Annotated in this window: 43 protein-coding genes; 32 read left to right on the plus strand and 11 right to left on the minus strand. The window is 70.8% G+C overall.

Going from position 1 to position 57,671, the window contains the following annotated elements; genetic code table 11:
• The 9 genes from BLS95_RS42395 to BLS95_RS42435 form a co-directional block, all read left to right on the plus strand.
• Positions 1-3,612: non-ribosomal peptide synthetase (locus BLS95_RS42395; protein ID WP_143044101.1), on the plus strand; the 3,612-nt coding region annotated here is incomplete at its 5' end.
• Entirely contained in the window at positions 3,609-9,065 is a 5,457-nt protein-coding gene (locus tag BLS95_RS42400; protein WP_090945261.1) for a non-ribosomal peptide synthetase, read from the plus strand. The genes BLS95_RS42395 and BLS95_RS42400, both read left to right, overlap by 4 nt.
• Positions 9,062-10,096, plus strand: coding sequence for a saccharopine dehydrogenase NADP-binding domain-containing protein (locus tag BLS95_RS42405; RefSeq protein ID WP_090945262.1), 1,035 nt, complete (start codon positions 9,062-9,064; stop codon positions 10,094-10,096). The genes BLS95_RS42400 and BLS95_RS42405 overlap by 4 nt, the downstream gene beginning before the upstream one ends.
• Positions 10,093-11,175 carry a Gfo/Idh/MocA family oxidoreductase gene (locus tag BLS95_RS42410; protein WP_090945263.1) on the plus strand — a complete coding sequence of 361 codons (1,083 nt, stop codon included), beginning with the start codon at positions 10,093-10,095 and terminating at the stop codon, positions 11,173-11,175. Before BLS95_RS42405 ends, BLS95_RS42410 begins: the two co-directional genes overlap by 4 nt.
• On the plus strand, positions 11,172-11,951 hold the full coding sequence (locus BLS95_RS42415) for a thioesterase II family protein (protein WP_090945264.1): 780 nt from the start codon (positions 11,172-11,174) through the stop codon (positions 11,949-11,951). The genes BLS95_RS42410 and BLS95_RS42415 overlap by 4 nt, the downstream gene beginning before the upstream one ends.
• Positions 11,952-11,985: 34 nt before the next feature.
• On the plus strand, positions 11,986-12,357 hold the full coding sequence (locus BLS95_RS42420) for a nuclear transport factor 2 family protein (protein WP_090945265.1): 372 nt from the start codon (positions 11,986-11,988) through the stop codon (positions 12,355-12,357).
• A gap of 45 nt (positions 12,358-12,402) precedes the next feature.
• A complete protein-coding gene (locus tag BLS95_RS42425) occupies positions 12,403-13,362 on the plus strand; it encodes an ATP-binding cassette domain-containing protein (protein ID WP_090945266.1) in 960 nt (319 codons plus the stop codon).
• Positions 13,359-14,174, plus strand: coding sequence for an ABC transporter permease (locus BLS95_RS42430; protein WP_090945267.1), 816 nt, complete (start codon positions 13,359-13,361; stop codon positions 14,172-14,174). Before BLS95_RS42425 ends, BLS95_RS42430 begins: the two co-directional genes overlap by 4 nt.
• The gene (locus tag BLS95_RS42435) at positions 14,171-14,920 is read left to right on the plus strand and encodes an ABC transporter permease (RefSeq protein WP_090945268.1); all 750 of its coding nucleotides are present in this window, start codon (positions 14,171-14,173) and stop codon (positions 14,918-14,920) included. The genes BLS95_RS42430 and BLS95_RS42435 overlap by 4 nt, the downstream gene beginning before the upstream one ends.
• A 38-nt stretch (positions 14,921-14,958) precedes the next feature.
• Here the strand turns inward: BLS95_RS42435 and BLS95_RS42440 are convergent, their stop codons facing one another.
• Positions 14,959-15,621 (minus strand): methyltransferase, encoded by a 663-nt coding sequence (locus tag BLS95_RS42440; RefSeq protein ID WP_090945269.1) that lies wholly within the window; start codon positions 15,619-15,621, stop codon positions 14,959-14,961.
• Positions 15,622-15,677: 56 nt separating this feature from the next.
• On the opposite strand from BLS95_RS42440, the gene pdxH reads away from it, so the two are divergent.
• The 4 genes from pdxH to BLS95_RS42460 are packed head-to-tail and all read left to right on the plus strand — an operon-like array spanning position 15,678 to position 19,625.
• Positions 15,678-16,265, plus strand: coding sequence for a pyridoxamine 5'-phosphate oxidase (pdxH, locus tag BLS95_RS42445; protein ID WP_090945270.1), 588 nt, complete (start codon positions 15,678-15,680; stop codon positions 16,263-16,265).
• Positions 16,266-16,275: 10 nt separating this feature from the next.
• Entirely contained in the window at positions 16,276-17,841 is a 1,566-nt protein-coding gene (locus BLS95_RS42450; RefSeq protein WP_090945271.1) for a (2,3-dihydroxybenzoyl)adenylate synthase, read from the plus strand.
• Positions 17,838-18,980 (plus strand): 3-deoxy-7-phosphoheptulonate synthase, encoded by a 1,143-nt coding sequence (locus BLS95_RS42455; protein ID WP_090945272.1) that lies wholly within the window; start codon positions 17,838-17,840, stop codon positions 18,978-18,980. Before BLS95_RS42450 ends, BLS95_RS42455 begins: the two co-directional genes overlap by 4 nt.
• 21 nt (positions 18,981-19,001) lie before the next feature.
• Positions 19,002-19,625: a DUF2461 domain-containing protein gene (locus BLS95_RS42460; RefSeq protein ID WP_090945273.1), complete on the plus strand. Its 624-nt coding sequence runs from the start codon at positions 19,002-19,004 to the stop codon at positions 19,623-19,625.
• Between the two features lie 157 nt (positions 19,626-19,782).
• Here BLS95_RS42460 and BLS95_RS42465 read toward each other — a convergent pair whose 3' ends face one another.
• The gene (locus BLS95_RS42465; RefSeq protein ID WP_090945274.1) at positions 19,783-20,754 is read right to left on the minus strand and encodes a substrate-binding domain-containing protein; all 972 of its coding nucleotides are present in this window, start codon (positions 20,752-20,754) and stop codon (positions 19,783-19,785) included.
• Between the two features lie 55 nt (positions 20,755-20,809).
• On the opposite strand from BLS95_RS42465, the gene BLS95_RS42470 reads away from it, so the two are divergent.
• The 9 genes from BLS95_RS42470 to BLS95_RS42510 all read left to right on the plus strand — a co-directional run bounded on the left by BLS95_RS42470 (position 20,810) and on the right by BLS95_RS42510 (position 34,157).
• A complete protein-coding gene (locus tag BLS95_RS42470; protein WP_090945275.1) occupies positions 20,810-21,679 on the plus strand; it encodes an ABC transporter substrate-binding protein in 870 nt (289 codons plus the stop codon).
• Positions 21,680-21,701: 22 nt separating this feature from the next.
• Complete coding sequence (locus tag BLS95_RS42475) at positions 21,702-22,403, plus strand: ABC transporter permease (protein ID WP_090945276.1); 702 nt, start codon at positions 21,702-21,704, stop codon at positions 22,401-22,403.
• Complete coding sequence (locus BLS95_RS42480) at positions 22,400-23,455, plus strand: ABC transporter ATP-binding protein (RefSeq protein ID WP_090945277.1); 1,056 nt, start codon at positions 22,400-22,402, stop codon at positions 23,453-23,455. The genes BLS95_RS42475 and BLS95_RS42480 overlap by 4 nt, the downstream gene beginning before the upstream one ends.
• 74 nt (positions 23,456-23,529) lie before the next feature.
• Positions 23,530-24,375, plus strand: coding sequence for an NTP transferase domain-containing protein (locus BLS95_RS42485; protein ID WP_090945278.1), 846 nt, complete (start codon positions 23,530-23,532; stop codon positions 24,373-24,375).
• A gap of 17 nt (positions 24,376-24,392) precedes the next feature.
• Positions 24,393-26,195, plus strand: coding sequence for an aldehyde ferredoxin oxidoreductase family protein (locus BLS95_RS42490; protein ID WP_090945279.1), 1,803 nt, complete (start codon positions 24,393-24,395; stop codon positions 26,193-26,195).
• A 128-nt stretch (positions 26,196-26,323) separates the two neighbouring features.
• Positions 26,324-29,278, plus strand: a complete 2,955-nt coding sequence (fdhF, locus tag BLS95_RS42495; RefSeq protein ID WP_090945280.1) for a formate dehydrogenase subunit alpha — start codon at positions 26,324-26,326, stop codon at positions 29,276-29,278.
• Positions 29,279-31,024, plus strand: coding sequence for an NAD(P)H-dependent oxidoreductase subunit E (locus BLS95_RS42500; protein ID WP_090945281.1), 1,746 nt, complete (start codon positions 29,279-29,281; stop codon positions 31,022-31,024).
• Positions 31,021-32,241 (plus strand): molybdenum cofactor synthesis domain-containing protein, encoded by a 1,221-nt coding sequence (locus tag BLS95_RS42505; RefSeq protein WP_090945282.1) that lies wholly within the window; start codon positions 31,021-31,023, stop codon positions 32,239-32,241. The genes BLS95_RS42500 and BLS95_RS42505 overlap by 4 nt, the downstream gene beginning before the upstream one ends.
• Positions 32,238-34,157, plus strand: coding sequence for a molybdopterin biosynthesis protein (locus BLS95_RS42510; RefSeq protein ID WP_090945283.1), 1,920 nt, complete (start codon positions 32,238-32,240; stop codon positions 34,155-34,157). The genes BLS95_RS42505 and BLS95_RS42510 overlap by 4 nt, the downstream gene beginning before the upstream one ends.
• A 73-nt stretch (positions 34,158-34,230) precedes the next feature.
• On the opposite strand, the gene BLS95_RS42515 is transcribed toward BLS95_RS42510, so the two are convergent.
• The gene (locus tag BLS95_RS42515) at positions 34,231-34,572 is read right to left on the minus strand and encodes a YciI family protein (RefSeq protein WP_090945284.1); all 342 of its coding nucleotides are present in this window, start codon (positions 34,570-34,572) and stop codon (positions 34,231-34,233) included.
• Positions 34,573-34,734: 162 nt separating this feature from the next.
• On the opposite strand from BLS95_RS42515, the gene BLS95_RS42520 reads away from it, so the two are divergent.
• Positions 34,735-35,229, plus strand: coding sequence for a SigE family RNA polymerase sigma factor (locus tag BLS95_RS42520; protein ID WP_090945285.1), 495 nt, complete (start codon positions 34,735-34,737; stop codon positions 35,227-35,229).
• Positions 35,226-36,311, plus strand: a complete 1,086-nt coding sequence (locus BLS95_RS42525) for a WD40 repeat domain-containing protein (RefSeq protein WP_090945286.1) — start codon at positions 35,226-35,228, stop codon at positions 36,309-36,311. Before BLS95_RS42520 ends, BLS95_RS42525 begins: the two co-directional genes overlap by 4 nt.
• Before the next feature lie 81 nt (positions 36,312-36,392).
• Here BLS95_RS42525 and BLS95_RS42530 read toward each other — a convergent pair whose 3' ends face one another.
• Entirely contained in the window at positions 36,393-38,414 is a 2,022-nt protein-coding gene (locus tag BLS95_RS42530) for an NACHT domain-containing protein (RefSeq protein WP_176993669.1), read from the minus strand.
• A 193-nt stretch (positions 38,415-38,607) separates the two neighbouring features.
• Between BLS95_RS42530 and BLS95_RS42535 the strand changes: the two genes are divergently transcribed.
• Both BLS95_RS42535 and BLS95_RS42540 read left to right on the plus strand, forming a co-directional pair.
• A complete protein-coding gene (locus BLS95_RS42535) occupies positions 38,608-40,098 on the plus strand; it encodes a sulfatase family protein (RefSeq protein ID WP_176993670.1) in 1,491 nt (496 codons plus the stop codon).
• A 79-nt stretch (positions 40,099-40,177) separates the two neighbouring features.
• Positions 40,178-40,603, plus strand: coding sequence for an archease (locus tag BLS95_RS42540; protein WP_176993671.1), 426 nt, complete (start codon positions 40,178-40,180; stop codon positions 40,601-40,603).
• 49 nt (positions 40,604-40,652) lie between these two features.
• Here BLS95_RS42540 and BLS95_RS42545 read toward each other — a convergent pair whose 3' ends face one another.
• Positions 40,653-41,981, minus strand: coding sequence for an esterase/lipase family protein (locus BLS95_RS42545; protein WP_245765636.1), 1,329 nt, complete (start codon positions 41,979-41,981; stop codon positions 40,653-40,655).
• Positions 41,982-42,079: 98 nt separating this feature from the next.
• Here BLS95_RS42545 and BLS95_RS42550 point away from each other — a divergent pair, with 98 nt between their 5' ends.
• Positions 42,080-46,072: a hypothetical protein gene (locus BLS95_RS42550; RefSeq protein WP_090945291.1), complete on the plus strand. Its 3,993-nt coding sequence runs from the start codon at positions 42,080-42,082 to the stop codon at positions 46,070-46,072.
• Here BLS95_RS42550 and BLS95_RS42555 read toward each other — a convergent pair.
• Positions 46,017-46,976: an NAD(P)H-dependent flavin oxidoreductase gene (locus tag BLS95_RS42555; RefSeq protein WP_090945292.1), complete on the minus strand. Its 960-nt coding sequence runs from the start codon at positions 46,974-46,976 to the stop codon at positions 46,017-46,019. The two genes, BLS95_RS42550 and BLS95_RS42555, sit on opposite strands and share 56 nt — an antisense overlap.
• Before the next feature lie 58 nt (positions 46,977-47,034).
• Positions 47,035-48,381, minus strand: coding sequence for an acyltransferase family protein (locus BLS95_RS42560; RefSeq protein WP_245765633.1), 1,347 nt, complete (start codon positions 48,379-48,381; stop codon positions 47,035-47,037).
• A 467-nt stretch (positions 48,382-48,848) separates the two neighbouring features.
• Between BLS95_RS42560 and BLS95_RS42565 the strand changes: the two genes are divergently transcribed.
• From BLS95_RS42565 to BLS95_RS42580, 4 genes are all read left to right on the plus strand, one after another.
• Positions 48,849-51,476: a DUF6493 family protein gene (locus BLS95_RS42565; protein WP_090945293.1), complete on the plus strand. Its 2,628-nt coding sequence runs from the start codon at positions 48,849-48,851 to the stop codon at positions 51,474-51,476.
• A 281-nt stretch (positions 51,477-51,757) separates the two neighbouring features.
• Positions 51,758-51,991, plus strand: coding sequence for a hypothetical protein (locus BLS95_RS42570; protein ID WP_090945294.1), 234 nt, complete (start codon positions 51,758-51,760; stop codon positions 51,989-51,991).
• 438 nt (positions 51,992-52,429) lie between these two features.
• Complete coding sequence (locus BLS95_RS42575) at positions 52,430-53,314, plus strand: neutral zinc metallopeptidase (RefSeq protein ID WP_090945295.1); 885 nt, start codon at positions 52,430-52,432, stop codon at positions 53,312-53,314.
• A gap of 380 nt (positions 53,315-53,694) precedes the next feature.
• Positions 53,695-54,303, plus strand: coding sequence for a LysE family translocator (locus tag BLS95_RS42580; RefSeq protein WP_218136255.1), 609 nt, complete (start codon positions 53,695-53,697; stop codon positions 54,301-54,303).
• A gap of 309 nt (positions 54,304-54,612) precedes the next feature.
• Here the strand turns inward: BLS95_RS42580 and BLS95_RS42585 are convergent, their stop codons facing one another.
• The gene (locus BLS95_RS42585) at positions 54,613-55,116 is read right to left on the minus strand and encodes a DUF402 domain-containing protein (RefSeq protein ID WP_090945297.1); all 504 of its coding nucleotides are present in this window, start codon (positions 55,114-55,116) and stop codon (positions 54,613-54,615) included.
• Positions 55,117-55,566: 450 nt separating this feature from the next.
• Between BLS95_RS42585 and BLS95_RS42590 the strand changes: the two genes are divergently transcribed.
• Positions 55,567-55,797 (plus strand): hypothetical protein, encoded by a 231-nt coding sequence (locus BLS95_RS42590; RefSeq protein ID WP_090945298.1) that lies wholly within the window; start codon positions 55,567-55,569, stop codon positions 55,795-55,797.
• A 225-nt stretch (positions 55,798-56,022) separates the two neighbouring features.
• Here the strand turns inward: BLS95_RS42590 and BLS95_RS42595 are convergent, their stop codons facing one another.
• From BLS95_RS42595 to BLS95_RS42605, 3 genes are all read right to left on the minus strand, one after another.
• Complete coding sequence (locus BLS95_RS42595; RefSeq protein WP_090945299.1) at positions 56,023-56,643, minus strand: hypothetical protein; 621 nt, start codon at positions 56,641-56,643, stop codon at positions 56,023-56,025.
• Positions 56,640-57,191 (minus strand): RNA polymerase sigma factor, encoded by a 552-nt coding sequence (locus tag BLS95_RS42600; protein WP_090945300.1) that lies wholly within the window; start codon positions 57,189-57,191, stop codon positions 56,640-56,642. Before BLS95_RS42600 ends, BLS95_RS42595 begins: the two co-directional genes overlap by 4 nt.
• Before the next feature lie 98 nt (positions 57,192-57,289).
• Positions 57,290-57,520: a hypothetical protein gene (locus tag BLS95_RS42605; RefSeq protein ID WP_090945301.1), complete on the minus strand. Its 231-nt coding sequence runs from the start codon at positions 57,518-57,520 to the stop codon at positions 57,290-57,292.
• Between the last annotated feature and the right edge of the window lie 151 nt (positions 57,521-57,671).

Raw genomic sequence — 57,671 nt, forward strand, 5'->3', positions numbered from 1 at the left:
ATCGAGCTGGGTGAGATCGAGGCCGCGCTGGGCGAGTGTCCGGGGGTGGAGCGGGTGGTGGCCACGACCGTGGGAGGCGCCGCCCGCCGCCTGGCCGCCGCCGTGGTGACCACCGGCGACCTCGACCCCACCGATCTGCGCCGGCGACTGGCCGAACGGCTCCCGCCGTACATGATCCCCGAGCAGATCACCGAGCTGTCCAGCATGCCCCTCAGCGGGAACGGCAAGATCGACCGCGCCGCCGTCCAGGCCCTGCTGAGCGAGCGGCAGGCCGAGCGGGCCGAGCACGTCGAACCGCCCCGCCCCGGCGTGGAGAGCGTCGTGGCGGGGATCTGGGCCGAGCTGCTGGAGCTGCCCGCCGTCGGCCGCGACCAGAACTTCTTCACCCTCGGCGGCGACAGCCTGCTCGCCACCCGCCTCATCACCCGCCTGCGCGCGGCCGGCGTCGCGGAGGCCGAGCTGACGAACCTGTTCGACCACCCGGAGCTGGCCGACTTCGCCGCGACCGTACGGCTGGGGGAGGAGCACGCCGCCGGACAGCCCGCCCTGCGCGCCGATCCGGACCACCGGTACGAGCCCTTCCCGCCGACCGACGTGCAGCGCGCCTACTGGATGGGCCGCACCGACGACTTCGCCCTCGGCGGCGTCGGCTGTCACTTCTACACCGAGTACGACCTGGCCGGGCTCGACCTGCCCCGGCTGGAGGCGGCCTGGAACCGGCTCAACGAGCGGCACGAGATGCTGCGCGCGGTCTTCCTGCCCGACGGCACCCAGCGCATCCTGCCGGAGGTGCCGCGCTTCACCATCCCGGTCACCGAGGCCGGCGAGGGCGACGACGACCGGGCGCTGGCCGAACTGCGCGAGTCCATGTCGCACCAGCTCATCGACGCCACCCGCTGGCCGCTGTTCGACATGCGGGCCGTACGGTACGGCGAGGACCGCACCCGGCTCGGCGTCAGCTTCGACAACATCATCCTCGACGCCCTCAGCACCATGACCGTGCTGCGCGAGCTGGACGCCCTCTACCGCGATCCGGACGCCGGGCTGCCTCCGGTAGGCCTGTCCTTCCGCGACTACGTGCTCAGCGTGAAGCCCGACCCCGAGGCGCTGCGCCGCGCCCAGGAATACTGGTCGGCCAGGGTCGCCGAGCTGCCGCCCGCGCCCCAGCTCCCGCTGGCCAAGGACCCGGCCAGGATCGGCCGCCCGCGCTTCGTCCGCCGCCAGGTCCGCATCCCCACCGAGCAGTGGCAGTCCGTCAAGGACACGGCCCGCGAATACGGCCTGACCCCCTCCACGGTGCTGGCCACCGCGTTCGCCGAGGCGCTGGGCGCGTGGAGCGCCCGCCGCGACATGACGATCAACCTCACCCTCTTCGACCGCCGCGAGGTGCACCCGGACATCGACCAGGTCCTGGGCGACTTCACCTCGCTGCTGCTGGTGGCCTACGAGCCCGGGGAGACCTGGCTGGACGGCGCCCGCCGCCTGCAGCGCCGGGTGGTGCGCGACCTGGAGCACAGCGACGCCTCCGCGCTGTGGGTGATGCGCGAGCTGGCCAGGAGGTCCGGCTCGGCCGACGTCACCATGCCGGTGGTGTTCACCAGCACCCTGGGAGTGATGGGCGAGGACGGCGGGCTCACCGGCACCCTGTTCGCCGACCCCGTCTGGGGGGTGTCGCAGACGCCGCAGGTCTGGCTGGACCACCAGCTCGTCGAGGTGGAAGACGGCCTGCTGGTCAACTGGGACGCCGTCGAGGAGCTCTTCCCGCCCGGCGTGCTCGACGGCATGGTCGCGGCCTTCGCCGGGCTGCTGGAGCGCCTGTCCACCCAGGACGACTGGGACATGCCCGTACCCTGCCTCACCCCGGCCGAGCAGTTCGTCACCCGGGTAGGCGCCAACGACACCGCCGCGCCGTTGCCGGAGGGGACGTTGCACGGGCGGTTCTTCGAGCTGGCTCGGCGTGATCCGGCGCGGGTGGCGATCTGTCCGGATGTGTCTTATGGGGAGTTGGCGGAGCGGGCGTTGCGGGTGGCGGGGTTCGTGCGTCGTTCGGGGGTGCGGCCGGGGGAGGCGGTGGCCGTGTCGTTGCCCAAGGGTCCCGATCAGGTGGCGGTCGTGCTGGGGGTGCTGGCGGCGGGTGCGCTGTACGTCCCCATCGGCGTCGACCAGCCCAAGCTGCGCCGGGAGCGGATGCTCCAGCGGGCCGACGTACGGCTGGAGATCACCGGCCTCCCGGACGGCCCGCCCCTGGACGCACCCGTTGAGGTGGATCCGGAGTCGAGTGCGTATGTGATTTTCACGTCGGGGTCGACGGGTGAGCCGAAGGGGGTGGAGGTTTCGCATCGGGCGGCGTTGAACACGGTGCTGGAGGTGAACGCCCGGTTCGGGGTGGGCGAAGAGGATCGGGTGCTGGCGGTGTCGGCGCTGGATTTCGACTTGTCGGTGTGGGATGTGTTCGGGTTGCTGGCGGCCGGTGGGTCGCTGGTGATGGTCGATGAGCAGGAGCGTCGGGACGCGGCGGCGTGGGCGCGGCTGGTGGCCGAGTATCGGGTGACGGTGTGGAACAGTGTGCCGGCGTTGCTGGACATGCTGTTGGTGGTCGGTCAGGGGCGGTTGGGTTCGTTGCGGCTGGCGCTGGTGTCGGGGGACTGGGTGCCGTTGGATCTGTCGGCGCGGCTGGCGGCGGCGGCTGGCGGGTGCCGGTTGGTGGCGCTGGGTGGGGCCACGGAGGCGGCGATCTGGTCGAACTTCTGCCCGGTACCGGCGGTGGTGCCGCAGGAGTGGGTGTCGGTGCCGTATGGGCGTCCGCTGGCCAACCAGTGTTTCCGGGTGGTGGATGGGCTGGGCCGGGACTGCCCAGATTGGGTGGCGGGGGAGTTGTGGATCGGCGGCGCCGGGGTGGCCAAGGGCTATCGCGGTGATCCGGAGACGACGGCGGCCAAGTTCGTGGAGCGTGAGGGGCTGCGCTGGTATCGCACGGGCGACATGGGCCGGTATTGGCCTGATGGGACGCTGGAGTTCCTGGGTCGGGTCGATCATCAGGTGAAGGTGCGTGGTCACCGGATCGAGCTGGGTGAGATCGAGGCCGCGCTGGGCGAGTGTCCGGGGGTGGAGCGGGTGGTGGCCACGACCGTGGGAGGCGCCGCCCGCCGCCTGGCTGCCGCCGTCGTGGCCACCGGCGACCTGGACGACGGGGACCTGCGCGCCTGGCTGGCCGACCGCCTGCCGTCCTACGCCATCCCCAGCACGATCGCCGTCCTGCCGAGCCTCCCGCTCAACGCCAACGGCAAGGTCGACCGCGCCGCGGTCGCCCGCCTGGCCGAGGAGCACGACAACGGCGAGACCCAGGACGCCCCGCCCGCCGGCCCCGTCGAGGAGACCCTGGCCGGGATCTGGCAGGCACTGCTCGACGTGCCGCGGGTGGGCAGGCACCAGAACTTCGTGACCCTCGGCGGCGACAGCATCCTGGCGACCCGCCTGGCCGAGGAGATCAGGATCGAGTTCGGCGTCGAGCTCCCGCTGCGGGAGCTGTTCGCCGGGCCGACCATCGCCGAGCACGCGGCCTTGATCGAGCAGCAACGCGACGACGAAGCCTTCGAGGAGGGCGCGATATGACAGCCGGTCAGCTCATCACCGAACTGGCCCGCGAGGGCGTGCACCTGTGGGAGGAGTCCGGCCGGCTACGGTTTCGCGCTCCCCAGGGCGTGCTCACCGACGAACGACGCGCGCTGCTGGCCGCCCACAAGGACGATCTGCTGGAATACCTGCGGCGTCCGGCCACGCCGCTGACGCCCGACCCCGAGCACCGGCACGAGCCGTTCCCCCTCACCGACGTACAGGCCGCCTACCTGCTCGGCCGCGGCGACGCCTTCGACTACGGCGGCACCGCCTGCCAGGTCTACGCCGAACTCGCGATGGAGGACCTCGACCCGGGGCGGATGGAAGACGCCTGGAACCGGCTCATCGAACGGCACGACATGCTGCGCGCCACCGTCCACCGGGAGGGCTACCAGGTCACCGCCCCGGCGACGCCGCGCTACCGCGTCCAGGTCGCCGACCTCACCGGCCGCCCCGCCGCCGAGGTCACCGCTCACCTGGCCGCCACCAGGGCCGCCATGGACAGCCGCGACTACGACCCGGCCACCTGGCCGCTCTTCGAGGTGCGCGTCACCCGGACCGGCGAACGCGACCTGCTGCACGTCTCCGTCGACTTCCTCATCGCCGACTACCTGAGCATCCAGCTCCTGCTCACCGAGCTGAAGCGGCTCTACCTCGACCCGGACGCTGAGCTGCCGCCGCTGGAGATCACCTTCCGCGACTACGTGGCCGCCGCCCGCGGCCTGCGCGACAGCGTCGCCTACGAGCGCGACCGGCGCTACTGGGAGGACCGGCTCGACGACCTGCCCGGCGCCCCCGAGCTGCCGCTGCGCGAGGACCCCGAGGCCCAGGCCCGTGGCACCTTCACCCGCCACCAAGTCACCTTCACGCCCGAGCAGTGGCACGGGCTGCGCGAGCGGGCGGCGGCACACGCGGTGACCCCCTCCACCGCGGTGCTCGCCGCCTTCGCCGAGGTCGTCGGCCGCTGGAGCCGCCAGCCCGCCTTCTGCCTCAACCTCACCCTGCTCAACCGCCAGCCGCTGCACCCCCAGGTCGGCTCGCTCGTCGGCGACTTCACCACGGTCAGCCTCCTGGAGGTGGACGGCACGGACGGAGACGGCTTCGCCGCCCGCGCCGCCGCTCTCCAGCGGCGGCTGTGGGCGGACCTGGACCACCGGCTCTACTCCGGCGTGGAGGTGATGCGCGAGATCGCCCGCCGCCGGGGCAGGCACGCCGCGCTCATGCCGGTCGTCTTCACCAGCACCGTCGGGCTCGGCGACGAGAACGAGGGCATGAACGGCCTGGCCGAGGTCGTGTACGGCAGGAGCCAGACCCCCCAGGTGTGGATCGACTGCCAGGCCCTCGTGGAGGGCGGCGTCCTGGAGGTCAGGGCGGACGTACGCGACGGCGTCCTCCCCGACGGGCTGGTGGGGGACATGTTCGGCGCCCTGCACGGGCTGCTGCTCGACCTGGCCGCCTCCGACGCCGCCTGGGAGTCGGCCTCGCCGGTCGGGCTGCCCGCCGCGCAGGCCGAGCGGCGCGAGCGCGCCAACGACACGGCGGCCCCCCGCCCCGCCGGGCTGCTGCACGAGCCCGTCGTCGCGCAGGCCGCCGCCACGCCCGACGCCCCGGCCGTCATCGCCGCGGACCGCACGCTGACCTACGGCGAGCTGCTCGCCCGGGCCACCGCGGTGGCCGAGCACCTGGCGGGCGCCACGGACGCGCCGGTCGCGATCGTCATGGCCAAGGGCTGGGAACAGGTCGCCGCCGTGCTCGGCACGCTGCTGGCCGGGGCCGCCTACCTGCCCGTGGACCTCGGCCAGCCGGCGGCCAGGCGTGAGCGCATCCTGGCCGACGCCGGGGTGAGCACCGTGCTCACCCAGTCGTGGATCGGCGAGCGCCCGCCCGGCGTACGCCGCATCGACGTCGACACGCTGCCGCCCTCCACCGCTCCCGCGCCCGAGAGCCCCGCGCGTCCCGGCGACCTGGCCTACGTCATCTACACCTCCGGCTCCACCGGCGACCCCAAGGGAGTGATGATCTCCCACGAGGCGGCGCTCAACACCGTCGCCGACATCAACCGCCGCTTCTCGGTCACCGTGGCCGACCGCGTGCTGGGACTGGCGAGCCTCGGCTTCGACCTGTCGGTCTACGACATCTTCGGGCCGCTGGCCGTGGGCGGCGCCCTCGCGCTGCCGGACCCGGCCGGCCGCAGCGACCCCGCCTCCTGGGCCCGGCTGATAGCCGAGCACGGGGTGACGCTGTGGAACTCGGTACCCGCCCAGCTCCAGATGCTGGAGCACTATCTGGCCGCCGGTCCCGGCGCTGACCTGCGCACCCTGCGGCTGGCCCTGCTCAGCGGCGACTGGATCCCCGTCACGCTGCCCCCGGCCATCCGCGCCCACCTGCCCGGGCTGGAGCTGATCAGCCTCGGCGGCGCCACCGAGGCGTCGATCTGGTCGATCCACCACCCGATCGGCGAGCCCGCGCCCGACTGGACGAGCATCCCGTACGGCAAGCCGCTGGCCAACCAGACCTTCCACGTCCTGGACCACGCGCTGCGGCCGTGCCCCGACTGGGCGGCCGGCGAGCTGTACATCGGCGGCGCCGGGCTGGCGCTCGGCTACCTCGGCGACCCCGACAAGACGGCCCAGCGCTTCATCCACCACCCGGAGACCGGCGAGCGCCTCTACCGCACCGGCGACCTGGGCCGCTACCGCGAGGACGGGGTGATCGAGTTCCTCGGCCGCGACGACCGGCAGGTCAAGATCCGCGGGCACCGGATCGAGCTCGCCGAGGTCGAGGCCGCCCTGCAGGAGCACCCCGCCGTGGCCACCGCCCACGTACTGGTCGAGGGCGAGGGCATGGACCGCCGTCTGGCCGGCTTCGCCCAGCCCGCCCGCCGTACCGCGGGCCAGCAAGGCTCGGCCGCTGACCTGGCAGAGGAACTGCGCAGGGCCGCCTCCCGCGCCGCCGACCCGCACTCCGCGCACATCGACCGTGCCGAGCTCATGGAGTTCATCGCCCGGCTCGACCGGGCGGCGGTCGTCGGCATCATGCGGGCCCTCGCCGGTCAGGGCGTGTTCGGCAAGCCCGGCGACACGGCCACCACCGAACGGGTCATCCACGCCGTCAAGGCCGCGCCCCGGCACCACCGCCTGGTCCGGCGCTGGCTGCGCGTGCTGGAGAACGAGGGCTTCCTGACCCGTGAGGGCGAGGTGCTGCGCGCCGTGCGCACCGCCACCGCCGAGGACGTGGACGCCGCCTGGCGCGCGGTCGACGAGCTGCAACGCGAGGACAGCTACCCCGCCGCGCTGATCGCGTACTTCAGGACCAGCACCGACCACCTGCCGGAGCTGGTCCGCGACGAGATGGACCCGCTGCCGCTGCTGTTCCCCGAGGGCCGCCTGGAGATCTCCGAGGCCGCCTACCGGGAGAACATCATCAGCCGCTACGTCAACCACGCCACCATCGAGACGCTGCGCCGCATCGCCGCGCGGCACGAGGGCCCGCTGCGGGTGCTGGAGGCCGGGGCGGGCGTCGGCGGCACCAGCGCGCAGATGATCCCGGCGCTGGCGGAGTTCGACGTGGACTACCTGTTCACCGACGTGTCGTCCTTCTTCCTCACCGAGGCCCGCAAGCGCTTCGGCGACCTGCCCTGGGTGCGCTACGGCCTGTTCGACATCAACGAGGACTTCCGCGAGCAGGGCTACGCGCCCAACGACTTCGACGTCATCCTGTGCGCCAACGTGCTGCACAACTCCCGCCACGCCGGCCGGGTGCTGAACCGGCTGGTCCAGATGTTGCGCCCCGGTGGCTGGCTGGTCTTCATCGAGACGACCAAGGACAGCTACCAGATCATGACCTCGATGGAGTTCATGATGCCGGAGAAGGACCCGCGCAAGTGGGACTACGAGGACCTGCGCAGGGGCCTGGACCAGACCTTCCTCGGCCGCGACCAGTGGCTGGAGCTCCTGCGCGCGGCGGGCGCCGACGTGACCCTCTGCCTGCCGGAGCCCCACGACGTCACCGGCCCGCTCGGCCAGAACGTCTTCGCCGCCCGGTTCAAGGCCGACCGGGCGCCGCTGGACGTCTCCTCGCTGGCCGGGCACCTGGCCAGGCGGCTGCCCGAGTACATGATCCCGGCGCACCTGCAGATCGCCGACGAGCTGCCGCTGACCCGCAACGGCAAGGTGGACACCGCCACGCTGCGCTCCTGGCTGCCGCGCGCCGCCGCGAGCCGCGCCTCGGCGGGCGGCCCGCCCCGCGACGACCTCGAACGCGAGCTGGCCGCCGTGTGGGCCGAGGTCCTGGACGTGCCCGAGGTCAACCGCGACGACGACTTCTTCGACCTCGGCGGCGACTCGCTCGTGGTCGCCAAGCTGGCCGCCACGCTGCGCGACCGCGTCACGGCCGCGGCCGGCGTCCACTGGGACGACCTCGTACGCCACATCCTGCACCGGCCCACGGTCGCCGCGCTGGCCGAGGAACTGCGCCACGGCGGCGGCCACCAGGAGAGCGGCGGCCACGCCGAGAGCTCCCCGCTCATCCCGCTCGGCGGCGAGCCGGGGACCGGCGGCCCGCTGCGCGTGCTCGTCCACGAGGGCAGCGGCACGCTGGCCCCCTACCGGGCGTTGTCGCGGCTGCTGGCGGCCAAGGGCGGTCCCCTGGCCGGGCTCGCGGTCACCGACGTGGAGACCTACCTGGCCGAGGACCCGCGCGGCCTGATCGAGCGCCGCGCCGCCCGCTACGCCAGGGCGCTGCTCGACACCGGCGCGCCCGCCTTCCACGTGGTCGGCTACTGCATGGGCGGCCTGCTGGCCACCGAGGTGGCCCGGCAGCTCACCGAGGCGGGCGCCGACGTCGCCGGCCTCACCGTGATCAGCAGCTACACGCTGCCCAGGATCATCGAGGACGAGCTCATCGTGGAGTACGTCTTCGCCAAGGTCATGGGCGTCGACCCGGCCGAGGCCGGTTACCCGGCCGACGAGGGGCTCATGTCCAAGGTGTTCGAGCTGCTCCTGCGCGAGGACCCCGGCCGGGTGCCGGCGGGGCGCGTGACCGAGCTGACCGGCGAACTGGCGCCCGCTGCCGCGTGCTTCCGCGCCCAGGCGGCCCGCCCGCAGGCCGAGCGGCTGGCCGCCATCGGCCGCGCCGCCAACACCAGCCACGCCGACCCCGACGTCGAGCGGCACGTCGCCACCTTCTTCCGGGTCGTACGGCACAGCCTGCTCGCGGTCGGCTCCCACCAGCCCGAACCGTACGCCGGGGACATCACGTTCCTGCGTCAGCTCGGCGACACCCGTTTCCTGCCGTGGCTGCGTGACGACATGACCGGGTTCTGGCGCGAGCTGTGCCTGGGCGAGCTGCGCGTGGCCGACATCCCCGGCGACCACTTCGGCTGCCTGCAGCCGCCCAACGTGGAGGAGGTCGCCACCCTGCTGGCCCGCATCCACGAGGAGCGGTCATGACGACCGGCGTGATCGGATGCTACGGCGCGGTCGGCCGCGCGCTGGTGCGCCGCCTGCCCGGACCGCTGCGCCTGGGCGGCAGGGACCTGGACCGGGTACGGCAGACCGCCCGCCCGGGCGACGAGGCCGTCGCCGTGGACCTCTGCCAGGCCGACCGGCTGGCTCGCTTCTGCGCCGGCTGCGACATCGTGGTCAACTGCGCGGGCCCCTCGGCCCGCGTCCAGGACACCGTGGCCCAAGCCGCGCTGCGGGCCGGCGCCCACTACGTGGACGTGGCCGGCGACCAGCTCGACCACGCCCGCCTGTCGGCCCTGGCCGGCGGGCGCTCGGCGGTGCTGGCCGCCGGGATGATGCCCGGTCTGTCCGCGCTGCTGCCCCGCGCCCTCGCCCAGGGCGCGGGCCGGCCCGTCCGGCTGGTCGCCCACGCCGGCGGCCTGGACCGCTTCACCAGGGCCGCCGCACTGGACTATGTCGCCTCCCTGTCGGGCGACTACGCCGTCCCGCTGGCGGCCTGGCAGGGCCACCAGGTGATCCGCGGCGCGCTGCGCCCGGCCGAGCGGGTCGCCCTGCCCCATTTCCCCGGCCGCGTCAGCGCGTATCCCTACCTCAGCCGCGAGACCGAGCGGCTGGCCCGCACGCTCGGCCTGGCCGAGGTGGAGTGGTGGGGCGTCTTCGACGGCGAGCGGACGCTGCGCGCGCTGTCCGGCGCCGGGGACCGGGACGCCGAGCGGGTCGCCGGGGACCTGGAGCTGGCCGCCCGCCTGGACGGCCTGGGCCGCCGGCCGTACTTCCAGCTCGTCTTCGACCTGGACGGCAGGGTGCTGCTCGTCCGCGCCGCCGACGGCTACGAGCTGACCGCCGCGCTGGCGGCCACCGCCACCCGGGAGGTCGCCACGGGCCGCGTCCCGCCGGGCGCGCACGACGCGGCCGACGTGCTCGACCCGGGCGGCGTGCTGCGCGACCTGCGCGACGACCCGGCCGTGGAGGTCCTGGAGCCGTCGCGCGTACCCGTCGAGGAGGGTGTCCTGTGAGCCGGCGACCCCGAGTGCTGGTCTGCGGCACCGGCTTCGGCCGGGTGCACCTGGCCGCCCTCACCGCGCCCGGCTCGCCCTTCGAGCTGGCCGGCATCCTGGCCAAGGGCGGCCCGCGTTCCCGGGCGTGCGCGGAGGAGGCCGGCGTGCCCCTGCACACCCGCGTCGAGGACGTGCCCGATGAGATCGACCTGGCGTGCGTCGTCCTGCTCGCCGACGTCAACGGCGGCCCCGGCAGCAGGGTGGCGGCCGAGCTGATGGCCCGCGGCGTGCACGTGCTGCAGGAAGGGCCGCTGCTGCGCGAGGAGCTGGCCGCCTCGCTGCGCGCCGCCCGCCGCCACCGGGTGGTCTACCAGGTCAACAGCCACTACGTGCACCTGCCGCCGGTGCGGCGCTTCATCGCCGCCGCCCGCAGGCTGCGCCCGGTGTACATCGAGGCCGCCTGTGGCGTGCAGGTCTCCTACCACCTGTTCGACATCCTGGGCCGGGCGCTGGGCGGCCTGCGGCCCTTCGACCTGCCGGCGCCCACCGGCTCGGGCCCCCTCCGCACCATCGACGGCACGCTGGCCGGCGTCCCCTTCACGCTGCGCGTGCAGAACCAGTTGCACCCCGCCGACCCCGACAACCACGCCCACCTGCTGCACCGCGTCACCATCGGCACCGAGGGCGGCACGCTCACGCTGGCCGACACCCACGGTCCGGTGCTGTGGTCGCCGCGCCCGCATCTGCCCGCCGAGGCCAGGAAGACGACCCGGCTGGACGCCGCCGCCGACCCCGGGCTCGACCTGCCCGCCACCAGCGTCATCGGTCCCGCGGAGGCTCCGGCGTACCGGGAGATCCTCGCGACCATGTGGCCGGAAGGCGTACAGCGGGCAATCATGGGAACGTGGACAGCGGTGTGTGGCGGAGTCGATCCCCTGCGTGAGGGACAGTATTACGTGTCCGTCAGCACGGTTTGGCAGGCCATGGCCGCCGCCCTCGGGTTCCCCGAGCGGCTGTCGGGCCCGCCGCCCCGTCCCATGTCCGCCGACGAGCTGATCGCCGCCGCGAGAACGGAGCTGGAGGAACAGCCGGCATGACCATCATCACCACCCGGCAGCGCGAGCAGTGGCTGCGCCCGCTGCGCGTCCAGGACGTGCCCCGGCTGCGCCTGGTGTGCTTCCCGCACGCGGGCGGCGCGGCGAGCTTCTTCAAGACGTGGGGGGCCCGCCTGCCCGAGGGGGTCGAGCTGTACGGCGTGCAGTACCCCGGCCGCCAGGACCGGGTGCGCGAACCCTTCGCCCGGACCGTGGACGAGCTGGCCGGGCCGGTGGCGTCCGCGCTGCGCCCGCTGGCCGAGGTCCCCACGGCCCTGTTCGGCCACAGCATGGGCGCCGCCGTCGCGCACGAGACGGCCCGCCTGCTGGAGGCCGAGCCGGGCGGCCCGCCGGCCGGGTTGGTGGTCTCCGGCCGTCCGGCTCCCGACCGGCTGCGCCGTACCGAGGTGTACCTGGGCGGTGAGGAGGCGCTGCTGGCGGATCTGCGGCGGCTGGGCGGCACCAGCGAGGAGGTCCTGGATGACCCCGCGCTGCGCGAGCTGATCCTGCCGACGCTGGCCGCCGACTACCGGCTCATCGAGACCTACCGGCCCCGCGACCTGAGCCCGATCCGCACGCCGGTGTGCGCGTGCGTCTCCGACGCCGACCCCGAGGTGAACCAGGAGGAGGCCGCCGCCTGGGAGCGCCACACCACGGGCCCGTTCCGGCTGCGGGTCTTCCCCGGCGACCACTTCTACCTGGTGCCGCAGGAGGAGCGGCTGGTCGAGCAGCTGCTGGAGTTCTGTGGCCTGCCCGGCCGCTGGCCCTCCACCCCGTAGGAAACCATCCATCCCGACAGGAAAGGACGACCACATGAGCCTCGAGAAGGAACTGCGCGACCTGGAGGAGAAGGGCTGGGCCGCCATTTCGGTCGGCGACGGCCAGTTCTACCGCGAGCTGGTCACCGACCGGACGATCTGCGTCGAGCCCGACGGCCTGCAGACCGGTCACGAGCTGGCCGACGACATCGACGCCAACAAGTCGCCCTTCGAGGACTACAAGCTGGAAAACGTCAAGGTGCTGGAGCTCGGCGCCGAGTCGGCGCTGATCACCTACCGGTCCACCGTCCGGCTCAAGGGGACCGACATGTCCTTCCAGCTCTACATGACCAGCGTGTACGAGCGCAGCGGCAACGCCTGGAAGCTCGCCTTCCACCAGCAGACCCCGGTGAAGCAGGAAGGCTGACGGGCACAGGCACACCGGGAGTACTCACATCGGGAGGTAGGGCTCATGCACGGAGGGGGAGTCGAGGTCGAGGGTCTCCGCAAGGTCTTCGGCAAGAAGACGGCCCTGGAGGAGGTGTCGTTCACCGTCGAGCCGGGAGCCGTGGTGGGGCTGCTGGGTCCCAACGGCGCGGGCAAGACCACGGCGGTCAACTGCCTGAGCACGCTGCTGCCGCTGGACGGCGGTCGCGCCTCGGTCGCCGGGCACGACGTCACCCGCGATCCCGCGGGCGTCCGCGCGTCCCTCGCCCTGACCGGCCAGTTCGCCGCGGTTGACGACGTGCTGACCGGGCGGCAGAACCTCGTGCTGTTCGGCAGGCTGCTCAAGCTGGACCGCCCGGCGGCCGCGGCGCGGGCAGAGGAGCTGCTGACCGCCTTCGGCTTGGGCGCTGCCGCCGACCAGCCGGTCAAGTCCTACTCCGGTGGCATGCGCCGCCGCCTGGATCTGGCGGCCAGCCTGGTGGTCAAGCGGCCCGTCGTCGTCCTGGACGAGCCGACCACCGGGCTGGACCCGGCCGGGCGCCAGGAGATGTGGGATGTGGTGGCGGGGCTGCGCGAGGAGGGCGTCACGCTGCTGCTGACCACTCAATACCTGGAGGAGGCCGACCGCCTGGCCGACCGGATCGTGCTCATCGACCACGGCAGGGTGGTCGCCGAGGGCACGCCGGGCGAGCTGAAGAAGCGGGTCGGCGGGCAGGTCTGCGAGGTGGTCGCCGAGCCGCGCGAGCAGGTGCTGCGTACGCTGCGGGAGCGGCTGGAGGGCGTGGAGGAGTCCGGCGGCACGGTCACCGTGCGCGGGGCCGACTCCGACACCCTGGCCGAGGTCGTCGCGGCGCTGCGGGAGGCCGGGATCGAGGCCGACGACATCCGGCTGCGCCGGCCCACGCTGGACGAGGTCTTCTTCGCCCTGACGGGCCACCGGTCCGGGCAGCGGCGCGGGGAGGAACGAGAGGAGGTCGGCTCATGACCGCCTCCACCGGCACGGTCCCCGCCACCGGCGCGGCGCCCTCCAGCGAGGCGGGCCTGGCCAACCTCTTCGGGCAGGGGCTGCTGCTGGCCGGGCGCAACATCCGGCTCACCTCGGCGGCCGACACCGTCAGCACGATGGTGGTCTTCCCGGTCATCTTCGTGTTCGGGTTCCTGGCGCTGTTCGGCAACCTGTTGCGCACCCACGGCGTCGACTACGCCCAGTTCCTGCCCCCGGCGATCGTCGTGCAGTGGATGTTCTCCGTGGCGATCGGCGCCGCCTTCGCCTTCGCCGCCGACCGCCGCAGCGGCATGCTGGCGCGCTACCGCTCGCTGGCCATCAGCCGTGGCGCGGTCGTGGTGGGCCGGATGGCGGCCGACAGCCTGCGGGCGCTCCTGGCCATCGCCGTGATCGTGGCGACCGGCTACGTGGCGGGCTTCCGCTTCCAGGCCGGGCCGCTGGCCGCACTGGGCTTCGTCGCGCTGGCGGTGGCCTTCGCGCTCGCGGTGTCGGCCGGCACCAGCGCGCTCGGGCTGGTCTCGCGCGACCCCGAGACGGTCTCGGCCACGCTGCACGTCCTCTACCTGCCGCCGCTGATGGTGTCCTCGGCCTTCGTGCCCGCCGACGCCTTCCCTGCCTGGATCGAGCCGTTCGTACGCCACCAGCCGGTCACCGCCGTGCTCGACGCGCTGCGGGCGCTGGCCGAGGGCGGCCCGACGGCCGGGCCGGTGCTGAAGGCGGTGGTGTGGCTGGCCGGGCTGCTGGCCGTCTTCTCGATCGCGGCCGTCCAGGCGTTCAGGAGGGCGACATGAACACCATCACCGAGACGGGCCTGCTGGCCGGTCGCACGCTGCGGCGCTTCGCCAAGAGCCCGCAGTTGGTCGCCGATTCGGTCCTGTTCCCGCTGATCCTGCTCTTCCTCATGCTGCTGGTCTTCGGCGAGCTGGTCGACCAGGCCGCCCACGGCCGCTACATCGACCGGCTGGCCCCGGTCATCGTGCTCTTCAGCGCCGCCTACGGCGCGGTCGGCACCGGGCTGGGGTTCTTCACCGACCTGCGCGGCGGCATCGTCGACCGGTTCAGGGCGATGAACATCAGCCGGGTCTCGGTCCTGGCCGGCCGGATCACCGGCGACCTGGTACGGGCGGTGCTGGTGGCCGTGGTCACCACGGCTGTCGCCTACCTGGCCGGGTTCCGCTTCACCCAGGGGCCGCTGGCCGCGCTGGGGTTCTTCGCGGTCGTCGCGCTGTTCGCCTGGATCTTCCTGTGGCTGGCGGTCGTGGTGGCGACGTCGGCCTCCAGCGAGCAGGCGGTCAGCGGGGCGCTCAACACGCCGGTGACGCTGCTGCTGTTCTTGTCGTCGGGATTCGTGCCGGTGGAACAGTTCCCCGGCTGGCTGCAGCCGGTGGTGCGCGCCAATCCGCTGTCGCTGGCGGGCGACGCGCTCGTGGGGTTGTCCAGCGGCGGTCCGGTATTGCTGCCCGTGCTTTTCACGGCGGCCTGGGCGGTGGCCGCGACCGCCATTTTGGTGCCGCTCGCCGTACGCCGTTTCGGATGAAATTCTCCGGGCCTTTCCGCAAGGCCCGGAGAAAACGTTCATCCGGCTCGCGTGAATTCGAGGAGCCGGTATTCGATGTGCCCGTTCTCGGCGGCGCATTTCGCGGCGCGCAGCAGTGCGGCCCGCCAGCCGTGCTCGGCCGCCAGCGCGTGCACGCGGGGCTCGTCGCCGAGGTCGGTGAAGCCCAGCAGCAGCCGGCCGCCCGGTTCCAGGTGGGCGGCGGCGTCGCGGAAGAAGGCGGCGTGGGCGGCGTAGCCGGGGTCGAAGAAGGCCCGTTCCAGCACATCGGCGGGCTCGCCCTCGACGAAGTTGGAGTTCCAGTAGATGACGTCGAACCTGTCGCCGCTGGTCAGCGGCTCGAACATGTCGCCGCAGGCGACCCTGATGGTCGAGGCGACGCCGTGGCGCGCGGCGTTGAGCCGGGTGTTCTCGGCGGCGGCCTCGCTGATGTCCAGGGCGGTCACCGAGGCGCAGCCGCGCAGGGCGGCCAGCACCGAGATGTAGCCGGTGCCGCTGCCGACCTCGCAGAAGGAGCCGTGCAGCGGATAGGGCAGCCATTCGGCGTAAAGGGCGGAGGATTGTGACAGGTGAGGGGCGTAGACACCGGGCAGGAGATCCCATTCCAGACCGAGGAGATGGAATGTCCGGGGGGTGGCGATTTCCCGATGGCGGGCGACGAGAGTGTGAGCGACTTCTTGCATGACGCCAATTATAGGCAATAGAGTCTAAAAGACGAGAGAATGGCAGGAATGAGAAAATGCTGACCCAGTTAACGGCCGACCCCCTGCGTCAGTTCCTGCTCTGGCAGGAGGAGTGGCGGGCGGCCGACCCCCGGATGCCCAACTCCGCCGTGCTGGCCACCGCCGATCACCGCGGCCGTCCCTCGGCCCGCTGGGTCGACGTGGCCTACGTCGACCACGGGTTCGTGTACTTCACCAACCACGCCAGCCGCAAGGCCGCCGACGTCGCGGTCAACCCGGTGGCCGCGCTGTGCTTCGGCTGGCTCGACAAGGGCCGCCAGATCAGGGCCGAGGGCCCGGTCAGCCGGCTGGGCGAGGTGGAGTCCGACGCCTACTTCGCCACCCTGCCCCGCTCGATCCAGCTGCTGGCCTGGAGCAGCGACCAGCGCGCCGAGATCGACGACCGGCGGGTCGTACGCGAGCGCTTCGACGCCCAGCGCGCCCGCTTCACCGGCCAGGAGATCCCGCGCCCCGCCCACTGGGGCGGCTACCGGCTGACGCCGGAGGAGGTGGAGTTCTGGCAGCGCAGGGCCGACGAGATCCAGGACCGCTTCCGCTACCGCCGCCAGGGCGAGGACTGGCACATGGCGCGGATCGCGCCGTGAGGAGGACCAGATGATCCCCGGATGCGTACCGTGGCCCGCCGAGACCGCCCGGCGCCACCGCGAACTCGGGCTGTGGACCGGCCAGACCCTCGACGTCCTGCTGCGCGCCCACGGTGAGCGCACCGCGCTGGTGTCCGGCGGCGTCCGCCGCACCTACCGCGAGCTCGCCGACCGCGCCGCCCGCCTGGCCGCCGGGTTCCACGACCTGGGAGTACGGCGTGGCGACCGGGTGATCGTGCAGCTCCCGAACACCCCCGACCTGATCGACACGCTCTTCGCGCTGCTCACGCTCGGCGCTCCGCCGGTGCTGGCGCTGCCGCCGCACCGTCGCGACGAGATCGGCCACCTGGCCGCCCACACCGAGGCCGTCGCCTACGTCATCCCGGCCGTCCACCAGGGTTTCGACCACCGCGAGCTGGCCCGCGAGATCAGCGGCCCCAAGCACGTGGTCGTGGCCGGCGAGCCCGGGGAGTTCACGCCGCTGTCGTCCCTGTACGCCGAGCCCGCCGACCTGGAGCGGCCCGAGCCGGGCGACGTGGCGCTCTTCCTGCTGTCCGGCGGCACCACCGGGCGTTCCAAGCTCATCCCGCGCACGCACGACGACTACCTGTGCAACCTCCGGCTCAGCGCCGCGAACGCCCGCCTCGGCCCCGACGACGTCTACCTGGCCGCGCTGCCCATCGCGCACAACTACGCGCTCGGCTGTCCCGGGGTGCTCGGCACGCTCCACGCGGGTGGCAGCGTCGTGCTCACCCCCACGCCCAGCCCCGACGACGCCTTCCCGCTCATCGAGAGTGAGCGCGTCACCGTCACGGGGCTGGTGCCGTCGCTGGCGCTGCTGTGGACGGAGGCCGCCTCCTGGAGCTCGTACGACCTGTCCAGCTTGCGCCTGGTGCAGCTGGGCGGCGCCAGCGTCAGCCCGGAGCTGGCCCGCGACGTCGGCGAACGGCTGGGGCGCGTGCAGCAGTCGTTCGGCATGGCCGAGGGGCTGCTCAGCCAGAGCCCTCCGGACGATTCCCCCGAACTGCTGGCCACCGCCCAGGGCAGGCCGCTGTCGGAGCACGACGAGGTCCGCATCGTGAACGAGGCGGGCGACGACTTGCCCACGGGCGAGGTCGGCGAGCTGCTGGTCCGCGGGCCGTACACGATCAGGGGTTACTTTCGCGCCGAGGAGCACAATGCGCGGGCCTTCACCGCCGACGGGTTCTTCCGCACCGGCGACCTGGCCCGCCGTACCGAGACCGGCCACCTGGTCATCTGCGGCCGGGTCAAGGACGTCATCAACCGCGGCGGTGACAAGGTGCCCGCCGAGGAGGTCGAGGAGCACCTGCTTGCCCACCCGCACGTACGGGCCGCCGCCGTGGTTCCCGTCCCGGACCCCTACCTGGGCGAGCGTACGTGCGCCTACGTCGTAGCCCGCGGCGGGCCGCCCACGTCCAGGGACATCGACACGTTCATGCGCGAGCGTGGCGTGGCCGCGTACAAGATCCCCGACCGCGTGGTCGTCGTGCCGAGCCTGCCGCTCACCCCGGTCGGCAAGGTCGACAAGGCCAGGCTCAGGAGCGAGACGCCGTGACCGCCGCCACCGCACAGCAACCCGACTGGGGAGACCTGGCGCTGCTGGAGCGCGTCACCAGGACCCTGCACACGCTGCCGCCGCTGGTCACCGCCGAGGAGTGCGACCGGCTCACCGAGGCGGTGGCCCGCGTCGGCCGCGGCGAGGGATTCCTGCTGCAGGGCGGCGACTGCGCCGAGCGCTTCTGCGAGTCCGGCCCCGCCGAGGTACGCGCCAAGCTGGCCCAGCTGTACGGCCTGGCCGACCTGATCCGGTCCGCCACCGACGCGCCCGCCGTGCCGCTGGGCCGCCTGGCCGGGCAGTACGGCAAGCCCCGCTCGGCCCTCTACGAGCGCATGCCCGACGGCACGATGGTCCCGTCCTACCGGGGCGACGCGGTCAACAGCGCGGCCGACGACCCGGGTGCCCGCCACCCCGACCCCGCCCGGCTGCTGCGCGCCCGCGAGTGCGCCGAGCGGGTGCTGGAGGTGGTACGCGAATCCTGGACCGGCCGCCCGCCGCTCGAACGGGCCTACGTCTCCCACGAGGCCCTGCTGCTGGACTACGAGCGCCCGCTGGTGCGCGGCGACCACGCCGCCTCGGCCCACTCGGTGTGGATCGGCGAGCGCACCCGCCAGCCCGACGGTCCGCACGTCGGCTTCGCCCGTTCCATCGCCAACACCGTCGGCGTCAAGATCGGGCCCACCATCACCCCCGCGCAGGCCGTACGGCTCAGCCACCTGCTCAACCCCGACGGCAGGGACGGCCGGCTGGCGTTCATCGTCCGCCTGGGCAGCATCCGGGTGCGCAGCCTGCTGCCGGAGATCGTGGGTGAGGTCACCCGGCGGGGTAGACCGGTGGTGTGGCTGTGCGATCCGATGCACGGCAACACGATGCGTATCGGCGCCGGGCCCAAGACCCGGCCGATGGAGGCGATCCTGGAGGAGGTCGTGGCGTTCGTCCGCATCATGCGGGCCCAGCGGAGGCATCCGGGCGGGCTGCACCTGGAGATGACGCCCGAGGACGTCACCGAGTGCATCACCACGCCGAGGCCGTTCTGGCGGCCACCGGAGCTACTGCGCTACCGCACCGCGTGCGACCCCCGCCTGAACGCCGCCCAGGCCGCTGAGGTCGTCGAACGCTTCGTCGCCCTAGTGTGATTCTCGGTGGAGGGAGGACGGGTGGCCTTCGACGGCATCCCGCGCAAGGCTTTCGACTTCTACAAGGAACTGGAGGCGAACAACACGCGCGAACACTGGCACGCGCACAAGGCCGACTACGACAGCGCCGTGCGCGCGCCGCTCCAGGCGCTGCTGGAGGAGCTGGAGGAGGAGTTCGGGCCGGCCAAGCTGTTCCGGCCGCAGCGTGACACGCGGTTCAGCAACGACAAGTCGCCGTACAAGACCAGCCAGGGCGCCACCGTCGGCGGCGAGGGACATGCGGGCTACTACCTGCAGCTCTCCGCCGAAGGGCTGTTCGTGGGCGCCGGCTTCCACGCCTTCGCCTCCGACGACACCGGCCGCTACCGGGCGGCCGTGGCCGACGACAAGTCGGGCCCCGAGCTGCGGCAGATCGTGGACCGGCTGACCGGCAAGGGGTTCTCGCTCGTGGGGGAGCGGGTCAAGACCCAGCCGCGCGGCTACTCGGCCGACCATCCGCGCATCGAGCTGCTCCGCTACAAGTCGCTGGGCGCCGAGAAACGTATCCCGGTGACCAAGGCCACCGGGAAGCAGGCTCTGTCCGGAGTCCGCGACTCCTGGCGTGACCTGCGTCCCCTGGTGGAGTGGCTGGCCACGCACGCCTGACCCGCGCCGGGCGGGCCGGCCCGCTTCGCCGCGCCCGTCCCGCGAGCGAACTTTCCGGGGGCTGCGGCGTTCGGCGTCGTCCTGCGAGCGGGTTCGCGACTACGTCCCCTGTCGTAGCGGAGTGCGAACAGAGGCATTCGTCCGGTGAAGGAGTGACCTATCCCGCTTGTCGACGGTGGCCGCGCCCCGGCACATGGCCGTTGGTCGGGTCTGTAGCAGGGAGTTTCGTGATTTCGCCGGACCTGGAGGTGTCGTAGCCGCCCAGCGCGGAGATCCTGGAACGCAGGGTCGGCTTCCGCAGTGCGGCGATGAGATGGGCGGCCGGGTCGAGGGCGTGCCCGGCCAGCCCGATGTCGAAGTCCTCCCAGGTCAGGGGGATGAATTCGAGGTCCAGGTCGGTCGCGGCCGAGCGGACTCCGAGGCCGGCGTCGACGGTGCCGGTGGCGACGGCCAGGGCGACTTCGAGATGGGTGTTGACCTGCGGTCCTCTGAGGCCGTCGGGGTCGTGGCCGTCGGCGAGGAGCAGCCGGTCCAGCAGGATCCGGGTCCCCGTACCCGGGCGTCGGGAAGCGATCCGCCGCTCTGCGAGATCGGCGATGCCGGTGATGCGGCGGGGGTTGCCCGGCGGCACGATCAGCCCCTGCTCGCGTCGCCAGAGGTGGATCAGGTGCGGTTCCAGGCCCCGTAGCATGCCGAGCGCGAAGGGCGCGTTGTAGACCCCGGTGTGGTGCAGCAGGTGGATCGCGGCGCCGTCGGCGTGACCTTGGCGCACCGCGTTGAGGCCGGCCACACTGCCCTCGCGCGTGACGATTCTCAGCCGTCCGTCCAGAGCGCCGGTGAGGAGGTCGAGGGCGGGATCGTCGCTGCCCGCGAGGGTGAGGACCGAGTCCACCTGCAGGAACCGCCGGGCGGCGAGCGCGGCGCCGGAGGCGACGCGTGCGCGGCGTCGGTCGGCCAGTTCGAGCACTCCCGCGTCGGCGAGTTGACGCTGTGCCCGGCTGACGGTCGAGGCGGTGGTGTGCCACTGCTGGGCGAGCTCGCGGACCCCCGGCAGTTCGTCGCCGGGGTGAAGGGTTCCGGCGCTTATCTGGTGGGCGAGCTCGGTGCATATATCCCGATATCGGGTCACGTCTGCACAACTTACCCTTGCGCTGTTCTGAAGTAGCACAGATAGGGTCACAGCCATGCGCAGAGGGCTCTTGGTCGTTTTAGCGTGGGTCGCGGCGGTCTCATTGGCCGCCTGTGGGAACGGCGCCTCCTCCAGCGGGCCGGCGCCGAACTCCGCGGCGGAGAAGTCGCTGATCTTGGCGACCACGACCAGTACTCAGGACAGTGGGTTGCTCGACGAGTTGCTGCCGGCGTTCACCCGCGACAGCGGCTGGCAGGTCAAGACCGTGGCGGTCGGCAGCGGGCAGGCCATCGAGCTGGGCCGTCGGGGTGAGGCCGACGTGCTGCTGGTGCATTCCCCCGCGGCGGAGGAGAAGTTCGTGGCCGAGGGCAGCGCCGGCTCGCGACGGCTGGTGATGCACAACGACTTCGTGCTCCTGGGTCCGCGGGCCGACGCGGCCAAGATACGGGGCAAGAGCAGCGTGGATGCGATGAAGGAGATCGCGGGCGCGCAGGCGGTGTTCGTCTCCCGGGGTGATGACTCAGGTACGCACTCCAAGGAGAAGGACCTCTGGTCCAAGGCCGGTGTGACCCCGGGCGGCACCTGGTACCAGTCCACCGGGCAGGGCATGGGCGAGACCCTGCGGGTCGCCGGCGAGAAGGAGGCGTACACGCTGTCGGACCGGGCCACCTATCTCACCCAGCGCGACACCCTGGCGCTGGAGGTGCTCAGCGAGGGCGATGCGGGCCTGCTGAACGTCTACCACGTCATCGAGATGACCAAGAAGTCGGGAAGCCGGGTGCGGCCCGACGGCGCGAAGGCGTTCGCCGACTGGATCGTCGCGCCGCCCGCGCAGCGGCTCATCGGCGAGTTCGGGCGGGAGAAGTTCGGCCGGCCGTTGTTCACCCCCGACGCCGGAGCGGACGAAGCCACGCTGGGCCAGTGAGCCCGGCCGGGGAGGTCACTCGATGGACGTGCTGTTCGGCGGGTTCGCGGACGCGATCAGGCTGCTGCTTTCCGGGGACGAGGACAGCTGGTCGATCACCGCGCTGACCCTGCGCGTCTCGCTGACCGCGACCGCGATCGCCCTGCTGGTGGGATTGCCGCTCGGCGCGATCGTGGCGCTGGCCCGCTTCCCGGGCCGGCGGATCCTGCTGGCGGCGGCCAACACGGGGATGGGCATGCCACCGGTGGTGGTCGGCCTGTTCGTCACCGTGCTGCTGTGGCGCAGCGGACCGCTGGGCGGGCTCGGGCTCCTCTACACTCCGACCGCGATGATCGTCGCACAGGCCGCGATCGCCACTCCGATCGTGATCGCACTGGTCGCGGCCGCATTGCAACAGGTCGATCCCGACTTCCGCGTTCAGATGCGGGGCTTGGGAGCGACCCCTATCCGCGCGCTCGTGGCGCTGCTGGGCGAGGCCAGACTGCCGCTGCTGGCCGGGGCGATGGCCGCGTTCGGGGCAGTGGTGAGCGAAGTCGGGGCCGCGCAGATGGTCGGCGGAAATCTGGTGGGACAGACCCGGGTGCTGACCACCGCCGCCGTACTGGCCACCAGCCGGGGCCAGTTCTCGCTCGCGATCGCCTTCGGCATGATCCTGCTGCTGATCGCGTTCGGTGTGAACCTGTCGCTGACCCTGATCCAGCAGCAACGGACGGCGCCGCGATGAGCGCGGGGATCGGGTGCCGAGACCTGCGGGTGCACGCCGGCGGCCGGGAACTGCTCAGCGTGCCGGAGCTGCACGTCGCGTCGGGACGCACGTTGGCCGTGCTCGGGCCCAACGGCGCCGGCAAGTCCACCCTGCTGCGTGCGCTGGGTCTGCTCAGCAGCCACCGCGTCAGCGGACAGATCCTGCTGGACGGCCGTCCCGCGACCCGGTCACAGATGCGCGACGCGATCGGGGCCGTGTTGCAGCGGCCGATCCTGCGCCGTGGCACGGTGGCCGACAACGTGATCAGCGGACTGCGTTTCCGCGGTGTGAGCCGCCGCGAGGCCCGCGACCGCGCACGACCGTGGATCGAGGCGCTCGCCCTCGGCCCTCTCGCCGACCGGGACGCCCGCAGCCTGTCCATCGGCGAGGCCCAGCGGGTCAGCATCACCCGCGCGCTGGCGGCCGGCCCCCGGGTACTGCTGCTCGACGAGCCGTTCACCGGGCTGGACAGCACCACCCGCGCCGACCTGCTCGCCGACCTGCGCGCCGCGCTGACCGGGCAGCCCACCGCCACCATCATGGTCACCCACGACCGGCAGGAGGCCCTGGCCCTGGCCGAGGAAACCGCGCTGCTGATCGGCGGCCGGATCCGCCAGCACGGCCCCACCACCGACGTGCTGGACCAGCCCGGTGACCCCGACACGGCTCGGCTGCTCGGCTACACCAACCTTCTCCCGCCGGCTCTCACCGGCCTGGCGGAGACCCTGGTCGCGCGGCCCGAGCACACCCGGCTCGTCCTCGACTCCCACGACGAGCACGACGACGACACCCGGTCGGTGACCGGGACACTGCGCCGGACCGTCGCACTCGGCATCGCCACCCGCGTCGACGTCGACACCTCCGCCGGCCCGCTGACCTGCCTGCACCCCGGCGACGTGCTCGCCACCGAGCTTCCCCCCACCGGCGGCGAGGTCCGTGTCAGGATCCGGCACGCGCGGTCGTTGAACGACGCCGACCAGGACGAACCGGCGGCACGCCTCGCGTCCGGGACGAGGGCTTCCACGCCCTGAAACCCGGCGGCCGATCGCGTGACCCCCACCGGCCCCGCGTGAGAGGAATCGACGGCGTGGCCTAGCATGCGGGCATGACGACTGCTGCCGGCGTTGTGCTTGCGGGCGGGCGCTCCACGCGGATGGGGCAGCCCAAGGCCTGGCTGGAGTGGCACGGTTCGACGTTGCTGTATCGAGCCGCCGCTGTCCTGGCCAGGGCGGTGGACGGTCCGGTCGTCGTGGTGGCGGCCCCAGGGCAGGAGCTCCCGCCACTGCCCTCGAACGTCTCGGTGGCCGAGGATCCGGTGGAAGGGCTGGGCCCCATGCAGGGCCTGGCCGTGGGGCTCGCGGCGGTGGCCGACCGGGCCGAGACGGCCTTCGTGTGCTCCACCGACATGCCGTTCCTCCACCCGGCCTTCGTCCGCCGCGTCCTGCGTGCCCTGCCCGCCGGGACGGACGTCGCGTTGCCGGTGGCCCGAGGCTTCCGGCAGCCCCTGGCCGCCGGCTACCGAACCGCACTGGCCGGGCTGGTCAAGGACCTCCTGGCGGCGGGCGACCTGCGGCCGGGCATGCTCTTCAAGCACTGCGAGGTGGCCCAGCTCAGCGACGAGGAGTTGCTGGCCGACGCCGAGCTCGCGCGGCGCGACCCGGAGCTGGAGTCCGTGGTGAACGTCAACTCCCCGGACGACTACGCGGCGGCCCGTGACCGGCCGCCACCGCAGGTCGTGGTGGAGTGCTTCGGCGCGCTGGCGAGGAACGGCGGCCATCGGCCGCGCGAGGTCCAAGCCGCCACCCTCGGGGCCGCCGCCGCCGCGGTCGGCCTCACCCTGAACCGCCACGTGGTGGCCGCGCTCAACGGCGATCAGGTCACCAGGGACGAGTGGCTGCCCCTGGTGGCGGGGGACACCGTCGCCTTCCTGTCCGCGGACGCCGGCGGCTGAGGTCGTAGGGTCGGGATATGGCGCCTGGTGGATTCTTCGGACGAGCCCTACTCGTGGACGTCGCCGGCAGGGAGGCGAGAAGCGCTCCCTACGAGCTGGACGAGCGGGTGCTGCGGTCCTACCTGGGCGGGGTGGGCCTCGGCACGTGGCTGCTGCACCGGCTGGCACCCGCCGGGGTCGATCCCCTTGCTCCTGAGGCACCGTTGGCTTTCGTCTTCTCCTCGCTGGTCGGCACCCCGTTGACGACCAGCGCGAAGTTCGCGGTCGTGGCCAAGTCACCGCTGACCGGGCTGCTGACCGACGCCCTCGCGTCCAGCCAGTTCGCCATCGCCGGCAAGCTGACCGGGCATGACGCGCTCGTGATCCGTGGTCGCGCCGACGAGCTCTCGGTGCTGCTGATCGACGGCGACGGCGTGCGTCTCGAACCGGCTCCTGAACTCGCCGGGCTGACCGCGGCCGAGGCCGAGTCCGCGGCGCGGGCGCGGTTCGGCCGCAACTGGCGCACCGCGGCCATCGGCCCGGCGGGCGAGCGCCAGGTGAGATACGCGACCATCAGCCACGACGGCCGTCACGCCGGCCGGGGTGGCCTGGGCGCGACGATGGGCGCGAAGAACATCAAGGCGGTGCTGGTCAGAGCGGCGACCAAGGTGTCGGTCGCGGACCAGCCCGGGGTTCTCGCCGCCGCCCGCGACCTGCGCCGGCGTAGCTTCGGCCCGGCCACCGCGAAATACCGTGAGCTGGGTACGCTGGCCAACCTCCTGGCGTTCAACGCCGTCAGCACCCTGCCCACCCGCAACTTCACCGCGGCGACCTTCGAAGGCGCGCCCCAGCTGGCCGCCGAGGAGCTGCACGAGCTGCGTGGGGTGGCCCGCAACAGCTGCGCGTCGTGCTCCATCGGCTGCGAGCACATCTACTCGCGCAAGGGCGGCGGCAGCCAGCGGATGGAGTACGAGAACGTCTTCGCGCTCGGCCCGCTGTGCGGCGTGTCCGACCCCGATGAGGTGTTCGCCGCCAGCGCGCGCTGCGACGAGCTGGGCATCGACACCATCTCGGCGGGCGGCACGATCGCGTGGGCCATGGAGTGCGTCGAACGCGGTCTGCTCGACGAGCCGTGGCTGCGGTTCGGCGACGGCGCGGCGCTGTTGCGCGCGCTGGACGCGATCGGGGAGCGGTCACCCGGTCTCGGGGAGCTGCTCGCGCAGGGCTCCCGCCACGCCGCCGGCGTGGTCGGGCACGGTTCGATCGACTTCGCGCCGCAGGTCAAGGGGCTGGAGCTGCCCGGTTACGAGCCGCGCAGCCTGCAGTCGATGGCGCTCGGGCTCGCGGTGAACGCCAGGGGAGCCGACCACAACCGGTCCGGTGCGTACGAGGCCGACCTGTCGGGCGAGCTCGACCGGCTGGCAGGCGGCTCCGCCCATGTCGCCGCCGCGGTCGACACCGAGGACCGCGCCGCGGTCATGGACTCGATGATCCTGTGCAAGTTCCTGCGCGGCGTCTTCGAGGACCCCTTCACGGAGTGGTCCAAGCTGCTCGTGCTGGTCACCGGATGGCAGCTCGACGCGACCGAGCTGCGGGACACCGCGCGGCGGATCGTGCGGGCCAAGCGCGCCTTCAACCTGCGCGAGGGAGCCACCGCGGCCGACGACACGCTGCCCGCCCGGATGCTGGAGACACCGCTGGAGCTCGGCTCCGGTCGTCGTGCGGTGCTGGACGCCGACCGCCTGCGGTCGATGATCGCCGGTTACTACGCGGCGCGCGGCCTGGACCAGGAGGGGCGCGTCGCCGCGGCCGATCTCCCGGACCTGCTGCTCGACGCGTAGCCGGTCGCGTGTAGCAGGGGGCTCGGCGGGCATGGCCCGGTACTCGACAACAGGACAATTGCGGCAGTTAAATTGTATGCCGTATTCTGTATGCTCTACATTGCTCGACTGATGAGGTTGAGATGACAATGCTCGAGGAGCCGGCGACGGCCCTACGGACTGTGTCTGTCGAGATCGATGGCCGCGCTGTGACCGTGCCGGAAGGCACCAGCATCTACGATGCCGCGAAGCAGCTGGACATTGACATTCCTGTGCTGTGCCACAACGAGCGCTATGACCCCGTCGGGGTCTGCCGCATGTGCGTGGTGGACACCGGCGGGCGGGCCTTCGCCGCCGCGTGCGTGCGTCCCTGCGAGGACGGCATGCAGGTCAAGACCAGCACCCCGGAGCTGGAGCGCAACCGGGCCACCCTGACCGAGCTGCTGATCTCCGACCAGCCGCCGCGCGAGGAGGACCCGAAGCAGACGACCACCGGCGACAACCTGCTCCTCGACCTCGCCGACCGGTTCGACGTGGCCAAGGAGACGACCGACCTGCCGTGCGGCTCGGGCCGGGGCTTGGACATCTCCAACCCGGTGATCTCCGTCAACCACGACGCGTGCATCCTGTGCGACCGCTGTGTCCGCGCGTGTGACGACATCCAGGGCAACGATGTCATCGGCCGCTCGGGCAAGGGCTACTCGACGAAGATCGCCTTCGACCTCGACGACCCGATGGGCGCCAGCTCGTGTGTGACCTGCGGTGAGTGCGTGCAGGCCTGTCCCACCGGCGCCCTGACCAACAAGGCGATCAACGAGATTCCCATCCGGCCCCGCGAGGAGCTCGACGCGGTCGACAGCGTCTGCCCGTACTGCGGCGTCGGGTGTGCGCTCACCTACTACGTCGACCGGTCGCGCGGCGCGATCGCCTTCGCGGAGGGCCGCGACCAGCCCGGCTCGAAGAGCCGGCTGTGCGTCAAGGGCCGCTACGGCTGGGACTACGCGGCGTCGCCGCAGCGCCTGACCGTGCCCCTGATCCGGGTGGATTCGTCCTACCCCAAGGGCCCGCTGTCGGCGGACGTGCGCGGCGACACGGACAATGACCGGGGCCGTGCCGGCTCCGGCGGCAACCGGAGCGGCGGCGGACGCAGCGCCAAGCTGAGCAAGAACGGCAAGGACGGCCGGCGCAAGCCCGGCGGCCTGGTCGACTACGACGAGGTGCTGCCGCACTTCCGTGAGGCCACGTGGGAGGAGGCGCTCGACCTCGTCGCCCGGCGGCTGAAAGAGATCCACGCGGAGCAGGGCCCCGGGGCCATCGCGGGGTTCGGGTCCGCGAAGTGCTCCAACGAGGAGGCGTACCTCTTCCAGAAGCTGATCCGGGCCGGCTTCGGCACCAACAACGTCGACCACTGCACCCGGCTCTGCCACGCCTCGTCGGTGGCCGCGCTGTTCGAGGGCGTCGGTTCCGGCGCGGTCTCGACCACGTACGGCGACGTCGCCAACGCCGACGTCGTGATCATCACCGGGTCGAACCCGACGGCGAACCACCCCGTCGCCAGCTCCTTCTTCAAGCAGGCCCGCCGGCGCGGCACGAAGATCATCTACGTCGACCCGCGCGCCAGCACCGTGGCCGAGCACGCCGACTACTACTGCCAGGTCAAGCCCGGCACCGACGTCGCCTTCTACAACGCGGTCATGCACGAGGTGATCCGGCTGGGCCTGATCGACATGGAGTTCATCAAGGCCCGGGTCTCGAACTTCGAGGAACTGGTCCGCACGGTCAACGACTACCCGCCGGAGCGCGGCGCGCAGATCACCGGCGTCGACGCGGACCTGATCCGGGAGGTCGCGCGGGTCTGGGGCGAGGCCAAGGCCGGCGTCATCTACTGGGGCATGGGCATCTCCCAGCACACCACCGGCACCGACAACGCCCGCTGCCTGATCGCGATGTGCTCGATCACCGGCAACGTCGGCCGGCCGGGAACCGGCCTGCACCCGCTACGGGGTCAGAACAACGTCCAGGGCGCCTCCGACGCCGGGCTGATCCCGATGTTCTACCCCGACTACCAGGGTGTCGACCGCGACGCCACCCGCCGGCGGTTCGAGGAGGCCTGGGGCACCGAGCTCGACCCCAACCGCGGCCTCACCGTCACCGAGATCATCGGGTCGGTGCTGAAGCCCGGCGGCGTGCGCGGCATGTACATGCTCGGCGAGAACCCGTTCCTGTCCGACCCCAACATCAACAAGGTGCGCAAGGCGCTGTCGCAGCTGGACTTCCTGGTGGTGCAGGACATCTTCCTGACCGAGACCGCGGAGTTCGCCGACGTGATCCTGCCGGCGTCGTCGTACCTGGAGAAGGAGGGGAGCTACACCAACACCGACCGGCGCGTGCAGCTCGGCCGCAAGGTGATGGACCCGCCGGGCCAGGCCCGCGTGGACTGGGAGATCATCCAGGACATCGCCCAGCGGATCGGGCTGGACTGGTCGTACGCCTCGCCCAGCGAGGTGTTCGACGAGATGGTCGAGCTCATGCCGTCGTACGCGAACCTGCGTCACGAGAACCTGGGGCTGACCGGGAAGCTCTACCCCAACGCCGACCCCGAGCACTCCGACGGGACCGTGGTCCTGTTCGACGAGCGGTTCAACACCGACGACGGCCTCGCCCACCTCGTCCCGGCGCAGTGGCTGCCGGCGAAGGAGCTGCCGGACGCGGAGTACCCGCTGGTGCTCAACACCGGCCGGCTGCTCGAACACTGGCACACCGGGTCGATGACACGACGCTCATTCGCGCTGGACACGATCTCGCCGATCGCCGAGGTGTACATGCACCCCAAGGACGCCGCCGACCGCGGGCTGGCGCACGGCCAGAAGGTCCGCGTACGGTCCCGGCGCGGGGCCATCGAGCTGCAGGTGCGCATCTCCCACCGCGAGCAACTGGGCAACTGCTTCATCCCGTTCCACTTCCGGGAGGCGGCGGCCAACCTGCTGACGATCGACGAGATCGACCCGTACGGGAAGATCCCCGAGTTCAAGTTCTGCGCAATTCAGGTCGAGGCGTTGAGCGTGGAAGACGCGGAGCTCCTCAGCAACATGGGAAGTGTCTAAATGACCCTGAGTTTCGAGCTGGGACGTCCCCGGGTGCCCGGTGTGGAGGCACGAGCCGGTAAGTTCCCCGGGCCGTCGCTGATCCCGGCGCTCAACGCCATCCAGGCGCGGCTGGGCTGGTTGCCGCGAGAAGAGCTTGAGGAGCTGGCCCGTACCATGCGGCGGCCGCTCTACGAGATCGAGGGCCTGATCTCGTTCTATCCGCACTTCCGCACGACCCCGCCCGCCAAGGTGGCCGTCAACGTCTGCCACGACCTGTCGTGCTGGCTGCGTTCCGCGGACGACCGGATCGCCGAGGTACGCGCCCGCTACGGCGAAGACACCGAGATCGAGCTCACCGAGGTCTCGTGCCTGGGCCGTTGCGACAGCGCCCCGGCGCTGGCCGTCAACGAGTTCCCGGCGCCGGTCGCGGACGTGGACGCGCTCGTGTCCGCCGCGCGGGACGAGGAGCTCGGCGAGGCCGCTGTGACGAGCCGCGCCGAGCCCTGGCCGAACGATCCGTACCCGGCCGGTTCGGACGTCTCGACCCGGTACGCGAGCCTGCGCGCGCTGCTGTCCGGCGAGCTGAGCGCCGAGAGCGTGGTGGCCACGCTGGAGGCCTCCGGGCTGCGCGGCATGGGCGGCGCCGGCTTCCCCACCGGCAGGAAGTGGGGTCTGGTTCGCGCGACCGGGCCGGGCAGTGTCAAGTACGCGATCTGCAACGCCGACGAGTCCGAGCCGGGCACGTTCAAGGACCGCCAGATCCTGACCGACCAGCCGCACCTGGTGATCGAGGGCATCCTGCTCGGCATGGCCGTGGTCGGCGCCGAAGAGGGCTGGATCTTCATCAGGCACGAGTACGGCCCCGAGGAGCGCGTGCTCCACGCGGAGATCGAGGCGCTGCGCGAGGCGGGTGTGATCGGCGAGAACGCCTGCGGCAGCGGTCGCCGCCTCGACCTCGACATCTTCGTCTCGCCCGGCGGCTACATCCTCGGTGAGGAGACGGCGCTGCTGGAGTGCATGGAGGGCCACCGCGGCGAGCCGCGCAACAAGCCGCCCTTCCCCGGCAACTACGGCCTGCACGGTCGTCCCACGTTGATCAACTCGGTGGAGACCTTCGCGGACGTGCCGGTCATCCTGCAGCGCGGCGCCGACTGGTGGGCCGAGCAGGGCGAGGGCGACTCCGTCGGCTGGAAGTTCTTCGCCGTGTCCGGGCACGTCGAGAACCCCGGCGTCTACTGCGTGCCGATGGGCACCACGGTGCGCGGCCTGATCGACATCGCCGGCGGCGTGCTCGGCGATGCCGAGGTCGGTGCCGTGCAGCCGGGTGGCGCGTCCTCCAACTTCATCGGCCCCGACAAGCTGGACCTGGCGCTGGACTTCGGCACGCTCGCCGAGGCCGGGACCATGCTCGGCTCCGGCGCGCTGGTGGTGCTCGCCGAGGGCACCGACCTGCTGGCCGCCTCGACGAACGTGCTGCGCTTCTTCCGCAACGAGTCGTGCGGCAAGTGCGTGCCCTGCCGGGTCGGCTCCACCAAGGCGCACGACCTGTTGCGCAGCACCCTTGACTCGGGATCCTCCGTCCTCGACGACGTGCGGAAGGACCGGATCCTGCAGTTGGAGGAGGCCATGCGCAAGACGTCGATCTGCGGACTCGGTCAGGTGGCACTGGGCCCGGTGGTGTCCGTGCTCGGACTGAACAAGGGCGGCGCGGCGGCTCGCCCGCAGCCGCGGCCCGAGGGTTCTGAGGAGCAGCCGGACCGTTGAGCGGCAGAGAGTTCTTCACCGCCCGTACCTTGGCCGAGGTACGGGCCGGTTTCCGGCCTGCGCGTCGCACGCCGGTGGAGCAGGTGCCGTTGTCCAGGGCGCTGCACCGGGTGCCCGCCGCGGACATCACGGCGCCCGCGGCACTGCCTGGCTTCGCCCGTTCCACCGTGGACGGTTTCGCGGTCCGGGCGATGGACACCTACGGCGCCTCCGACGGGCTTCCGTCCTACCTTGACCTGATCGGCGCGGTGCGGATGGGCGCCGCACCCACCGTGGCGGTCCGGGCAGGCGGCTGCGTCGCGATGCCGACCGGAGGAGTGATCCCCGACGGCGCCGACGCGGTGGTCATGGTGGAGTACACCGCGGAGACGATGCCGGGCACGATCGAGGTCACCCGGCCCGTCGCACCGGGCGGCGGCATCGTCCGTGCCGACGAGGACGTAGTGGCGGGCGGCGTCCTGGCGCCCGCCGGTCGGCCGTTGCGCGCTCCAGACCTGGGCTTCCTCGCCGCCGCGGGGGTGACCACGGTCGCCGTGCACCGCCGCCCCCGGGTGGCGATCATCTCCACCGGCGACGAGGTGGTGCCGCCCGGCACCGTGGAGCTCGCCGCCGGGCAGGTACGCGACGCCACCGCCTCCGCGCTGGCGGGGCTGGTCGCCGACGCGGGGGGCGAGCCGGTGATCGCCGGCATCGTCCCGGACGAGCCCGGCGCGCTCAAGGAGCGGCTGACCGAGATTCTGGCCGAGTCCGACCTGGTGGTCGTGTCGGCGGGCTCGTCGGTCGGAGCGCGGGACGAGACGGCGGGCGCGGTGGCCGCCATCGGCGACATCTGGTGCCACGGGATCGCCATCAAGCCGGGCAAGCCCACGCTGCTGGCCGAGTGCTCCGGGGTCCCGCTGGTCGGGTTGCCGGGCAACCCGCTGTCCGCACTGGTCGTGTTCGGGCAGGTCGGCATACCGTTGCTGTGGCGCATCGCCGGGTGCGAGGCGCCGCCACCGCAGCCGAGCACGCGCGCACGGCTGTCGCGGGACCTGGCTTCGGCGGCCGGCCGGCTCGACGTGGTCCAGGTCGCGGTCCGCGACGGCGTGGCGGAGCCGATCTTCGGCCCGTCGGCGCTGCTGTCGGTGCTGACCCGTGCCGACGGATACATGATCGTGCCCGAACCGGCCACCGGCCTGGACGCGGGCACCGAGGTAGAGGTCATCCTGTACCGATGAGCGCAGAAAGCCCCTTCGTCTCCGACGTCCCCGCGGCGCAGGGCCTCTCCGTATGGCGCGAGACACGCGCCGCGGCGGGCTGCCCCGCCAGGGTCGACCTGGTCCGGGTTCCCGTCGGTGCCGCCGTCGGCCGGGTCACGGCCGAGCCGGTGTGGGCGCTGCGGTCCTCACCCGCGTTCGACTCCTCGGCCATGGACGGCATCGCCGTCCGCGCCGCCGACACCGTCGGCGCGGCGGAGACCAGCCCGGTGTTCCTCGCCGTCGAGGACTTCGCCGTCGTCGACACCGGCGACCCGCTGCCCGACGGGTACGACGCCGTGGTCATGCGCGAGCACGTGCACCGAACCGCGGCAGGGCAGGCGGAGCTCCGGGCGGCCGTCCCGCCCTACCAGCACGTCCGATCCATCGGGGAGGACATCAGCGCGGGCGAACTGCTGCTCCCGGAGGGCCACCGGCTGCGCCCCGTCGACGTCGCCGCGTGCGCCGCGGCGGGAGCCGTCGACCTGGGCGTGCGCCGCGCGCCGCGCGTGGTCATCGTGCCGACCGGCGACGAGATCCGCCCGATCGGCGCGGAGCTCGCCCCCGGCGACATCCTCGACACGAACTCGCTGATGCTCGCCGCGCAGGCACGAGAGGTGGGCTGCGAAGCCCACATCACCGACATCGTCCCCGACGACCCCGAGGCCATCACCGCGGTTCTCCGAGAGGCCACCCGCGATGCCGACCTGGTCCTGCTCATCGCGGGCTCCAGCGCCGGACGGGACGACTACACCGCCCGAGTGGTCGCCGGAGCCGGCGTCGTCGCGGTCCACGGGGTCGCTGTGCGTCCCGGCCATCCCGTCGTCCTCGGCGCGGTCGAGGCGACACCCGTGATCGGCGTCCCCGGCTACCCCGTGTCGGCGGCGCTGACCTTCGACATCTTCGCGGCTCCGATGCTCGCCGAGCTGGAGGGTGCCGCGCCGCGGGAACGCCCGTCCACGACGGCGCACCTGGCCAGAAAGCTGCCGTCCGCCATCGGCATGGACGACTGGGTACGGGTGCGGCTGGGGCGGGTGCAGGACCGGCTCGTCGCCACCCCGCTGCCCAGGGGCGCCGGCGTGCTCACCTCGCTCGTCCGCGCCGACGGCCTGCTCGTCGTGCCCTCGGGCGTCGAGGGCCACCACGCGGGGGAGCAGGTCCGGGTCGAGCTGCTGCGCGGTCTGTCCGAGATCGGCCGGACCATCGTCACCATCGGCTCCCACGACCTGGTGCTCGACCTCGCGGCCTCCGCCCTGCGCGCGGCCGACCCGCTGATCACCCTGGCGTCGTCGAACGTCGGCTCGCTGGGCGGCCTCGTGGCGTTGCGCGACGGCCTGTGCCACCTGGCCGGATCGCATCTCCTGGACCCGTCCACCGGCGAGTACACGCTGCCCTATGTGGACAGGCTGCTGGGCGCCGACGCCGACATCGCCGTGATCAGGCTGGTCCACCGCGACCAGGGGCTGATCGTCGCTCCCGGCAACCCCCTCGGCCTGGACGGCATCAAGGACCTGACCAGGCCCGACCTGCGCTACGTGAACCGGCAGCGTGGCGCCGGCACGCGGGCACTGCTGGACCACGAGCTGACCCGCCTCGGCATCGACCCGGCCGAGGTGCCCGGCTACCCCCGGGAGGAGCACACCCACCTGGCGGTGGCCGCGGCCGTGGCCGCCGGACGCGCGGACGCCGGCCTGGGCATTCTCGCCGCCGCCCGCGCCTTCGGGCTGGACTTCGTGCCGGTGGCCCAGGAGCCCTACGACCTGGTGCTGCGTACCAGCGCGCTGTCCGACGAACTGCTGGCTCCGCTGTGGGCGCTCCTGGAGCGGGAGGACTTCCGCACCGAGGTGGAGGCGCTGGGCGGATATTCCTGTACCGAGACAGGGCGCCGCATTCGCTGACCCCACCTCGGCTGTACGCCTTTCATGATGGCGTGCGACGCACGACCGACTCTGGCTGAGGCCGCCGCCCTCGTCAGCTGGCCGGGTCGTACATGAACTGCCGGACCTCCTGCGAGCAGCGGCAGGCGACGGCGATCTTCGCGGCCCACTCGAGTGCCGCCTCCCGCGAGGGCAGCTCGAGAACGGTATAACCCCCGTTGGGCACCTTGTGGCCTGGGTACGTGCCCTCGGTGACGGTGCCGTCACCGGCCACGAGCACCGGCTCTACGTCCTCATCGATCCCGCCGCCGAAAACGTACACGCCCGCAGCCTTGGCCTCGTCGATGACGGCATGCGAGGCTTTGACCACCGCCTCCAGGTCCTCCTCGGGGAACACCATGGCGTCACCGGGAAACGAGATCAGGTATTTCGTCATGTGAGTACTCCTCTTCTCCGCGGCACCGCTCTGGTGTCCAGCCCGATTATGGTTGCGGCCTCCGACATTTGGTCAAGGTGGTGGCGCGGGACACGGTGCCCCGGGAGCCGGCATTAGGGTGGCATTCCAACCTGGAGCCTCTCGGCGGAGTTGTTTCGATACATGGACCGTTACGAGGGGTTCCATGAGTTCGTGCGCACGCGTCAGCAATCGCTGATGCGGACGGCGTACCTGCTCACGGGGAACCCTCATCTCGCCGAGGACCTGTTGCAGACGGTCCTTACCCGTGTCGCCTCCCATTGGGCGAAGCTCGCCAAGGGCGGAAACCCCGAGGCGTACGCTCGCAAGGCCCTGGTGAACCAGACCATCTCGTGGCGCAGACGCAGACAGGTCGAGTTACCTGGGGCAGAGTTGCCGGAGCGGGCCCAGCCGGGTCAGCCGCACGACGAGGCGACCGTGCGCCGGCTCGCCCTGCGCCACGCGTTGGCGAAGCTCACGCCCAAGCAGCGGGCGGTGATCGTGCTGCGCTTCTACGAGGACCGCTCAGAACGCGAGACCGCGCAGCTCATGGGCGTCTCGATCGGCACCGTGAAGAGCCAGACCAGCTACGCGCTGTCCAAGCTGCGCGCGCTCACCCCTGAGGAGGTGTACCGATGAACACGTTGCGCGAGGACTTGCATGCGCTGGCCGAGCAGGCGCCCGCCGTCGATCTGGCGGCGCGGGCGGTACGCGGCGCGCGCAGGCGGCGCGCGACCCGGCTGGCCGTGGTGGCCGCCGCGGTGACCTGCCTGATCGCGTTCGGCGGCGCCATGCTGCTTCAGGTACGTGCCGAGCCCCGGATCGTGCTGACCCCGCCGGAGACGAAGGCGCTCCCGCTGCCCGCGAGGGGAGTCGGGCCGGTAGAGCAGGCGTACCGGACGCAATGCCGCCTGGACGGCCCGTGCGGCGTGCTCCCTTGGCGCATCGTGACGCGTGCGGGTGAGACCTACGAACTGGGCGAGGAAGCGAACGGGCCGCTGGAGGTCACGGCGGACGGCCGCAGGATCGCGTACTACAGCTCGAGTCATCAGGGGATCGTGGTGCGCGACCTGGCGAGCGGCAAGACCTGGAAGGCGCCGCTGAAGCAGCCCAAGGAGGACTTCGCGGTCGAGTACGCGCTGCGCCTGTCGCCCAACGGGCTGCGCTTCATCGTGTCGGGCTGGGGCGGCCGGCGGCAGCCGAACAAGCTGGTGGACGTGGAGCGCGGGACGGTGACCGACCTCAAGCGGGGATGGTGGCCGGTGAGCGTGTCGGACGGTTCGGGGCCCGTGGTGCTGGCGAAGCCGTACGACATGACCAGCCAGGTGTGGGTGCTCGGCCACGACCCGATCATCATCCGGGATCACACGTACTACTACAGCGCTCTCGCACCGGACGGACGGACGCTCGCCAGGCTGGGGCAGACACTCGACCGGGACCGCCGGCCGATGGTGCAGGGGGACCGCTCGATCGTCACCTTCGACACGCTGCGGGCCGGCGGGGAGACCCGTACCCCGATCTCCGGGCTGCCGGAAGAGCTCAACCCCGCGCGGCTCGGCGGTTGGTTGAACGCCACGGAGGTGACCGTGCTGGCCGTCCCCGAATCGCCGGGCGTGATCGCGCAGACGGTCTACGCGGTGGACGTACGGACGGGCGAAAGCAGGGAACTGTACGCATTGCACAAGGTTGCGCTGAATGTGGTGCCAGGATTGGTGCGCTGAGCGCGACGATGTCGGGGACTCGAGTCGCGCCAGGGCCTTCGAGAGCAAGTTACCGGTATAACGATGAGCCAGGCGCGATCATCAAGGGCGCTTGTAGCGGGCGGCGAGGTGGTCCTGGTATTCGGCGTGGCGGAACTGGTAGACGGGGCCGATGATCCGAAGAAGCCCGAGCCGGTGTGCGTCGTCCAGGAAACCCATGAGGTCGCGAGGACACAATCCGAGCCGAGCCAGGCGTCGGGCCACGGCCACGTAGCCGCCCCATGCGGAATCCTCTCCCGAGTACGCGACCACAAGCCCGTACAAGAGTCCCCCCGGGAGCCCGAATATGAGCCCGATCGTCGGCCCGTACGCCAACCAGAATGTGAGCGTCCCTGAGAGCGCGCCCGCGAGCATGGCCGTGCGTATCCGGAAGAGGTTGAGGGTGCGTTCGGCGCGCCAGGTGTTCATCGGGGTGCTGGCATCGTCGGTGGAGACCGGGACTTCCGCCCACATCGTCAGGGCCCACGAGACCCCGCTGGTGAGGCCGAGCGCAGGTCCGAAGGCGAGCCCAAAGGTGATCCCGTCCCCGTCTTCGACCAGCAAGAAGAGACTCGCGACCGCCAACCCGAGCGCGAGCCCGCCGATCAGCCCGAACGCGAGCCATCGGCACAGGGAAGCGACTCTGCCGGTAAGTCTCAGGTTGGCGGCGGCCAGGTTCGCGTCCGCCCAGCCTCGCGTGGCTGACGCCCAGTAGCTCATCGGCATCGACGACGGGTCGACTCCGCTCGGAAGCGCGGCGAGGGCACGCGTGATGGGCGGGTTGAACGCCGCACGTGTGAGAAGCCACCAGGACAGGTCACGGGAGCTGCCGAGATAGCCGGCGAGGAAGCCGAGCCACCGCTGCACGTCGTTGGGCTCGTACGCGTGCAGGGGACGGAACAGGTCCTGAGGGTTGTCGGTGGGCGGCCTCGTGGTGACAAGGGCAGCGGCGAGCTGGTCGAACATGTGGGCGCGGAGATCGGCTGGAGTGGGGTGGCTCAGCGGGTCGGTGAGCGGGGTCGGGTCGACGCCGGGCCGGATATACGTGGTGCGCAGCAGCCACAGCCCCAAAGGGGTGGAGCACAGCTCGGTAAGGGCAGGTGAGCCGTCCGAGCGTAGCCGGTCCAGCAGGTGCTGCCAGGCAGGCGGCGGGGCGGGAGGTAAGGAGAGGGCGAGATAGTCGGCGGCGGTCTCGGGCGTGAGCGGTGCCGGTTCGGTCACGGCGGCGCCGGTGAGCACGTCGGCGGCGTCCTGGATGGCTTGGCGGTATTCGTCCGTCCGGCAGGTGATGATCAGCTGCCCGACATCACCCAGGGTCCGGTTCAGGCAGGCGAGGATCTTCGCACGGGTCCTGGCGGGCACCTCATCCAGCCCGTCGATGACCGGCAGGACCATCCGGTCGGTGGCCAGGTACGTCGCGCCTTGGCCGCCGAACTCGGCCGCGGACAGAGCGGGATACCCCACCTTGAGCCGGCGGGCCAGCCAGCCCCACACATCCGGAACCTTGTCGTCCCAAGAGGCGGCCGATACCAGCACGGGCACCGGTTCCCCGTCCGCCCGAGTCGCCAGCAGTTCCCGTACGAGCTGTACGGCGAGGGTGGTCTTGCCCATGCCCGGTCCGCCCAGGATCACCAGACGCCGCCTGCGCAGACCGCGAAACTGTACGGCCAGCTCACCGATCCGGTCTGCGGTCCCGCCCCACACCACCGGCCCCGACACAGCGACGCTGGCGGCGTGGTCCATCACTGGCAGCGCTGTCAGCTGCCAGCGGACTGGAATCGGGTCAGGGTCGTCCAGCGAACGCCGCGCGGCCTCCTCACGCCACTGTGCGGCCACCAGTCGCGCCAGCACGCCGGCCGCGGACATGACCTGATCGGGTGCCGTGGCACTCGGCCGCCTGCTGTGCGACCACCACATCGTCAGGCCGACGACCAGCGCGGGAAGCGCCAGGACGACGCCTACCACCTGCCCGACGTCCGCTGCGGTGTCCAGCCCTTCGGTCTTCCACACCACGAGCAGCAACACCACTGACGAGCCCAGGGCTGCCAGCCCTGCCACCACCAGCAGCCCGCGCCACCGCTTCATGCCGCCATTATGAGACAGATGTGCTGAGCGGCAGGGGCAGTTCCTTGCCCCCTCTCTCCTCCCGCCAGGGCTCGTACCTCCCTCGACCGACGCGGGCTGGGAATTGACTTGGGCTTGTTGTCGATCTTTGCGATGAATGTTTAGCTTTGTGTGTTTGTGCATGGTCACGCCTGGTCTCCTGGGAAGGAACCGCATGTCCGCACGTCCGCGCTTATCCCGGTTGCTCACGATCCTGCTCGCCCTGACGGGCATGGCCGCCCTCATCGGCGGCACCGTGGACGGTGGCACCCGCGCCGCCGCGCAGCCCAAGCCCAACGTGGTCGTCATCATGGTCGACGACATGAACATGTACGCCCTGCAGTACCTGGACAACGTGCGCTCGCTGCTGGCCGAACCCGGCACGACCTTCGACAACAGCGTCGTGTCGTACTCGTTGTGCTGCCCGTCCCGGGCGACCTTCATGACCGGTCAGTACGCCCACAACCACGGCGTGCTGGGCAACGAGCCCCCCGACGGCGGCTATCAGAAGCTGCCCGCCGCCGAGACGCTGCCGGTCTGGCTGGGCAGGAGCGGCTACGACACCGGGCACGTGGGCAAGTACCTCAACGGCTACGGCCGGGCCGACCCGACGGAGATCCCGCCCGGCTGGGCCGAGTGGTACGGCTCGGTCGACCCGAGCACGTACCGGATGTGGGGGTACACGCTCAACGAAAACGGAGTGCTGCGCACGTACGGCAGCCCCGACGTGGAGGACCCGGCGCTCTACCAGACCGACGTCTACGCCGGGAAGGCCGTGGACTACATCCGGCGCAAGGCGCCCGCCGACAAGCCGTTCTTCCTGTCCTTCGCACCGCTGGCCCCGCACGGCGAGGGCGCGGCCGGCGGGGACCTGTCGCAGCGCAACCCGCGTCCGGCCCCCAGGCACCTCGGCGCGCTCGACGATGTGACGCTGCCCAAGCCGCCCGGCTTCGACGAGGCCGATGTCTCCGACAAGCCCGCGGCCGTCCGCAACCGGCCCAGGATCGGCGCCGCGGCTCAGGCACGCATGCAGAACGTCGTGCTCAAAGGCCGCCTGGAGTCGCTGCTGTCGGTGGACGAGGCGGTGGCCGGCATCGTGGCGGCACTGCGCGAGTCGGGCGAGCTGGCCAACACGCTCATCGTGTTCACCTCGGACAACGGCTGGATGCAGGGCGAGCACCGGATCAGGAACGGCAAGGTCGTGCCGTACGAGGAGTCGATCCGGGTGCCGCTGATCATGCGAGGGCCCGGCCTGCCCGCGGGCCGGCACGTGAAGACGCTGGCCTCCAACGTCGATCTCGTGCCGACCATCCTTGACGTCGCCGACGCCACCCCCGCCATCACCCTCGACGGCCGCTCGCTGCTCCCGATCGTCGCCGACCCCGCCATGATCCCGCGGGGCATCGTGATCGAGACCGGCCCCAAGACCAACGGCACGAACTGGTACGTCGGTCTACGCGCGCCGCGATGGAAGTACATCGAGCACTCGACGGGCGAGCTGGAGCTGTACGACCTGCAACGCGACCCGTACGAGCTGACCAGCATGCACGCCGATCCGCGCTACGCCGACACCCGGCAGGCCCTGGCCTCCCGGCTGGCCGGCCTGCGCACCTGCGCGGGCGATGCCTGCCGCCAATGGACCCCGGTACCCGGACCCCGACCCTAGCTACCAGTGGCCAGGTGGACACAGGGACCCTGGCTGTCGAGCGTGGCTGACACCGTCCGGTGTGGGTACGGCTCAGTACATGGGGCGGGGGCATCGCGCAGTCCTGCGGACGGCCGACGTCGTGGTGGAGGCGTGGGCGGACGGCAGGGAAGAGTGCCTGGCCGAGACGGTGCAGGCGCTGGTGGAGTGCTGCGCCCAGGTGGGCGACGCGGTGCCCGATGCCTGCATGCTGTTCGTCCTGGTGGGGGAGAGCGACGAGGCGCTGCTGGTGGCCGTACTGGACGAGGTGATCCATCAGATGGAGGCGAACGGCCGGATGACGGTCGACGTATCGGTAGATGAGCGAACCGTCACGACCAGGGGGCAGGTCGAGGTGCGACTCGCTACCGTGCCCGTCGAGGCCGTCGAGCGCGTGGCCACGGCGCCTGCGGCGCTCACGGTGCACGGAGTGTCGTTCGGATGCGTGGACGGGATGTGGCGCGCCCGCTTGCAACTGGACCTCTGACGTGGTGTTCGGTCGCACCATGTACGAGGAGGTTCGAAGCAGACAGTCCTCACCATTCAGCCGCAGGGTCGACAACCACCACCACATCGCTGACGGGTTCGACCGGCACCCGGGTCAAACTCTTGACCGTCACGCGCCATACGCCGGCGCGAGGCAGGATGGCGCCGGCCCGGTAGCGTCCGTCCCCGAGAGGACGAAGTCTGGGACCGTGCCAGCTCTCCTCCGACTCGTCGTGAACGCCGAACACGCCCAGGACAAGGCGATCATCCTCGGCCTCCACCTCGATCTCGGCCTCCTCGCCCACAGCGATCAGATCCGGCAGGTCCAGCGCGAGCACGTGTTCGGGTGCTTGATACGCACGAACGGGACGAGCGGTGAGAATCGCGTGCAAGGCATGGTGGGTGGAAGCGGCGCTGGCCAGGACGGCATGCCGATCGCCGGAGTACCGCACGGCGAGGTCGTCGGCCTCCTCCGGCGGTACGGCGGCGAAACGCGGCACCGTGCCGTCACCTCGCGGGGACTCGCCGTTCCACGTCGTCAAAGGGGCGACCCCGGCGGCGTCGTGTCGTACGCTCAGCACGGTCTTGTGCAGATGGCCGCCGAACAGATGTGTCGTATAGGGCCGACGACCATTGCGTCGGATCGACTCGGAGATCTTCCGGTGAAAGGCGACTCCGTGGCGTACGGCGTGTGTGCCGATTCCAGGCAGTCCCACGTCCGACAGCGTATGAAGCCCGTCACCAGTGTCAACGCATCGGTACGTCGGCAGGAGCTCGTGCACCGAGGGAAACTCGCTCATCACCTCGCCGAGTTGGTCGAGGAACGCGCCGAACCGCCCCAGCCGGGCCCTCGCCTGAGGTGCCAAACCCAGGCTGAGTGCGACGGCGGCCTTGGCGGCCCCTTGGTGCGGCGTTCCGATGGTGACCAGTCGCCGGGCCGTGCTCCTGCCGCCCAGCACTTCCAGGGAATATCGGGCGATGAGGCCGCCCATGGAGTGGCAGAGATAGCTGACCCGGGCCTCGGGGACGGTCTCCCGCCACCGTGTGAGCTCGCGTTCGACCGTTTCGTTCAGCCGAACGGCATTGTCCGCGCACGACAGCCGCCAGTCGTACGGGAACTCGACGAGGTTGCCCCGGCTGAAGTCCAGCGAACCACGCAGATAACGCAGCAGGCCGCCGTACCCGTCGATCTTCCACAGACCGGGCATGAGGTGGACACCGTTGATCAGCCCGGCGGGTCGCAGCGGCTCATCGATCTGAAGTGCGGCGGCGAGGCGGCGCGGTGGAAGCATACGGCGCATGGCCGCCAGGGAGTGGTTCCACACGGCGGTTTCGTTGTGTTCCAGCACGCTGCCGAGGATGCCTGGCAGCACGACCACCAAGTCGTCGACCCGATCAGACATATCGCTCGTCCTCCGTGGGACATCATGTCAGTGGCAAACGCGACGGCGTTGGGATTCTGATCAACGGAGCCGGTATGGCGGAGGTTCCCGCGGGCGAGGCGACGTTCGTCATCGTGGGCATGTCGGTGTACGACCATCATGAGGATCTCGAGTTCGTGAAAACGGCCGTGCCCGAGTTGCGGGACGCCTTCACCGCCTGCGGTTTCACCCACGAGCTCCCCGAACTCTCGCACGGCGGCACCTTCCACGAGGTCGGCGGAACCCTGTCAGGGTCGGCTCCCGGACGCGGACGGTCACTGATCCTGTACTGGGCCGGGCACGGGGCACGCGAAGCCGCCGGCGACTATCTGCTGGCCCAGGACTCGCCCGCGAAGAACTTCACCCAGTTGAACGCCATGACCGCGTCGATGCTCGCGTCGTTCATGGCGCAGTGGGGCTTCGGGCACGCCCTGGTCGTCGTGGACGCCTGTTACGCCGGAGCCACGTCCGCCGAACTGGCCCGCAAACTCGAGGACACGTTCGAGCAGCAGCCCGCGGAAGTACGCGCCGCCGTCGAGGTCATCGCGGCCTGCGGACCTTTCGAGCGCATTCAGGACGGCCGGTTCGCGGAGCGGTTCGTACGGGTGCTCAAGGAAGGCGGCACGGGACGATCCTGGGACGCCGGCAACCTCCAGGTCTACGCGCACGAGGTGCTCCAGGCGATCGAGGAGCTCGACCTGCAGTCGCCGCTCCCGGCATACCGCGCGTACGGGTACCCGCAGCGCCTGTTCCCCAACCCGAAGGCGATCCCGGGGCTGCCACCCGCGGACGCCCCCACCCAGCAGGACCGCCAGAGACGCATCCTCGCCGGCGGGCTGCGCGACCACTTCAGCCGGGCCGCGCGAAGCATCGAAGTCGATGAGACCGGCTGGTACTTCGTCGGCAGGACGCGGCTGCTGCGTGAGGTGGTGTCCTGGCTCGGCCAGGGCCGGCCGAGCGGCCTGAGTGTGCTCACCGGCTCTCCCGGGACGGGCAAGTCCGCGATCCTCGGCCGCATCGCCACGCTCTCCGACCCCAGCTATCGCCGCCTCGCGGAGGAGGAGGGCGCGCTGGAAGGCGCTGAGCCCGGCACCGTGCCCGTCGAAGGGCTGATCGACGTCGCGCTGCACACGAAGAACAAGTCCCTCGCCGAATGCCGTGAACTCCTCGCCGCCGGACTCGCCCTCTCCACGCCGCAAGGCGGCTGGCAGACCAGCCACGAACTCGTCCAGGCGATCCGACGCCTGAACCGCCCCCTGCGGATCGTCATCGACGCACTCGACGAGGCCCGCCCCGATGCGGTGCTCGCCATCGCCAGCGACCTCATCCTGCCTCTGGCGCGGGTGCCGAGCCTGCGGGTGCTGGTCGGCACCCGTACGCGCACGGCCGGAACGGCCGACGGCCGGCGTCCTCTCATCGACCTGCTGGCCCCCGCCAGCCGCTACGTCTGGGTCCTGGACGAGGACCGAGACGTGAAGCAGGACATTCACACCTACGTGACGCGCCGGCTCATGGGCGCTCCCACCTCTCCCTACAGGGGCGACGCGGAGAGAGCGCGGGCGGCTGCGACGGCCGTCGCCGCGGCCAGCGGCAAGATCTTCCTGTTCGCGCGCATCGTGACAGGAGTGCTGCTCCGCATGGAGCGGCCGCTGCGGCTCGCCGGCGAAGGGGCCGCACGCCTGCTCAGCGGGGCGGTACGAGACGTCTTCGAAGCGGACCTGGCCCGGTTCGGCGACCAGGAGGTACGGGTACGGGAACTGCTCGCGCCCCTGGCCTGGGCCGAAGGTGCGGGCCTGCCACGCCATCCGGTCTGGACGGCGATGGCGAGCGCGATGTCACCGACCGGGACGACCTACGACGTGACGGACGTGGACTGGCTGCTCGACGCGGCCGGACATCACGTCAGCCAGTCGAGCGAGGACGGACAGGCCGTTTTCCGGCTGTACCACCAGGCTTTCGCCGACTATTTCCGGGAACGGGACGAGAGTGCCGTCGGCATCCAGCGGGCCATCACCCAGGCGCTTCGCGGCACGCTGCCGGCAGACCCCCGGCTGCGCCACTGGGCCTCCGCCAACCCGTACCTCCTGCGTCATCTGTCCTCGCATGCCGCGGCGGCGGGCCGGCTCGGGGGCCTGACCAGCGAGCCGGGCTACCTCGCGCATGCGGACCCGCTGCGGTTGCTGGAGGTGCTCGGCAAGGTCGATCCTGCCTCCTACCCGCAGACCCGCGTGTTCTGGCGGGCGGCGCACCGGCTGCAGGATCCCGCGCAACGTGCCGCCGTACTTCACCTGACAGCCCTGGAGCATGAGCCCGACCTGGTGCCGGACGTCTTCCCGCCGCCGGTGGGAGCTCCGCTGTCGCCTCGGTGGACGCGGGTGGCGCCCACCCCCTTCCATCGGACGTTGACCGGCCACGACGTTCCGGTGACCGCGGTCGGGGTCGGTGAGTTGCCCGATGGCGACACCATCATCGTGAGCGGAGACAAGGGCGGAGCGGTGCGCGTCTGGGACGCGGCAACCGGCATCCCCCGTACTACGCTGGCCGCCCACGATCACAAGGTCACGGCGGTCGCGGTCAGCACTTTGGACGACGGCACACCCTTCATCGCGTCCAGCGACCACACTCAGGTACGGCTGTGGGAGGCGACGACGGGCGTTCCGCTCGGCCCCACGATGACGTTCACGCCGTCCATCCGGCACCTCGAGATCAGGGACAACGAGGTCATCTGCCTGGGCAACCGATGGGGACGGGCCTGGAACGTCGCCGACGGCACCGTCCGCGAGCTGCCGCAGCCCTACGCCGCCGCCTATGAGACAGCCCACGGCGCGACCGTCTACTCGATTCCCGAGGACGCGGGCCTGACCACGGCGATCCCGGCCACCTTGCCGGACGGCGCTCGCATTGTCGTCGCCGCGGGCAAGGATGGAACGGTGCGGATATGGGCCGTCGAGACCAGGGCGCTGCGCGCCACCCTCACGGGCCACGACCATGCCGTACGCGCCGTCGCGGCGGGCAGATCTCCTTACGGCGGCACCATGATCGTCAGCGGCGGCGACGACCGGACGGTACGCGTCTGGGACGCCTCGATGAGGACCGCGGAGACGTCGGCGCCGCGTCACCAACCCCTGGTGGTGGCGGCGGGCCCCAAGGTGGTCGCCAGCGGTGGCGACGACGGGACCGTATGCCTCCGGGACACGGACACCGGCCGACTGGTCTCCGTTCTGACCGGTCATGAGGGCAATGTCTGGGGAGTGGCCCAGGGAACCCTGCCGGACGGCACCACAGTCGTCGCCAGTGGTGGCGAGGACGGGACCGTACGTCTTTGGGACACGGACACCGGTCGGCTGCGAACTGTTCTGACCGGACATGAGGGCAGAGTATGGGGGGTGACCGTCGCGGCCCTGCCCGACGGCGGCACCATCGTGGCCGGCGCGGGCGGCGACCGCACGGTCCGCACCTGGGACGCGACGACCGGCGTGCCCCGGGCCACCCTCGTAGGACACCAGGACGAGGTGAACGAGGTCGCCGCGGCCACCCTGGCCGACGGCACGGCCATCCTCGTCAGTGCGAGCCGCGATCAAACGATCCGCGTGTGGGACGCCGTGACGGGCATGCATCGCGCCACCCTCACTGGTCACAGCGGATGGATAGAAGCGGTGACGACCTGGAGGGCAGCGGACGGAACAGTGCTGATCGCGAGCGCGAGCCGGGACGGCACCGCTCGTGTGTGGGATGCCACGACCGGCGCGCTGCGCCACACCTTCACCGGGCACGGAGGCGCGGTCTGGGGCGTGGCGTTCGGTCACATGGGCGACGGCACACCCGTCGTCGTCACCGGCGGCAGCGACACGAACCTGCGCGTGTGGGAGCTGGGCGGGAGCATGATCACGCAACTCCCGATGCCATGCGTGATCACCACTGTGGATGTCCACGAATCCACTCTTGCGGTGGGTACCAGCACAGGTGTGAGCACCTTCAGCCTGGTGGATGGAGTCAGCGACGTCCCGCTCGGTTCAGGGCGTCCTGGGCCTGGGTGGCCATGGCGATGACCAGGTCCTCCGCGGAGGGCAGGTCGGTGATGAGGTCGACGGCCTCGCCGGCCCAGACCGGCAGCGGCGGAATCGCGCCGCGTGCCACGTCGTCCTGGTAGTCCTGACGGGCTTCGGGGTCGGCGGCGAGCTCGGCCTCCCGGCCGCGCCAGCGGTCGAGGTAGGGGTGGGGGAGTGTGCGGGCGGGGTATTTCGACGGCCACTGGGAGCCTCGTGCGATGTCCAGTACGGTGCTGCGCTCGGTGTCCTGCGCGCGTCCTTGGAGGATCGCCTTGGTGATCGAGGGGTCGACCAGGGCCTCGGCGGTGGCCTGGAAACGCGTGCCGATGAGCGCTCCGGCAGCGCCCAGCACCAGAGCCGCCGCCACGCCTCGGCCGTCGGCGATCCCGCCGGCTGCCAGTACCGGCACCGGAGCCGCGAGATCCACCACCGCGGGCACGAACGGCAAAGTAGACCGGCCGTGCAGGGCACCGTGCCCACCGCCTTCGGTCCCCTGCGCCACGATGAGGTCGGCGCCCAGGTCCACGGCCTGCTTGGCCTCGTCCAGATCGGTGATCTGGAGGATCAACAGAGCCCCTGCCTGGCGAACACGTTCGGCATAGGGGCTCGGATCGCCGAAGGACAGCATCATCGCCCTGGGGCCGTACTCCAGCGCACGTTCCACCGCGGCGACGTCGATGCCCCAGGTCAGGAATCCGACACCCCAGGGTCTTCCGGTGCCGGCGACGATCGGCACCTCGCGTGCCAGCCACTCCGCGTCCCCGTATGCGCCGCCCAGGATCCCGAACCCGCCCCCGCGGCAGACGGCCGCGGCCAGCGCGCCACCGGCCGATCCGCCCATCGGCGCGAGCGCGATCGGGTGCCGCACGCCGAGCATCTCCGTGAACGCCGTCGACAACGCCATGGCCGCATTCTGGCGCATCGTCCGCCGGCCTGGATCACCGGACCCGGCCTGATCGAGGTCACGTGCCCCGGAGGAGGCGTAGTGCCGCCGCGCCGGCGAGGTAGGCGATCAGTGCCGGTGTCGGCCACCCGAACAGGGCGGGGCTCGTACTGGGAACCAGGCTGTTGCCGAGCATGCCCAAGATGACGGCGACGAACCCCGCCACGGCCAATGCCCGGCGGCCCGCTGTTCGAGCCAGGCCGGGCGAGAGGCCACCAGGGCGTCGGTCGCGCCCGCAGGCGCCACGGACCTCGATCCGTCCGAAGATCGCGACCAGCAGCGCGAGAGTGAGGCTGAGCATGATCAGCAACGGGAGCCGCCAGGCGAACCAGGCCATCGAGCCGACGCTGGGAGTCGGCAGCACACCTGCGGCATTCAGTGCGGCCGTGAGCAGGATCGCGGCGCTGATGTGCCAGAGGAAGATCGTCAAGATCACGGCATTGACCGCGACCACCGCGATCCATGCGCGCGAGTGCCGCAGCCACCGCTCAGTCCGGTCACGCAGCAGTAGCGCCATCCCGAGCTGGGCGGCGGCCACCGCCAGCAGGGCCAGGCTCGGGGGCGACATGTTGTGCAGCCGTTCCCCGGGCACATTGATCATGCTGACCGGGTAGGGACCGACGAGGGTGAGCACCAGCACCGCGCCGGCCCCGCCGAGCACCAGCGGCATCACTACGCGGGGGCGGGAGGACAGCCGGCCGTCGCGCCAGGCGAATCCCATCTGATGGATGGCCAGCCAGCCGAACAGGTAGTTGCCGTTGCCCCAGAACGGATCGCCGATCAGGCGGGCCAGGTCGCCGGCGGCGACAAGGCCGACCAGTACCGCTGGAACCGCCAGGCCGTACCGGCGGTGCAGGGCGTACATCACCGGGGTCAGCACGACCATGACCAGGTAGGCGACGAGGAACCACAGGGGAATCGAGGCGAACCACGCCACCAGGCGAACTCGGGCGGGGTCGGCGCCGAACAGCCGGGCGACCAGTGCGCCACCGGCCGTGATCAGCACCAGCGCGGTGGTCGGGCGGAGCAACCGGCCGCTGCGGTTGAGCAGCCATTCGGTCGCATTCCCGCCTCGGCGGCGTTCGGCGGCGAGCGATACCGCGTTGGCGTACCCGCCGACGAAGAAGAACACCGGCATGACCTGCACCACCCAGGTGAGGGGATGCGCCCATGGCAGGTCCGGCAGTGCCGAGCGGCCGGTCAGTTCGCCGTGCTCGTCGTAGCCGACCACCGTCACCAGCCAGTGTCCGAGGACCACGGCGAGGATGGAGATCCCCCGTAGCAGATCGATGAACCGTTCCCGTGACGGGGGTGACTGCTCGGCACGCCGCCGAACAGCTCGCAACACGGCGCCCATGCCGTTCATGTCGCACCGTGCCTGGTCCTCGTGCGGGTATGCAACGCCAGACCCTTACCCGCTCTACTCCCGGTTCACGTCCGTGGGTGGGAGCCGCGATGATGGGCAGCCGCTTCACCGCTTCACGGTCGAGCAGGCCGACCTGAGCGAGCACAGCGGCTTGATCCCAGTAAATGCGCTTCCCACGATCCCGATCACCGGGATGCGCACCTGCTTGCCCCTATCCCCGCCGTGCGGCTCACTGACTCGATGGACATGTCGGCCGCGTTCCGCCCCACGAACCATCGTTGCTAAAAGTCACGGACGCCCTCGAGTCCGGCACCACCCATGCCGGTGGGCACGTGCGGGACAGTCTGGTTATCCGTCATGCGCTTCAGCTCATTTGGAGGAGAGCCACACCGATTGTCGGTGTCGATCAATAGGCTGCGGCCCGTGATCGAGAACGGACTATGCCCCGCCCGGATCGAGACACCCGCGTGAACGCCGTGCAGGGGGTGCTCGACCGCATCGAGACCGGCTCCGTCACCAGCCTCGTGACGCTCCTGCACGGGCTCACCGACGACGACAAGCGCGCGGTGGCCCGGCACCTGCCCACCCACCTGAACGAACGCAGGCGCGCCGGGTTCGAGGCCGAACGGCGGCTCTGGGAGCTGGCGGCCCTCTATCGCCTGGCCGGGGCGGCCTGTCTGAGCGGGGCGGAGCAGGTGGCCTCCTGGCTCAACCGGCGGGAGCTGAGTGGCGTGGAGCCGAAGGCCGACGCCATACAGGTCATGTCCGTGCTCGCGAACCGGCCGCTGGAGTGGCGCCGCGACCTGGCCGTCCGCCTGGTACGGCGGTTGCGACCGGCCCCCACCGGCTCGACCTGGCGGCGCGTGGAGTCACTGAGAGCCTGGGACCTGGCCGCGGCACTGGTGATCGAGACGGGCGTTGAGCCGCCGGAGAACGACGCGTTCGTGTCCGGATGGGTTCTGCGGACGGTCGAGCGGCAGTGGATGAGCAACGGGACTCCGGTACTCGCCGATGATCGGCTGCTCGATCACATGCTGCCGCGCCTGTTCCAGGCGGCGGGCGTGGCGGACGGGCTGGGCTGGGATCCAGGCTTGGAGGGCAGGCAGAGCATCGTCGGCGAGCTGGTCGAGCTGGCCCGAACGGGCCGCGTGCCGCGCCAGGCGCTGCTCGAGGGCTGCGTGAGCCGGTTCCTGGCCGGAGGCGATGCTGCTGAGACCGGTCCCTTCGTCACGCTGTGGCGGGAGCTGAAGCCGGAAGCGGCGGAGATCCCGGTGACCGAGTTCGTCCGTGTGCTGCCGTCGGCGTCCTCACCCGTGGTCCAGCTCGCGCTGGAGGAGCTGCGTCGGGCGGAGTCCGCAGGAGCGCTCGACACGGAACTGTTCGCCGAGGCGGTCCAGGCGCTGGCGTACCGGCCGGAGAAGAAGAACATGGCGGCCGCGGTGAAGTGGATCGCCGACGCGCCCCCGGCCAGGGGCGCCGCCGCGGTGGCCGCGCTGGCGCCCGTGTTCGACGTCGAGACGCCCAGCCTGCGCGAACGTGCGGTACGCGTCGCGGTCAAGCTCGCCCCGCACACCGCTGAGCTTGATAGGGAGGCGATCCGCGAGGCGGGCACCCGGCTACCCACCGGCCTGCGCGAGCGGTTGGCCGCCGCCTTCGGCACGGTGGACGAGGCCGAGCCGGATCCCGTAGCCGCTCCCGCGCTGACCCCGACGCCGCTGCCGGCCCTGGCCCGGCCCATCGTGTCAGTGGCGGAACTGGCCGCCGAGCTGGAGCAACCGCTGTGGCCGCAGGAGCCGGCGCGGATGGAGCGGATCCTCTCCGGCCTGGTCGAGCTGGCCCACGAGGACCGTGACGCCCTCGTGGAGGGATTGCAGCCCTGGTGGCAGACGAACTGGCGACATCCCTTCGAAGCGAGAAACTACGTGTACGGCATCTCCAGCTTCGACGAGGACATCGGTTTCCTGCTGTCGCGTTGCGCGCTGGCCGTCGTGTCGCCGGCGAACAGCCGCGAGCTGACCGCATTGCTGCACGACGACAGCAGCCGCTGGCCGAACTCCGAGCCTGCCCTGCAACGATTCGTCCAGCAACGTTTCCGTGAGGTCATATCCCTGTTCGAACGGAACGAGACGGTGCCGGTGTTACTGGCCACGCCGACAGCGCCCACCGGGCACGTCGACGCCGCCACTTTGGTCGCGCGCATGGAGCGATTGAAGGTTACCGAGCCGCTCGAGTACGACTTCCTGCAGGCGTTGCTGCGACTGCCGCGCAGGATCGATCCGGAGCTGGTCGTACGGGCGGAGAGACTGCCGTCGGAGGCGGGCCGGCGACTGGCGGCGTGTCTGCGCGCCGGTGGGTTGCCTGACCCCGTCGTGACCTGGGAACTCGGAGCGTTCGACCGCCCGGCCTCCTACCACCAGTCGCTGCAGGAGGCGCACGCCCGCCTCGCACCGCCCGAGGGCGTGCCCGGGCCGCTCGCCGAGCTGTGGACTCTCGCTCCCAAGACCGGCTATCCCGCCTCCTCCCGGAACACGGTGTGGTGGCCGCCCATCATGCCCTCGCATCGGGAGGCCCTGGCCGCGCACCTCCTCGAGTGCCTTCCATCGAGCGGTCCGGTGGAGGCCGTGACCGCTCTGGCGCACAACGACGGCCCGGCGGGCATCGCGACCGCGAGCACGATCGTCATCGCCATGAACCATCCCACCCCCGCCCAACGGGCCCTGGCCGCCGACGCGACCCTCACGCTGGCCGCGTACGGGGAGTTGCCCGCGGCCGACCTCGGCCGGGCCGTGGGCCACATGGTCCGCGGCGAGCAGGTCAAACTCAATCGAATCATTGGTGTCCTCGACGAGGTCACGGCGGCCGGGGCGCATGCCGCCGTGTGGACGGCCCTGGCTCAGGCGGTGCCGCTGCTGTTGCCCGCACCCGGTGAGAAGCCCAGGCCAGGGCTGGGCGAACTACTCAAGGTCGCCGTGCGCGCGGCGGAGCTCGCTGGGGCGCGCGACGAAATACCGGGGCTGGCGGAACTGGCGGCACGCAAGGGCTCGAGCCTGCTGATCCATGAGGCGCGGCGCCTGCACGAGGCGATCTCCGCCTGAGCCAGAACATGCCGATCTGCGGCCCGCCCGCAGCCCCGCATCATCGGCCCTGCATCATCGGCCCTGACCCTCTGTCCCGGCACGCCCCTGTTTGCCCTCACACCGCTGACGGCTGACATCTCCCCGGAAGAACAATCTTCCTACCAGGAGAAAGAACCACACCCCCGTCGCAGCCGAGGACTGTCGCCGGCATCACCCGTCTGTCACCGTGCTCAACGTCAGACCCGAGCCGCACCACCAGCGCCGGGGGAACCTTCCTAGCTTCGCAAAGGTAGGAATGCATGAACACAGAAGCACAGATCATCGACCTCATGACGCGTATCCGGGCACTCGAAAGCCACACCGCTCAGGTGGTAGCCGACCTTACCGACCTGCGAGCCGAGATGAGACAAGACGTTGCCGCGCTCAACGACGAGCTTGCCGGCCTGCGACGCCACATGGACGAGCACTTCACCTCCATCCGGTCCGAACTGCTACACCGATTCCGCGTCATCCAAGGCGAAGTGATCGCCTAACCCACGGCACCGGCGACCGCCGGACAACGCCAAGGCCCCGGGATGAGTTTCGTGCCGTGCACGAGGACTCATCCCAACTTAATGCTCCTGAAACAAGCCCTTGGTCAAGCTACTGAGTGTGAGCGTGAGACCTTCCCTCAGAACGGTCTTCGACACGCCGACGGCCCGGCGTTCACCCGCCATCGACACCTGCCCCACAGCAGACCCGAACCCTCTTCGCCGTACGCCGAAACGGCCTCGGCAGCCCCTTCCGAGGGTTCCGGTGGTTGGCGCCGAAAGAGTACGCACAGGCTGTGGATGGCATCCCTGCGTCATGACGTCCTGCCCCGCGTCTGGAGACCGTTCTGAAGGCGGCCATCGCACCTGTGATCCGAATGTGACGACGGGCTTCTCCTCATAGGAGGTTGTGGTGCCAGATCATGTCTTCCTGTGAAATCCATGGATCAAACGGGCAGCCGACCCCATTCGGTACCTCCGAAGCCGGTAACGCTGCCGCTGCGGTCGTCGCTCAGCGGCTTCGTTCTGCTTGTCACGTTGGGCGGTCTGGCCGGTTGTGCTTCGACAGGCGGCAGCCTGCCGAGCGGTCAGGGCGGCGCTGTGGTCCAGTCTGCGGTGCAGGTGAAACCGGCTGCTTTCCGTGCCGAGCCATCGCCTTCTCCCCGGGATGCGGCATTGAGAAGTCCGCTTTACCGGACGTCTCGTATCGCCAAGATGACGTGCAAGCTGCCTCGTCTGGAAGATGGCAGTTGGAGCTCGATGCGGCGCTACATGCAGACGGTGAGTGGCTGCCTCGACCGTGTATGGGCGAAGCAGCTTGCAAAGATGCATCAGTCTTACAAAGCGCCCAAGCGCTACTTTCTGAAGGAGCGGGCCAACGTCGACGCTTGTGGCGGGACAGTGCCGCCAACGGGCGCCACCGGTTTCTACTGTGAAGCCAGAAAGACATATTACGTGCTGGCCGAATCTAAGGCATGGAGTTCTAAGGAAGGGCTATGGGCTGCGCATTCCGTTGCCCGTATGCATAGTTATTACATTCAAGACCTGGTCGGCATTATGGACTATGGCGATGAGCTTGAGGCCAAGGCCGTGAGTAGGGACGAGCAGATGCTGGTCATCAACAGGAGTGCAGATCAGACTGCCTGTTTTGCCGGCGCTGCGCTGCAATCGATGCGCGACACGTTGCCGTCCTGGTCCAAGTTCATGGCGAGGTACAAGAGGGACCAGGATCTCAAGGCCTACGCGGCGTGGCTGGATCGGGGGTTCAGCAGCGGCCGACCCGGCTCCTGCAACACTTGGACCGCGCCGAGTAAGAGCATCGGGTAGCGCCGGAATCGCATGTGGCGCTCGCCTCGCGGGCACCACATCCCGCGAAGGGTGCGACGGCTACTGCCGTATCAGGCAACGTTCGCCCCCGGTCCTCGCACAGCTGTTCAACGGCGGCGTGGGTTCCGTCAGGTGATGTAGCGGTGGATCGTGCTGCCCCGCTCCGTACGGCTGGCGTGGTCGGTGGGCGATATCTTCGCCACGGGCATGCCCCGAACGGACAGCAGCACCATCTGCGCCCTCCGCCCTGCTGACAAGGAGTTGATCGCCAAGGCGGGAAAGGGGAGCCTGGGTGGAGGCCGTCTTCGAGTGATGTACCCGCGGGCAGGAGCGGGCCCCAATGTGAGACGATTCGCCCCATGCCGGTCGATCAACACCTGGTGGTGGCTTTCACCGTAACTTCGATCGTCGCGATGATTGCGCCGGGGCCGGACATGCTGTTCGTCCTGGGCTGCGGGATGCGCGGTGGGCCTCGTGCAGGGCTTCTGGCCACGTGCGGGGTGGCGACGAGCGAGGCCGTCCATGTCGCCGTGGCGGCCGCCGGGCTGGCCGCTCTCTTCGCTGCGGCGCCGACCGCCTTCACCGTGGTGCGCTTCGCCGGTGCCGCCTATCTGATCTATCTCGGCGTCCAGATGATCCGCAATCGCAAGGAGGTCGAGGAGACGGCCGGGGCGGGCGGGCTGATGTCAGGCCGCCAGGCGTACTTCAGGGGCCTGCTGACCAACCTGCTGAACCCGAAGATGGTCACCTTCACGATTGCGTTCCTGCCACAGTTCATCGATCCAAGCCTGGGACGGGTCTGGCTGCAGTTCGCGATCCTGGGGGCCATCCTGATCGTGCTGGAGTTCCTCGTCGACGGCACGGTCGGCGTGCTCGCGGGGCGAATCGGCGGATGGCTGCGCCGCCGGCAGGCCGCCCGCCGCCGCATCGACGTGGCCACCGGAGGTCTCTTCATCGGCTTGGGAATCCGGCTGGCCGCCGAGCGGTAAGAAGTCACGGGCTGGCTCCAGGCCTCGCCACTCCCCACTCCGCAGAAGATTGATTCGGCCAGGGGCATCCCCTGGCCCCGAGCTCAGCGACCAAACCCCTTGTCAGCGGGGTCTTATGGATGATCCGTAGCAGGCGCCGGCCCTTCTCGTCATCGATCTCACGGACGCGTACCCGCACAGTCTGACGGCTGGCGCACATCCGAACGGCGCGTCGCATCGCAGACACCACCGGAATACAAGGGGCAACGGGCTCTTGGCTCGGTCATCCGTCCACGAGTCAGTACGGCCGTGGTCCGTGAACCCGGCTCGTCAAGCCCGCTTCAGCCACTCCCAGCCCCTGGGAATGATCGGTTCGGTAGCAGAAGCAAGCCTGGTCTGCAGGTCGGACGCCGCGGTTCGGGCCGCGGTTATGACGGCCTGGGGAACCATGCACTCGGCCACAGTCTGCTCGAACTCCTCCTCATCGACCAGCAGGACAGTGCCATCCGCAAACCGCACCAAATCCAGTTCGAGGTCTATATAACTCCACCCCGACACACCTAGAGTCGGCGGCGTGCAGATGTCGACGCCGATCCAGCGGTCGTTACGCCACCACCAAGCCGCCCACCAGCCATCGCGTGGGAGCAACTGCACACCGTCGCTGGGGAGCGTCACCGACGTGCCGTCGGCCTTTCGATGGACCTCGCCTTCTCGGCTGAACAGCCAAGTACCGAATTCGTCGGCGCCCAAAATCCGAGCGTCCCATTCTGCCGCCAGCCTGGGTGCATTCGTGCCTGGCAGCGGCCATTTGCCCTTCTGCACGCCGATCCGCATCCGGCTTATCCTCCCTCATTTGTACCCACGGCGACATCTCGCTGTGGGTGTCTCCGAGCGGGCTCGGGCGAGCCGCGTCTCCGTGAAAGTCTGAATCAGATCGCCTCTGGCCACATGGCTCGTGGCCAGGAGGGTCCGGACGAAGGACAGGCTGCGGACGTACAGGCTTTCGGAGAGTTGCACGCTTCCACCACCCGGTCGCGGCCTCGCCGTTCGAACCAGCGCTCGGCCTCGCCGAGTACCCGGCTGCAGCCGGTCTCGTCACCCTGAGAGGCCAACGCTCGCGCCTCCATCGCGTTGAACAGTGCCATGGCCGTGGGCGTGGCGTTCTCCGCGCCCATCCGGGGCAGCCCGCGTAAGATTCACCGCCATGCCAGCACGACGAGCCCGTGCTGTCCTGTACGCGAAGGAACGGCGTCAGCAGCGCGATCGAGCCCCGCTCGGTCGAGTGTGGAGTTTCTGCAGGACGTCACGTTCAGCCACGGCCATAAGCCGTGGCGGGCGGCCACCTGGCTCATCGCCCGGCTGGCCGTCGACGGCGTCGTCGACTCGGTGTCGCACCCGCCGCCGCTGAAACCGGGCGAGCCACCGCACTTCAACGCTGTCATTTATGCGCTTGACCTGCTGCAAGGACGCGATCCAGAGCTCTGCCTCCGGAGCTTCATTACTGATTGCCACTGAGCGGCCCCGAAGTTCAGTTCCGGGCGGCAGGGGGGCATGTGCGGGTAGGGCAGCGGCAGCACCCCGATGATCTGCGGGCTGTTGCGAGCCCGAGACCGAGCAGGACCGCCGCCGCTCGCCCGTCCCTTCATCGATGTGTTTGTCATTGACCTGCGGAGCTTGATCTCGACCGCGCTGCTTTGCGTCGCGCTGATCAAGCCCGCAGCGGCGTCGTGTTCGGCCGGGTCAGCGTCCGACGGAGGTCGAGGGAATGGGGCCGCCGCGCAGTTCATAGTGTGCATCGACGACGGTGCACGGCTTGACCTTGCCCGTGATCAGCAGGCCGCGGAACATCAACCTGCTCCGCGGTCCCTCGGGGACGCGGCCGGACTCGCTGATCTCCATGACCAGAGTCTGACCCTTGCCGATGTACCTGGGATGGATGTCGATCTGCTCGTCGCTTCCATCCGCCAGATCGGCCACCTTGTGGTGAACGGAATCCTCCCATTCCTGGGGAGTCATGCCCATCTTGCCCTCGACGAGCCGGCCCCTGTCCGGCTCGCAGGCCTTGCCAGGCTTGAGATAGGTGATGTCGGCGGGTACGTTCAGCGCCTTGAGGTCCCGCTCCAGCTTGTCGGCGTCCTTGAACTCCTTGATCTGTACGCTGATCGTGCCGTCGGTGTTCTCGGTCACCGCGTACGCCTGACTCTCCGTACCGGTCAGCAGCGGTACGGCGATGGCCGCCGCGGCGGCAAGCCCTGCCACCGCCGCGGCCACGGACACGCGGCGAACGGAACGGCGGCGGCGGTCCGCCCGCGCGGCGAACTCGACTTTCAGATCCATCAGCAACTGCTCCTCGAAACTCATCTGCCGATTCCTTCCATGACGAAGGGCAGTTCCTTGAGCGTGCGGCGAGCGCGGTGCAGCCGGACCATGGCGGTCCCCGACCGAATGCCCAAAGCGCCCGCGGCCTCCGTGACCGTCAACTGATCGAGCACGATCAGCTCCAGTACGGCGCGTTCCCCCTCAGGCAAGTCGGCCATGGCCTCAAAGGCCCGCCGGGCGGGCCCCTCCGCGTCGATCCGCTCCTCCAAACGGGCAATGTCGTCATTGTCCAGAGGCCGCCGCCTGCTCACACGATCGGTCAACTGGGACTCCCTCAATGACCTGCGCCGCTCGGCCGAGAGCGTGTTGCGTGCCACTCCGTACAGCCACGCCACCTCGCTGCCCCGTCCCTGCCGGTAGGTATGAGCAGACTCCATCACCGCCAGGAACACATCCGCGACCAGGTCCGCGACCATCTGAGGGGCATCGACCCGACGGGCCAGGAACCGCGTGATGCCCTCGACGTGCCGCAGGTAGAAGGCCTCGAACGCCACGGGGTCCGTGGCGAACTCCGCCTGTTTACGACGCACCGGCCATGCTCCCTTCGTCGATCTACACCCCGTACTTGGAAAAACGCGACCAAAGCCTTACAAGCCGCACGGGGCCACGTTCTCGCGGCCCCGTGCGATCATCCGACCGCGTAGGCACGGTTCACCGTCTGCGTGACGTCATCACCGGCGGTGTCTTCGACCGTTGCCCGCAGGGAGACGAATCCTGGCGAGCCCGGATTGGCGATCCTTGCCGTCCAGCCAGAGCCGGCCGCCTGCGTCTTGACCGGCTGCCAGGTGGCCCCGTCGTCGGTGGAGAACTCCAGCTTGATCGACTTCACCGCGGCCTCGCGGGCACCGGGGTTGCGCACGAGTCCGCGACCCGGCCTTGGCCCGGTTGGCGTTGTCGAGGCCCTCGGGCGCGTACCTGACCGCCATCAGCGGCAGGGACGTGGCCTTCGCTGTACGGGCCGAGCGGAAGGTCCAGACGGCGTCGACTCCGGTGGCCTGCGGCCGGATTCC

The organism is Nonomuraea jiangxiensis (assembly GCF_900099965.1).
GTDB lineage: Bacteria > Actinomycetota > Actinomycetes > Streptosporangiales > Streptosporangiaceae > Nonomuraea > Nonomuraea jiangxiensis.

Excerpts from the sequence above, each read along its gene's own strand:
- BLS95_RS42440 (WP_090945269.1), bottom strand. The coding sequence starts at position 15,621 with ATGCAAGAAGTCGCTCACACTCTCGTCGCCCGCCATCGGGAAATCGCC.
- fdhF (WP_090945280.1), top strand. The coding sequence starts at position 26,324 with ATGCTCGAGGAGCCGGCGACGGCCCTACGGACTGTGTCTGTCGAGATC.
- BLS95_RS42525 (WP_090945286.1), top strand. The coding sequence starts at position 35,226 with ATGAACACGTTGCGCGAGGACTTGCATGCGCTGGCCGAGCAGGCGCCC.
- BLS95_RS42490 (WP_090945279.1), top strand. The coding sequence starts at position 24,393 with ATGGCGCCTGGTGGATTCTTCGGACGAGCCCTACTCGTGGACGTCGCC.
- BLS95_RS42555 (WP_090945292.1), bottom strand. The coding sequence starts at position 46,976 with ATGGCGTTGTCGACGGCGTTCACGGAGATGCTCGGCGTGCGGCACCCG.
- pdxH (WP_090945270.1), top strand. The coding sequence starts at position 15,678 with ATGCTGACCCAGTTAACGGCCGACCCCCTGCGTCAGTTCCTGCTCTGG.
- BLS95_RS42450 (WP_090945271.1), top strand. The coding sequence starts at position 16,276 with ATGATCCCCGGATGCGTACCGTGGCCCGCCGAGACCGCCCGGCGCCAC.
- BLS95_RS42540 (WP_176993671.1), top strand. The coding sequence starts at position 40,178 with ATGGGGCGGGGGCATCGCGCAGTCCTGCGGACGGCCGACGTCGTGGTG.
- BLS95_RS42475 (WP_090945276.1), top strand. The coding sequence starts at position 21,702 with ATGGACGTGCTGTTCGGCGGGTTCGCGGACGCGATCAGGCTGCTGCTT.
- BLS95_RS42425 (WP_090945266.1), top strand. The coding sequence starts at position 12,403 with ATGCACGGAGGGGGAGTCGAGGTCGAGGGTCTCCGCAAGGTCTTCGGC.
- BLS95_RS42480 (WP_090945277.1), top strand. The coding sequence starts at position 22,400 with ATGAGCGCGGGGATCGGGTGCCGAGACCTGCGGGTGCACGCCGGCGGC.
- BLS95_RS42530 (WP_176993669.1), bottom strand. The coding sequence starts at position 38,414 with ATGAAGCGGTGGCGCGGGCTGCTGGTGGTGGCAGGGCTGGCAGCCCTG.
- BLS95_RS42585 (WP_090945297.1), bottom strand. The coding sequence starts at position 55,116 with ATGCGGATCGGCGTGCAGAAGGGCAAATGGCCGCTGCCAGGCACGAAT.
- BLS95_RS42470 (WP_090945275.1), top strand. The coding sequence starts at position 20,810 with ATGCGCAGAGGGCTCTTGGTCGTTTTAGCGTGGGTCGCGGCGGTCTCA.
- BLS95_RS42550 (WP_090945291.1), top strand. The coding sequence starts at position 42,080 with ATGGCGGAGGTTCCCGCGGGCGAGGCGACGTTCGTCATCGTGGGCATG.
- BLS95_RS42430 (WP_090945267.1), top strand. The coding sequence starts at position 13,359 with ATGACCGCCTCCACCGGCACGGTCCCCGCCACCGGCGCGGCGCCCTCC.
- BLS95_RS42405 (WP_090945262.1), top strand. The coding sequence starts at position 9,062 with ATGACGACCGGCGTGATCGGATGCTACGGCGCGGTCGGCCGCGCGCTG.
- BLS95_RS42435 (WP_090945268.1), top strand. The coding sequence starts at position 14,171 with ATGAACACCATCACCGAGACGGGCCTGCTGGCCGGTCGCACGCTGCGG.
- BLS95_RS42535 (WP_176993670.1), top strand. The coding sequence starts at position 38,608 with ATGTCCGCACGTCCGCGCTTATCCCGGTTGCTCACGATCCTGCTCGCC.
- BLS95_RS42520 (WP_090945285.1), top strand. The coding sequence starts at position 34,735 with ATGGACCGTTACGAGGGGTTCCATGAGTTCGTGCGCACGCGTCAGCAA.
- BLS95_RS42570 (WP_090945294.1), top strand. The coding sequence starts at position 51,758 with ATGAACACAGAAGCACAGATCATCGACCTCATGACGCGTATCCGGGCA.
- BLS95_RS42515 (WP_090945284.1), bottom strand. The coding sequence starts at position 34,572 with ATGACGAAATACCTGATCTCGTTTCCCGGTGACGCCATGGTGTTCCCC.
- BLS95_RS42420 (WP_090945265.1), top strand. The coding sequence starts at position 11,986 with ATGAGCCTCGAGAAGGAACTGCGCGACCTGGAGGAGAAGGGCTGGGCC.
- BLS95_RS42560 (WP_245765633.1), bottom strand. The coding sequence starts at position 48,381 with ATGAACGGCATGGGCGCCGTGTTGCGAGCTGTTCGGCGGCGTGCCGAG.
- BLS95_RS42575 (WP_090945295.1), top strand. The coding sequence starts at position 52,430 with ATGGATCAAACGGGCAGCCGACCCCATTCGGTACCTCCGAAGCCGGTA.
- BLS95_RS42485 (WP_090945278.1), top strand. The coding sequence starts at position 23,530 with ATGACGACTGCTGCCGGCGTTGTGCTTGCGGGCGGGCGCTCCACGCGG.
- BLS95_RS42595 (WP_090945299.1), bottom strand. The coding sequence starts at position 56,643 with ATGAGTTTCGAGGAGCAGTTGCTGATGGATCTGAAAGTCGAGTTCGCC.
- BLS95_RS42500 (WP_090945281.1), top strand. The coding sequence starts at position 29,279 with ATGACCCTGAGTTTCGAGCTGGGACGTCCCCGGGTGCCCGGTGTGGAG.
- BLS95_RS42415 (WP_090945264.1), top strand. The coding sequence starts at position 11,172 with ATGACCATCATCACCACCCGGCAGCGCGAGCAGTGGCTGCGCCCGCTG.
- BLS95_RS42400 (WP_090945261.1), top strand. The coding sequence starts at position 3,609 with ATGACAGCCGGTCAGCTCATCACCGAACTGGCCCGCGAGGGCGTGCAC.
- BLS95_RS42510 (WP_090945283.1), top strand. The coding sequence starts at position 32,238 with ATGAGCGCAGAAAGCCCCTTCGTCTCCGACGTCCCCGCGGCGCAGGGC.